The following is a 56,868-nucleotide window of genomic DNA, read 5'->3' on the forward strand; positions in this document are numbered from 1 at the left end:
ACTGGCTGATCCTTATCTGTCTGTCAGAGCTAAACGGTCGGTTCCGCTTTTCTTGGTGTCCAGCTTCACCTCCCAGCTCTTCGGCCAGAACGGCTCATCCAGCAAAGGCAAAAAGCGCCTTTACTGGCTGATCCTTATCTGTCTGTCAGAGCTAAACGGTCGGTTCCGCTTTTCTTTTTTCCCAAAGGTTCTTTTCAATCTGTCCAAATAGTATATAATATTTTTATATAGTATAACCTATTTAACCATCGGAAATTAGAACGCTTCATACATACGTATTGGAACCTTAAGGCGGTGAGTAGAATCGAACTTAATAAAAGGCAGGAACATATTCTGCAAATTGTAAAAGATAACGGGCCAATTACAGGTGAACATATTGCCGATCAGCTGAATTTAACAAGGGCAACTCTTCGTCCTGATCTCGCAATACTGACAATGGCAGGATATCTGGAAGCGCGGCCAAGGGTCGGTTATTTTTATACAGGCAAAACAGGCGCAGGACTTCTCTCAGATAAACTGAAAAAATTGCAGGTGAAAGATTTCCAGTCCATTCCGGTTGTAGTGAATGAGAATGTATCTGTTTATGATGCAATTGTTACAATGTTTCTTGAAGATGTCGGGACGTTATTTGTTGTAGATCAAGGGTCTATCCTTGTTGGAGTATTGTCCCGGAAAGATCTGCTCCGTGCAAGCATCGGAAAGCAGGAGCTTGCATCTATCCCTGTGAATATCATCATGACAAGAATGCCGAATATTACGATGTGCAGGCGCGAGGATTACATCATGGATGTTGCGAAATTTTTAATAAACAAGCAAATAGACGCCATTCCTGTCATCAAAGAGACAGAAAAGGGCTTTGAAGTAACTGGAAGAATTACTAAAACAAATATGACGAAGATATTGGTCGGATTAGCTGAGAATGAAATCATCTAGCAAGGGGAGTGAGGAATGGTATGAAAAATCGCCATGTCTATGTTGTATCAGATTCTGTAGGCGAAACAGCTGAACTTGTTATAAAAGCAGCGATCAGCCAATTTAATGGAAATACTGCGGATACAAAAATCAAACGAATTCCTTATGTTGAAGATTTAGGCACAATAAAAGAAGTGGTGGCGCTCGCTAAACTTGAGCAGGCAATTGTGTGCTTTACTCTAGTCGTTCCTGAGCTTAGACAGGGACTGATTAATGAAGCGAATTCTCAAGGTGTGGTCTACTATGATATCATCGGCCCATTAATAGATAAAATGGAATCTGCTTATGGAATTAATGCAAAATATGAACCTGGCAGAGTCCGTAAACTTGATGAAGATTACTTCAAAAAAGTAGAGGCCATTGAATTTGCGGTTAAATACGATGACGGACGTGATCCCCGCGGAATCATGAAAGCAGACATTATTCTTGTTGGAGTATCACGGACATCAAAAACTCCGCTGTCCCAATATTTGGCCCATAAGCGCTTTAAAGTTGCGAATGTGCCGATTGTTCCTGAAGTCGAACCTCCTGAGGAGCTATTTAAAGTTTCTCCAAAAAAATGCATCGGCCTTAAAATCAGCCCTGATAAATTAAATGACATAAGAAAAGAACGATTAATCTCTCTCGGCCTGAATGATAAAGCTATTTATGCGAATATCGACAGAATCAAAGTGGAGCTTGAATACTTTGAAAAGGTTATTGATAAGATCGGCTGTCAGGTAATCGATGTTTCCAATAAAGCAGTTGAGGAAACGGCTAACATGATCCAAAATATCATGAACAGGTATAACTGAAGATCAGTGCAAAAATATTGAACTCAGAGAAGCAGAAGCTCTGAGTTTTATATATGTCCCAAGTTCTGTTTTGGCTGAAGCGCTAATAAAATACTATGTCCTGAAAATAACAATTTAAGTTCGTGAAAAAGAATGGAAAATTTAAAGACTTTGTATTATAATAAAAAATTGTGATAAAATTACTTATTTTAGGTTTAGACTTGACCAAGAACGAATAAACTATTTATTGTGATCTGTCAAGTGAATCGATGAAAAATAATTCGACAAATTCAGTCTCGTTTTCCATGCGATCTTTTCTAAAAGGTTAAGAAGGAATCTATCGGAGTGATGTAGAATAGTGAAAGATGACGAAAAAAAGATGCAGATAATTGTCGATGCAGATGCATGTCCTGTAAAGCAGGAAATTGCTGACCTTGCTGCCCGATACCAGATCAATGTCCTGTTTGTTGCTTCATACAATCACAAAACATCAAATACATACGGATATGATTGGGTTTATGTGGACACCGGCAAAGAATCTGCTGATTTATACATCACTAATCACTCTTGCCGCGGTGATCTGGTTGTGACGCAGGATATTGGTCTTGCGGGTCTTTTGCTGAAAAAAGGGGTTATAGTTATGACACCCCGGGGTAAACAGTATACAGAAGAAAATATTGAGCTTGCTCTAGAGTTCAGGTATCTTTCTGCGAAAGAACGCAGAGGCGGAAAGCATACAAAAGGCCCCAAAAAGTTTACCCAGTCAGACAGAGACAGTTTTATTTTTACTTTGGAAAAGATTTTGTCGAAAGATGCAGGAATTAGTGGTTAAATCGCGAATATTTGTATCACGGAGTTGTTGGTATGGGAAATCGAATTCCCGATGAAATAATCGATAAGATTCAGCAATCGGCAGACATCGTGGATGTTGTCAGTGAATATGTTCAATTGAAGAAGCAGGGAAGAAATCATTTTGGGCTTTGTCCATTTCATGGCGAAAAATCACCATCGTTCTCCGTTTCACATGATAAGCAGATCTATCATTGCTTTGGATGTGGCGCCGGCGGGAACGTCTTTTCATTCTTAATGCAAATTGAAGGCTATTCATTTGTTGAAGCAGCTTCGGCACTTGCTGACAAACTGCATATTGATCTTCCTGATCAGCTTAATGCCGTTTTGCCAAAAGATGCAAACAGCGATGATGAAAAAATGATTGAAGCACATGAACTGCTGAAGAAGTTTTATCATCATTTGCTTGTAAACACTAAAGAAGGGCAAGCTGCCTACGATTATTTAACAGCAAGAGGCTTTGCCAAAGAAACAATTGAGCAGTTTGAAATTGGCTATGCGCTTGATTCCTGGGATTTCGTCGCCAAGTTTTTAACTAAACGGGGCTATGATCAGCAAATGATGGAAGTAGCCGGTCTGCTTGTTAAGAAAAGCTCCTCTGATGGGTATCTGGACCGTTTTCGCAATCGGATCATGTTTCCTATCTTGGATCATACCGGCCGTACCATTGCCTTTTCAGGAAGGGTGCTTGGAAAAGAGCAGCCCAAATTTCTGAACAGCCCTGAAACGCCTATCTTTAACAAAAGCAAAGTTCTTTATAATTTTCATCAAGCAAGAGTACATATACGCAAAAATCAGCAAGTTGTTTTATTTGAAGGTTTTGCCGATGTTATTTCCGCTGTCCGTTCAGATGTGCAGCATTCGATTGCAGCGATGGGCACATCACTGACTGAAGCTCAGGCAAAAATCATCAAAAGAAATGCAGGAGATGTTATAATCTGTTTTGACTCTGATTCTGCAGGACTTGAAGCAACATTAAGAGCATCTAAGACACTTGCTGCTGCCGGCTGTAAACTGAGAGTTGCCGCGCTGCCTGATGGAACAGACCCTGATGACTACATCCGGAAATTCGGTGCAGAAAAGTTCAAAAAAGATGTAATAGGGGCAAGCATTACGTTAATGGCATTTAAAATGCAGGTTTTCCGCAAAGGAAAAAATCTTCAGGATGAAGGACAACGGCTGCAGTATATAGAAGACATACTGAAAGAACTAAGCCAGCTTGAGAATCCTGTAGAAATCGAACTGTATTTAAAACAGCTGTCCGGAGAATTTTCGTTATCAATGGATGTTTTAAAGAGTCAAATGCAGGACAAAAGATCTGGCCAAAAGCCTGAACACAATAAGGAGCAGCAGAAGAGTGCCCCTGTCCAGCATTTGATGAAGCCAAAGCAAAAACGTCTTTTGCCGGCATTTCATAATGCTGAAAGACTTCTTATAGCGCATATGCTGCGTAATAAGGACATTGCACAAAAAGTGCTTGACCGTATAGGACTTCAGTTCAATATAGAAGAGCACAGAGCGATTATAACTTACTTATATGCTTATTATGAAGAAGGAAATGAGGCAAGTGTAAGCTCGTTCCTGAGAAAACTGCCGGACAATCAGCTTCACCAGTTTGTTTCAGATATAGCCATGCTCTCGGTAAGTGAAGAAATATCCGAGCGGGAGCTGTCAGATTATATCAAACAGGTGTTGAATCACCAAAATTGGTTAATGATAAAAGAAAAAGAAGCTGAAAAGCATGAAGCAGAGCGCAAGAAGGATTTTGTCAAAGCTGCTAACATCGCTATGGAAGTCATAAGACTTAAGCGCGATCTTAAATGAAGGCAGATGTTTGACTTGCGCAAAACACAGAGATTCATTGCGGCTAATCGGTTTCAACTATCAATTAGCACATTCACATAAAGGATTAATTGCAAGAGTTTGGAAGGAGGGGATCCAATGGCTGATAAACAAACCCATGATTCTGAATTGACATTGGAACAAGCAAAAGACCAATTAACAGAAATCGGAAAAAAACGTGGAGTTTTAACATACGAAGAGATTGCTGAGCGCATGGCGGGCTTTGAAATCGAATCAGACCAAATGGATGAGTATTATGAGTACCTTGGCGAGCAGGGTGTTGAATTAGTAGGTGATAATGAATCGACCGATGATCCTAACATACAGCAGCTGGCAAAGGAAGAAGAATTTGATTTAAATGATCTAAGTGTGCCTCCAGGTGTTAAGATTAACGATCCTGTTCGTATGTATCTGAAAGAAATCGGCCGGGTTGATCTTTTAACTGCAGATGAAGAAATTAAGCTTGCAAACCGCATAGAAGAAGGCGATGAAGAAGCGAAGAGAAGACTTGCAGAGGCAAACCTTCGTCTTGTTGTAAGCATCGCGAAAAGATATGTAGGACGCGGAATGCTGTTTTTGGATCTTATCCAGGAAGGCAATATGGGCTTAATGAAAGCTGTAGAGAAGTTCGATTACCGCAAAGGCTTTAAATTCAGCACCTATGCTACATGGTGGATCCGTCAGGCTATTACAAGAGCAATTGCTGATCAGGCCAGAACCATTCGTATACCTGTGCACATGGTTGAGACAATCAATAAGTTGATTCGTGTTCAGCGTCAGCTTCTTCAAGATTTAGGCAGAGAACCTTCTCCTGAAGAAATTGCAGAAGATATGGACCTGACTCCTGATAAAGTAAGAGAGATTTTAAAAATCGCACAAGAACCAGTATCTCTTGAAACACCGATTGGTGAAGAAGATGATTCACATCTTGGAGATTTTATTGAGGATCAAGATGCAACTTCTCCTTCCGAACATGCGGCTTATGAGCTGTTAAAAGAACAGCTTGAAGATGTGCTTGATACACTGACAGACCGCGAGGAAAACGTGCTGCGTCTTCGTTTTGGACTGGATGATGGACGTACAAGAACACTTGAAGAAGTAGGTAAAGTCTTTGGTGTTACAAGAGAGCGCATCCGTCAAATTGAAGCAAAGGCACTTCGCAAGCTGCGCCACCCAAGCAGAAGCAAACGATTAAAAGATTTCTTAGAATAGAAAGCGGACTTTTGTTCGCTTTTTTTTTGTTTTTTTATAAAAAATAGTTTTGACAGCGGTAACAATAAATTTCATTATTACATCTTCTTTTCATTTATTTTACTTAATTGTTATTTAATTTGCAAATCACCCTCAGAAAATTTTGAGCTTTTATAAACTCTTTTCACCTCTGAAATTTACCATCTCACTTCTTTATCCTGCTTTGTAAATCCTTGAAATTACTGACAAATCCTTAAGATTGGCATTCTCATGGAGAAGCCTTTTTAAAATAAAACAGGAAAGAAAAATATTTTTTAATTAAATAAAAAATTTAAAAAGTTGTGAAAACAGAGCGTTACACTTTATAATTTAATATGTAAGCGTATTCAAAACGGAGGGATAACATGAATTTTGAACTATCACAAGAACAGCGCATGATTCAGAAAACCATCAAAGAGTTTGCAGAAGAAGTTGTTGAGCCAGGGGCATTTGAAAGAGACAAAACGAAGCAATTTCCAGCAGAAATTTTTCAGCAGCTAGGTGAAATGGGAATGCTTGGCCTGCCGTTTTCAGAAGAATACGGAGGAAGCGGCGCAGATACAATCAGTTTCGCAATTGTTACGGAAGAACTCAGCAAAGCATGCGGTTCAACCGGAATTACATACTCTGCCCATATTTCATTAGGCGGAGCTCCTATTAATATGTTTGGAACAGAAGAGCAAAAAAGAACGTATCTTTCAAAAATCTGCTCAGGCGAATCTTTTGGTGCCTTTGGACTGACTGAGCCTAATGCAGGTTCAGATGCGGGAGGCACTCAGACCGAAGCGGTTCTGCAGGATGGTCAATTTAAGATAAATGGAAATAAATGTTATATTACAAATGCCTCTTACGCAAAGTTTCTGGCTTTGACGGCCATTACAGACCGCAAAGAAGGAAAAAAAGAGATAAGCGCATTAATTGTTCCTACTGATGCACCGGGGTTCAAGGTGATTGATAATTATGAAAAAATGGGATTGAATGCTTCAAATACAACAGAATTGATCCTTGAAGATGTGTTCGTTCCAGAAGAAAATCTTCTTGGCAAAAGAGGGGATGGCTTCAGGCAGTTTCTTAAGACTTTAGACGGCGGAAGAATTGGAATTGGCGCTATGGCAGTTGGAATTGCACAGGCAGCTTTTGAAAAAGCATTAGCTTATTCCAAAGAAAGAAAGCAATTTGGAAAAACATTAAGTGAATTCCAGGCGATCCAATTTAAACTTGCTGACATGGCCATGAAAATTGATTTAGCACGAACAATGGTTTATAAAGCAGCCTGGTTAAAGGATCAGGGCAAACCATTTACGAAGGAAGCTTCTTTTTGCAAGCTGTTTGCATCTGAAATGTGTACAGAGGTGACAAATCAGGCCATTCAAATTCACGGCGGGTATGGCTACATGAAAGAATATCATGTTGAACGATATCTGCGAGATGCTAAATTGCTTGAAATCGGCGAAGGCACAAGCGAAGTTCAGCGGATGGTTATTGCAAGGCTTATTGGCTGCTGACGAATGAGAATAGCGCAAGCGCACGTTTAGCGCAGGCAGACTAAAAAGAATCTGAAAGTGTTGGCAAAAAGTGCCAATACTTTCAGATCCGTTCTGGCCTAGGAGCCTGAGCGATTCATGCAAATTTTTATCCTTACTAATCAAGTGAAAACAGGTACTTCATCTTAATTGATGAAGTTTTTTTGACTAATTTTTGAAAAATAGCCCAACTTATACAATAAGTCTTTTACTTCCACAAATTTTAAAGTAAAATAGAGATTGTTTAAATCTATCGTTTACCTGCATTTCAAGATTTTTACATAGGGGAGGTTACATAATGAATCGCAATCCACTAATTCCATTTGCTTTAGTTGCCGTAATCGGAATCGGCCTTATGTTTTTCTTATCTATTAAAGGGCTCGGCGATATGAAAGAAATGGCTGGAGAAGGTAAAGAGGAAGATAAATCGGGAGAAGTTGCAAACGCTTCACCAGAGGAAATCTACAAGCAAAGCTGTGTTTCTTGTCATGGCGAGAATTACGAAGGCGGTGCCGGTCCTGCTCTTAAAGGGGTTGGGGACAAGCTCGGCGTAGACGGAATTAAAGAAACGATTAAAAATGGCCGAGGAAACATGCCGGCCGGGTTAGTTCCTGATGAAAAACTGGACGAGATGGCAGAATGGGTTTCTAAAATCAAATAGTTTTTCACGAAAGTAATTTAAAAATAAATCGTTGCATTTAAGCGAAAAAGAAAAGTCCTTTGCATCTGCGGAGGACTTTTCTTATTATATAGAGAGATCGAATTAAAAGAACATAAGAATGTGGTGGTTTAAAATGAATGAAGTTAATTTATCAAATAGGCTAAAAACTGTAGCTGATTATATACCAAAGAATGCTGTGCTTGCTGACATTGGCTCTGATCATGCTTACTTGCCCTGCTACGCCATTTTAAACGGCTTGGCAGCTTCAGCTGTTGCCGGGGAAGTCGTTTTGGGGCCGTTCCAGTCTGCCAAGAAGCAAGTCCAAAAAAGCGGACTTGGGGATGTGATATCAGTTCGTTTAGGTAGCGGGCTCGATGTCATTGATCCTAATGAAGTAACGTGCATCACAATTGCAGGAATGGGCGGTGCATTAATTGAAAAGATCCTTGAAGCGGGAAAAGAAAAATTAGCCGGAGCAGAGAGGCTGATTCTTCAGCCCAATATTCATGCACATCATGTAAGAAAATGGCTTCTTAACAATGGCTGGAAACTGATTAATGAAGAAATATTGGAAGAAGACGGAAAGATCTATGAGATTCTTGTAGCTGAAAAAGGCGAAGCAAATGCTCCATATCAGCATACAGGCCTGCAAATAGGCTTGCTTGTCGGCCCTTTTTTGATGGGTGAGAAAACAGAACCGTTCCTAAAGAAATGGACGCAGGAAATTGAGCATAACAAACGGATTTTAACTAGTTTAGAAAGTGCGGCACCAAGCCCTGGGAATGAAGCTAAGAAGAAAGAACTGAATGAGTTGATTGAAATGCTTGAGGAGGTTACAAGGAAATGAGCAAAATACCAAACGGCTTTGAAATCATCCAATTGTTCGAATCGTTTTCGAAAAAAGAATATGCCATGGAAGGCGATAAGATTGGCCTGCAAATAGGAACTTTGAATAAACCTATTCATGGCGTGTTGATTGCTCTCGATGTTCTCGATGAAGTAGTTGATGAAGCAATCGAAAAAAATGCGAATTTAATTATCGCTCATCATCCGCCAATTTTCCGGCCTCTTAAAAATCTGACGACAGATCAGCCGGGAGGCGCCCTGCTTGAAAAATGCATTAAACACGACATTGCTGTTTACGCAGCACATACCAATTTAGATGTTGCTGCAGGCGGTGTGAATGATTTACTGGCAGAGGCTCTCCAGCTAACAGACACAGAGGTCCTTGCTGATACCTATAAGGAAGAAATGAAGAAGCTGGTCGTCTATGTACCTAAAGATCATGCAGACGATGTAAGGGCTGTTCTGGGGCAATCAGGTGCAGGCCATATTGGGATGTACAGTCACTGTACATTCTCATCAAACGGGACTGGAAGCTTTCTTCCTCTTGATGGAACTAATCCTTATATTGGACAATCAGGGAAAATGGAGTTTGTAGAAGAAGAGAGAATTGAAACGATCATTCCGGCAAGCAAGCAGCGAAAGATTGTTTCCGCTATGCTGAAAGCTCATCCATATGAGGAACCAGCCTTTGATCTTTTTCCAGTTGAAGGTCATGACAAAGCTTTAGGTTTAGGACGTGTAGGTTTGCTTGAAAATGAAATGTCTTTAACTGAATTTGCAGAGCATGTGAAAAAAATGCTGGATGTTCCTTGTGTAAGAATGGTAGGGGATAAGGATGCGAAGATACGGAGAGTCGCTGTGCTCGGGGGAGACGGAAATAAATACATCCATCAGGCAAAACGCAAGGGAGCAGATGCCTATGTTACAGGTGACCTTTATTATCATGTAGCACATGATGCCATGATGATGGGCTTAAATATCATTGATCCTGGTCATAATGTAGAGAAAGTCATGAAAAAAGGGGTAACAGACCTGATGCTTTCTATGTGTGAAGAAAAGAAATTTGAGGTCAGTATTTTCCCCTCAGAAATTCATACAGATCCATTTACATTTGTTTAACATGAAAAACCGCTGGGATTGATCCCAGCGTTTTTGTTTGAGTATTATTTGACTGCTTTAACTTTCGGCAGTATTTTTTGCAGAGGAACATTATGCTGGATGTTCCATGTGAGCGTATTTTCCGGATCATACTTTTCAAGGAATTGAATGACCTCTTTTGTAATAGGCGTAGGAGTTGAGGCGCCGGCAGTAATCGCAACTTTTTTTACGCCTTCAAACCATTCAAGCTTAAGTTCACTTATATCTGATACTCTGTAGGCTTTTGTCCCTGCTATTTCTTCCGAAACTTGTGCAAGCCGGTTTGAGTTGTTGCTCTTTGGATCCCCGACGACAATCGTAAGGTCAGCATCTTTTGCCTGCTCAGCAACAGCTTCCTGGCGAACTTGTGTAGCAAGGCAAATCTCCTGATGATATTCTACATGGGGATACTTTTCTTTCACGCGCTCCATTATGTCATAAACATCCCATTGACTCATTGTCGTCTGATTCGTGACGACAATTTTATCGTTCTGGAAAGTTAGAGCATCAACATCTTCTTCTGTTTCAACCAAATGGACAATATCAGGCGCTACACCAACAGCTCCTTCTGGCTCAGGATGCGACTTTTTCCCAATGTAGATCACATGATAGCCCAGTGCTTTTTTTTCACGAATTAAATCATGTGTTTTTGTCACATCAGGGCATGTGGCATCAAGCGTAACAAGGCCTTTCTCAGAAGCGATTTTTCTGACTTCCGGAGAAACACCATGGGCAGTAAAAATAACGGTGCCGCTTTCTACTTTTTCAAGTATTTCCATGCGGTTGCTGCCATCCAATGTAATAATGCCTTCTTCTTCAAAAGCGTCAGTAACGTGTTTATTGTGAACAATCATGCCCAATATATAAATAGGCCTTGGCAAAGTTTTATCTAAAGCGGCATTCTTTGCAATAACCATGGCATCAACGACACCATAGCAATATCCCCGCGGTGCAATCTTAATTACTTCCATTAAAGGATCCTCCTAGAGAGAAGTTCGAGAGTGAATAGAAAAAAGCCAAAGAATGGCTTTTGGCTCTCGTAATCTCTTATTATTATAGCGGAGACTGCACAAGAATACAAAGAGGAATGTCAGATATAAAGCTTTGGAGCAGATGCGCCTTTTACAGCTGGTGCTTGCACCGGTTCTTCTTGTACTGCTTTCTTAGGGGAGCTGATGACAGCTGTGTCAGGATCAGTTGATGTGGCACTTGAAACTTCAGTTGAGATCGTTTCTTCATTCGTTTCTGAGCTTTCCGCGTCCGCCGAACCTCCGCCTTTTAATTCACTGTAAATTTTAATCATGGCAGGAAGGTTCCTGACCAGGGGTCCATATTGCTGAACCATAGGTGTAACTTGCTGAGCCATGCCCAGAACTTTCTGTACATTTCCAAGCATGCTTGATAAATTGGCAGGATTGGTTATTCCCTGCAGACCCTGGGCTGCATTGGCAGCACTTGCGGCACCTTGACCGCCGCCAGGAAGAAATCTTGAAAGAATTCCTTTAATGCCGCTTCCTCTTCCCATAGCCTGCTGTCCAAATTGCTGACCGAATTGCTGCGCGCCAAACGGCTGTCCGCCAAATCCCTGCTGTCCAAACTGCGTTGAAAAGGGTCCCATTTGCTGTCCGAACGGCTGGAAGGAACGAGGCGGTCCAAATCCCCTTGCTTGCTGATTTCCAAAAGGCTGGTTTGAAAACGGCTGACCGCCCATTTGCATTCTTTGAGGCCCAAATCCTCTAGAAGACATTGGAGGCATAGGTCTTTGCTGAAACATGATGATCCTCCTTTTAAACTAACGCGTATACTACCTACACAATATGCAGAATCAGCTTAAAAGGTTTGCGCGTCTGAAAGAATAGGCGGATTCGATTGGAGTTTTTCTCTAAAATCGTATATAATGTTTTGATGGACAACCGTGTCTTATTTTTTGGCTGTTATTGCAAGAATTGTTGTACTTCGCAAAAAGAATATTTCCCTTCCTTTATTAGATCTGTGCTCTTTTCTAATAAAGTGTTATAAATGAAACCTTTTGCCGGGATAAACTTTCAGGGTTAACGCTCGAAAAACAGCAAGGTCTTAGAATAGAGCCTATTTTATTAATTTACTCATCAAGGAGATGATGAACATGGAACAAACTAAGTTCACTCAGTTTCCATTTAAGCCTTTTATTATAGATGCTGTCAAAGCGCTGGGTTTTTATGAACCGACTGAAATACAAGGACGCTTATTCCCTTCACTATTAAAAGGGGAAACAGCAATAGGGCAATCACAAACAGGCACAGGGAAAACACATGCTTATTTATTGCCTCTTATTCAAAGGATTGATCCCTCTAATAAAAACGTACAAGCTGTGATAACTGCCCCTACAAGAGAACTGGCCAATCAAATTTACCAGGACGCCTTGCATATTCTTAAATTTGCACCGGAAAATGAAACGATTTCAGCAAAATGTTTTATTGGCGGAACTGACAAGCAGCGAACAATTGATAAACTGAAAAGCCAGCCTCAGCTTGTCATCGGAACGCCTGGAAGAATTAAGGATTTAATTGCTGAAAAAGCTCTTTTTGTTCATCAGGCAAAAGCATTAGTTGTTGATGAAGCAGATCTTATGCTTGATATGGGATTCATTGAAGACGTTGATAAAATCGGCGGAAATATGCCGGAAAAACTTCAGATCCTTGTTTTTTCAGCTACAATTCCTGAAAAATTAAAGCCTTTCCTGAAAAAATATATGGAAAACCCTAAATTTACCCACGTTGCCCCAAAGCAGGCAACAGCGAAAAAAATCAAGCATGTATTAGTGCCTTTGCGACACCGCAATAAAACAACTCTTTTATTTGAAATGCTGAAAAACTACAATCCTTATTTAGCTATTGTGTTTACCAACACAAAGAAAAAAGCGGATGAGGTTGCAGACGGACTGATTGCTAAAGGCTTTAAAGTCGGGCGTATTCACGGCGATCTATCACCAAGAGACCGCAAAAAAATGATGAAGCAAATTAATGATCTTGATTATCAGTATGTGGTAGCAACTGATCTTGCTTCAAGAGGCATAGATATTGACGGAGTAAGCCACGTTATTAATTTTGAGCTTCCAAGTGATCTTGATTTTTACATTCATCGTGTGGGACGTACAGGACGTGCAGATTATTCCGGTATTGCAGCAACGATCTATGAGCCGGCAAATGAAGATGCGTTAATTACCCTCGAAAAATTAGGGATTGAATTTGAAAATCAGGATCTTGTAAACGGCGAGTGGAAAAAAGTTGAGGACCGCAAACGCAGACAAAAGCGCGTAAGGCCTTCAGATGGCGTCGATCAAATGGCAAAAAGCAAGGTTAGAAAACCTAAAGGTGTAAAACCGGGATACAAAAAGAAACTGACAAGAGAAATGGACGAAATTAAAAAACGTCAAAGAAGATTGAATCAAAAGCGCAAGTAGGAGGAGAATAGATGCTGAAAATAGGTTCACATGTATCAATGAGCGGGAAAAAGATGCTGCTTGCTGCAAGTGAGGAAGCAGTCTCTTACGGTGCGAATACGTTCATGATCTATACTGGGGCACCTCAGAATACTAGACGAAAAAAAATTGAAGAGCTGAATATTGAAGCTGGACAGGCCCATATGCGGGAAAATGGGATTGCGGATATAGTTGTTCATGCACCTTATATCATCAATATCGGCAATACAACAAACCCTGCAACATTCGAACTTGGCGTGCAATTTTTGCGTTCTGAAATGGACAGGTCCCATGCTATTGGAGCAAAACAAATTGTTCTGCATCCAGGTGCTCATGTTGGAGCGGGTTCTGAAATAGGCATAAAAAAAATCATTGAAGGACTCAATGAAGTACTGGATCGGGAAGAAAATGTTCAAATTGCTCTTGAGACAATGGCCGGAAAAGGTTCAGAGTGCGGCCGTTCATTTGAAGAACTCGCACAGATCATTGAGGGTGTCACTCATAATGAGCATCTTTCCGTTTGTTTTGATACGTGTCATACACATGATGCCGGTTATGATATCATTAATGATTTTGATGGTGTCCTCCAGCAATTTGATTCTATTATCGGACTTGACAGACTGAAGGTGCTGCACATTAATGACAGCAAAAATATCTCCGGAGCCCGCAAGGACCGCCATGAGAACATCGGATTTGGCCATATCGGATTTAAGGCATTAAATCACATCGTTCATCATCCCGAGCTTGTCAATGTGCCGAAAATTCTTGAGACTCCATATGTAGGTGAAGATAAAAAAGATAAAAAACCCCCATACCAATTTGAAATTGATATGCTGCGCGGGAAAGAATTTAATCCTGATCTTTTGGACCTGATCCGCAATCAGGCATAAGAGAAGCGCAATCTCCCGTTCTGACTGTGGAGTTTTGCGGCTCCGCATGCCATCTAAGCGGAAATTATATATTTTCGTACAACTAAAAAAAGAAAGCTGTCGGAGCAAATCGACAGCTTTTTATCCTATAAATTGCTGAAATAATTGGTTCACTTGCTGCGCTGTTGCAGGAGAAGTAATGGCAGCTACCTTTTTTAGCAGGCGGATTCGCTCCGCATCATCAAAAATATTAATGTTTTTGCCGCGGATGATTCTCACGATTTGCTGGGCCTGTATTCTGTCAATGGCAAGGTTGTTCTGTTTGGCAAGCTGAAGCAATCCATCAGCATCCAATGAGTTGAGTTTCTGGTTGACAATTTTTTGAAATAGTATCACGTACATACCTCCTTCACCATTCAATGTATGGTGAAGTTTTAGGAAAAGTGCCTAATTTTTAAAAAGATGGGGGGGATTATTCATATGACAAAAAAACAGCATAAAAAAGAAAGTATAGGACGGCTGATCACAAGACTGATATTGATCATTATTGGTGCAGCGCTTGCAGCTGTCTCTATTGAGCTGTTCCTAATCCCCAATCAGATTATTGACGGAGGGATTATCGGGATATCGCTTATCGTTGACCACATTACTCCAGACAGTTTGTCATTTATAAATTTCGGAACACTTGTCGTCATTTTGAATCTGCCTTTCATGTATTACGGCTATAAGCAAATTGGGAAAACGTTTATGATCTCCTCTATTTTCGGGATTGTCTTTCTGGCAATCATCGAGAGTATGCTGCATCATGTAGAAGCCTTTACAGCGGAGCCGATTTTAGCAACTGTATTTGGAGGTTTAATCCTTGGTGTAGGTGTAGGATTGGTTATTCGAAACGGCGGTTCAATGGACGGAACTGAAATTTTAGGCATATTGCTTACTAAAAAACTGCCGTTTTCAGTAGGAGAATTTGTGATGTTTATTAACATTTTCATTTTCGCCTGGGCAGCATTTGTTTTTGGAGCAGAACAGGCTATGTATTCGGTCATGGCTTACTATATTGCTTTTAAAACAATTGATACGGTTATACAGGGATTAGACGAAACAAAGGCAGTTATTATTGTTTCAGATTACTACGAAGATGTATCAGACGCCATTCTTCAAAGGCTTGGGCGCGGCACCACAAAATTAAAAGGCAAAGGCGGATATACCGATGACGAAAAAGAAGTCATCTATGTCGTTGTAACAAGGCTTGAAGTAACGAAGCTTAAATCGATTGTCCATGAAATCGACACAAATGCCTTTATCACAATAATGAATACACAAGAAACAAAAGGAACGAATTTCAAATCAGCTATACATTAATTTGGATGAAAACAAGTTTCTTGCTCTTTTTAGTACAATCTTGTATAATCTCTATGTTAAAGATCAGACATTGGTTTCTGATCTTTTTTTACGATGTTAAATCGGAACCATTCTTAAACTAGAAGGTGAAAGTAATGAATCAGCCTATTATTGATATCCGTCATTTATCATTCACATATGACCGCACTAAAGTGCTTGAAGATGTTCATTTTAAGGTAAGGGAGGGCGACTTCCTGGGACTCGTTGGACCAAACGGTTCAGGAAAGACAACTCTGCTGAAATGCCTTCTTGGTCTTTTAAAGCCCGATGCGGGAGAGATTTTTCTGTTCGGAGAAGATATCCGCAAATTTAAAGAGTGGCATAAAATCGGATTTGTTTCTCAAAAAGCAAACAGTTTTAATACAGGCTTTCCGGCATCTGTATACGAAGTAGTTGCAAGCGGGCTGACGTCTAAATTAGGATTGTTTAAAATGCTGAAACCGGCCCATCATGAAAAAGTAAAAGCTGCAATTAAGGCTGTCGGTTTAGAACAGCTGTCCAAGCGGAATATCGGTGAACTTTCAGGCGGCCAGCAGCAGCGGACATTTATTGCAAGAGCGCTTGTGAGTGATCCGAAATTGCTCATTCTTGATGAGCCTACAGTTGGAGTTGATGCTCAAACAGTTCAGAGTTTCTACGAAATGCTGAAAAATTTAAACACAGAAATGGGAATTACGTTGATTCTTGTCACGCATGATGTAGGGACCATCACAGATAAAGTCACTCACGTTGCCTGTTTAAATAAACATTTGCATTTCCACGGAAATACACAGGAATTCGAAAGCCTGCAGAACTCTGATATGTCTGACTTTTACGGTCATTCTGTTCATGTATTGACTCACGATCACCATGATCATGGGGGAAGATAAAATGATAAATAGTATTTTTAATTATGAATTTTTACAAAATGCATTTTTGGCAGGAATTCTCATCGGACTGATTGCACCGCTTCTAGGTGTTTTTGTTGTCGTAAGAAGATTGTCTTTAATAGCGGATGCCCTCAGTCATGTGACATTGGCCGGGATTGCAGCGAGCCTGCTTCTTGAGAAAAAAGTGCTTGGCATGTCAGGGCTGAATCCAATTTATTTAGGAATGGGCTTTTCTGTTGCAGGGTCGTTGTTTATTGAAAAGCTGAGAGCTGTCTATAAGCATTTTCAGGAGCTTGCCATTCCCATTATTCTTTCCGCCGGAGTTGGACTTAGTGTGATTTTTATATCACTTGCGGATGGATTTAATACGGATTTATTTAACTATCTTTTCGGAAGTGTCAGTGCGGTAACGAGAACGGACTTATGGGTGATCGCTGCCATTACATTATTTGTTCTCATTGTCATTTTTGCGTTATTTAAAGAACTGTTTTTGCTGTCATTCGATGAAGAACACGCTGCAGCATCAGGCATCCATTCGAAGTGGATTCACTTTATTTTTATTTTAACAGTTGCTCTTGTCATTGCTGCTTCCATGAGAATCGTCGGCATATTATTAGTATCATCGCTGATGACCCTGCCGGTTGCAGCAAGTATTCGAATTGCAAAAGGGTTTAAACAGGCAATATTCTTTTCTGTACTCTTTGGGGAAATCTCTGTTATCATTGGTTTAATGCTTGCTTATCAATTAGATTTAGCCCCAGGCGGAACGATTGTTATGCTTTCAGTCTTCATCCTGATACTGTCGATAGTATGGACCAAAATAAAAAGGGGTCAGTAAGATGAATGTTCAAGAAGCTCTTCTCCTTATGAAGGAAAAAGGATATAAGTACACAAGCAAGCGCGAAGAAATGCTTGAATTATTCGCGCAGTCAAATAAATATTTAACAGCAAGAGATGTTCTGGAAAAAATGAAATCGGACTATCCGGGACTCAGCTTTGATACCATTTACCGCAATTTATCCTTGTTTGGCGAAATGGGTATACTGGAAACAACAGAACTGTCAGGGGAAAAACATTTTCGATTTTCATGCACAACGAACCATCATCACCATCATTTTATTTGCTTAAATTGCGGGAAAACGAAAGAAATTGCTTCTTGCCCTATGGAAAAGCTGAAAGAGGATTTAAGCGGATATGATATCAGCGGACATAAATTTGAGATATACGGCACTTGTCCGGAGTGCCATGAACATACCGTTTAACTCAGTGCAAAAAAAGCTTGCGAAGTTTCGCAAGCTTTTTTGTGTGCAGTTGTGTTAGCGTAATACAGGATGTGTTTTTTTCTTGTAGGAATTTACCCATTCTCTCGCTTCAAGCCAATTATTTACACGGATGACTCCGCCTGGGATAGGATCCTGATTGTATGGAGTATTAAACAAAATAACTGGAATATTAAATTCCTCGCTGATTATACAGGCGTTATCATGCTTGTCCTCAAAAAAGACGTCAATTTTGTTTTCACGGACAGCACCTAGTTTATCATGAGTTCCAATCAGGTCAATTTGATGATAAAATAATTCGTTGCGCTTAAACCAGTCAAATGTCACATCGCGCAAATGACTTCTGCGCGCACTGATAAATAAGAGTTTATGGGTTTTCTTCCATTCATCAAGCACTAATTTTGCATCGATCGCCATAGGAGCATCTTTGTATATAAGCGGTTCTTGCTCATCCATCCATTTCCAGAAATCCTCTTCTGAAATGTTAAGTAATTTAGTCAGATCATATTCCTTCATATCATCTAACGTAATGTTTATGCCAAATGATTTGTTTAAATATGGAACAAATGTTTCAGGTGAAGTAACGGTTCCATCTATATCAATTCCTAATCGCAGCATCATGTACTCTCTCCCTTGCTGTCTGAACTATACTAGTTAGTGTATCATAATCCGTTCTTACAATCACAGTAATCTTTAACAGTTATACGGAAAGGCTGTGCGGTTCATACTATAAATGTTCCTTTACTACATGAATGGAGGGATCACGCATGGCAGATGAGAAACATTATGACTATCACGGAAACATTAAAGAATATGATCTCCGTGAAGATGAAGTTGGCTACAACAGACCAGATATGCGGGATGATTATAAAGAAGAAACAGCGGCTGAAATCGCAGCACCTGCAACCCTGAGAAGAGATGCAGACTACGACCGTCACGAAGATAAGGAAGGGACAGTTGATGACGGACGCAGAATGGGGTATTTGGCTATCGTCCTCTCCGTTATTTCTTTGCTGATATTCCCGGTTATTTTAGGAGCAGCAGGGATTATCGTAGGCTTTATTGCGCGCCGCAGAGGAGCAGAAGGGTTAGGCGGATGGGCGATTGGTATTGGTATCGTTTCATTAATCCTCGGGATTTTCATTTTGCCTTTCTTTTAAGGTAATAAAAAAACAAGCTTGGCAATTTATGCCAAGCTTGTTTTTTATTATTGAAGTTCAGCTGCCGCTTTTTCTGCAGCCTGTTTTGCATAATATTCTTCAGCAATTTTATCAATTTCTTTTTTCAGTTCTTCTACCATGGTTTCTTCAGGCACTTTTCGGACGATTTGCCCTTTCATGAAAAGAAGCCCTTCTTTTCTGGCGCCGGCAATTCCAATATCAGCTTCCCGTGCTTCACCAGGTCCATTTACTGCACAGCCTAAAACCGCAACTTTAATTGGAGCTTTAATCGTTGAAATATACTCTTCAACCTCGTTTGCGATGCTGATCAAATCAATTTCAATCCGCCCGCAGGTAGGACATGAAATAAGTGTTGCTGCGTTTGAAGACAGTCCAAAAGATTTTAACAGCTCTCTTGCAACTTTTACTTCTTCAACTGGATCGGCGCTTAGTGAGATGCGCAGCGTGTTTCCAATGCCTTTGGTCAGGATGGCGCCAAGACCGGCAGCACTCTTTACAGTACCCGAAAATAAAGTGCCCGACTCAGTAATGCCTAAATGAAGCGGATAATCAAAAGCTTTAGCCGCTTTTTCGTATGCTTCAATCGCCAGGTTCACATCTGAAGCTTTCATGGAGACGATAATATCGTGAAAATCCAGATCTTCAAGTATTTTTATATGATGAAGGGCACTTTCAACCATGCCGTCCGCTGTTGGATAACCATATTTTTCAATAATGCGTTTTTCTAAAGAACCGGCATTAACCCCAATGCGAATTGGAATCCCTTTTTCTTTAGCAGCTTTAACAACGGCTTCTACTTTTTCACGTCTGCCGATATTCCCCGGGTTGATTCTGATTTTATCTGCTCCGCCCTCAATGGCCTTAAGCGCAAGTTTGTAATCAAAATGAATATCTACAACAAGTGGAATGTTGATGCGTTTCTTAATTTCTGCTATTGCATCGGCTGCCCGTTCATCCGGACATGCGACACGGACAATTTGACAGCCTGCTTCTTCTAATCGCAGGATTTCAGCGACTGTAGCTTCCACATCGTGTGTTTTCGTCGTTGTCATACTTTGGATGACTAATTCATTGTTTCCGCCGATTGTTAAATTGCCGACTTTAACCGGACGGGTTTTGGTACGATGTATGATTTCACTCACGTGTAAATCGCTCCTTAAATTAATAATCATGGTCTCTTTTATCATGTTAACCATTTTTATCGTTCAATGCGAGAAATTGTGCTTTCCCTCACATATTGTAACAGTGTGTCCTTAATATTGACAAGAATTATGAAGCAACTTCTTTTTCATAAAGTGGAAATTTATATGTTTTCCCCACTTGAATAGTGTCTGCTTTTACATTTGGGTTCAACATTTCAAAATCCTGCCTGATTTGATCGATGGGCACAGGGAATTCCTTATGAAGCTGCTCGACAATTGTCAGCACGGTTTCGCCCTGGCTGATCTTTTTTTCGGTATATGGCTTAGTTCCGGCTGATACTGATACGGCAGCAGGCTCTTCATTTTTACCTTGGGGATTTATTGAAGAAAGGGTGCCGCTGTTCATATCATAGTAGACGATATACATAAGAAATATAAATAAAATGAAGATCATAAGACGCTTCAATAAAATCATCTCCCGCTTGAATTCACGATAGTTATTACTATGCTTGTCCTATTTAAATATGCTCTTTTATCAAAAAAAAGGCTTAAAGTCCTAATGCAATGAATTAACACCTTCTTTAGACCTTAACTTTCGACAAAATTTTTATTAATTTAATGCCAGCTTTACAATTCCTTAACATTAATCTGGGATAATTTTCTTGAAGATAAGGGGAGGATGAAAAGAATTGAAATTATTATCAATGATTAATCGTAAAAAGATCTTTAAACATACAAAAGAAAGTCAGCCTCTGTTTTCGAAAATTACTCTGCAATCAAGACTGCTGATATTGGTGCTTACATTATTAATTGCTTCTATTACAGCGGTCGGGTATACATCATATGTAAAATCCAAAAAGGCTACAATGGATATTATCGAGGATAGACTTCAGCGTGAAGTCAATACAACAGGTGAAATTGCAGGCAATTTAATGTTTGCCTATCCTGGGGAAGAAGAAGAATTTTTAAAAAGGTTTAACAAAGTTGTGCTGGCCAATCAATCTTCTGAGCTGATCCAGGATGGACTGAGTGCGGACTTCTTTTTAATCAGAGAAAATAAGGCAAGCTCCTATTCAGTAAGTGAAAATTCTAAGATTGCGTTTACCAGCAAGCTTATAGACGACATTACAGAAAAAGACAATGGGATTTTACACAAAAAGATAAACGGTATCGATTACACATTATCTTTTAAGCAAGTTCAAGAATTAAAAGGACAGTTTTTAATCGCATTGCCAACGGAAAGCTACATGAATACAACACGGGACCTGGCCTTCTTTACAGCATGGATGGTTCTTCTGAGCGGGCTTATTACAACAGCAGTTCTTATCGTTGTTATTCGGAGTTTGACTAGACCATTAGCGATACTCAGAAGCACAATGAGAGATGTAAGAGAGGGAGATTTAACAAAAAATATTCATGTAGAAACATCGATTCCTGAAATAAATTCTCTGATGAAAAGCTTTAACCAAATGATGAACCAAATGCAGAAGATGGTAGGAAACATTGATAAAACTACTGGGGATTTGTCAGTTACAGGGGAGCAGCTCAGAGAGGCCACTGATGATGGGATCGTACATAATAGTCATCTCGTTGAAGCGATAAAGATAGTAAGAGCCGGAGCTGTACAGACAGCATCAAGCTCAGATCACAGCATTCATGCTTTTGGCCGGATGAGAGATGAGCTGAAAGTTGTTTTTCAGGATATGGAATTTCTATTCAGCAGCGCAACAGACATGAATCAGTCCGCTAATCGCGGGGAAAAAAATGTATTTCAAATGATCCAGACCATGAACTCATTTGAACAGGAATTTGAAAAGATGACAAATACAATCAGGGGGGTAAAGGAGCACTCTGCATCTATTGCAAATGTAGTTATGATTATTCAAACCATCGCCGAACAGACTAAGCTGCTTGCTTTAAATGCTGCTATTGAAGCAGCAAGGGCTGGCGAAGCGGGAAATGGGTTCGCTGTAGTTGCGGGTGAAGTCAAAAAACTGGCTGAACAGTCATCGAAGGCCACAGGGGATATTACTAAATCCATTGAATCGATGGAAAATATATCATCCAGAGCATCAAAGGAGTTTGAACAAATGCTTGCCAACATTCATTCCCACCTTGATGTGGCCGCTCAGTCCAGAGTGTCATTTGATGAACTGATGAGTGAGATTGATATTGTGAACAGAAAGCTTTCAGGCATGAAAAAGCAGATTCAGCAATTGAACGCTTCTCTTCCAATTATGGAAAGGTCGGCTGAGAGCCTTGCTTCCGTTTCGCAGGAGACACTTGCAAGTGCAGAACAGATGCTTGCGGCTTCTGAGAAGCAAATTGTCCAGATGAACAGAACACACCAAATTGGACAAAAAATAACGGATTTATCAAGAAATCTTTCCAGCGCTGCAAAAGAATATAAAGTGAGCTGAAAAAAGCGAACCTCTTAGGTGATGAGGTTCGCTTTTCTAAATGATTCTTATTTTGTTTTAGATGCAGGAATTTCTTTTAGTGAAAGATACATGATGATCAGGTTAACAAACCAGTTCACAAAAATTCCGCTTGGTACGGATACTTGAAGTAACTCCATAATCATAAAGAAAACAGTGGAAAGTGTTACAGCATAGGCTGACATTACCCAAAGCTGTTTAAAATTAAGGTTTCGCTTCAAACTATTTTTAAAAAGGATGCTGATGAAAGCTAAAAAAGTAATTTCAATGAATTTGGAAGCTGCTGTAAAGAGAAACAGCATAATAATTACAACACTCAATACAATCGGAAACACACTTTCAAATTGAGAGGAATATTGGGATAAATCATCCTTTGTTAAAGTCATATTATTCAGCATGGAATAATCATAACTTTGAGCTTGGCCTGCTACAGCATAAACAAATTCATTTTTTAAAATGCCGATTCCGTTTTGTTTACTTTCAATCTCATCTGCTGTGAAAGCTCCAGTTGGATCAAAAACAATAAATAAATCATCCTTTTTCAATTCTAGAGGTTCAGTTGTATCAGATATTAAAGTGCCATCCTCAATTTTAAATTCAGGAAGGTCCTCATGCAGGGTGGAATCTAAACCTTTCATCAGTCCCGAAATGCCTGTGGTCATGTACACTGCCATGGGGAGAGTCGCAAGAAGGGTCAGTAAAAACACGTAAAGAATGGTTTTGCCGATTCCTTGGAATCTGAACATGGAAATCGTTTTTGGAGAGTATAAACTTTTAGCAAACTGTTTAAAAATGTTCATATATGTACACTTCCTTCATTATAATCCAGCTTTCATTTTATACATCTCAGCAGAAAGAAACAAGGCTGAAGGTGTGCTGCAGAATAGATTGTTAAGATATTGTAAATTTTTAAGATAATAGTGCTAAAAACCTTTACAAATAATCTACAATTCGTTAATAATTGGGGAGGTTGTAGAAAGTTGTCGATAAAAGATGTTAGGGGTTGAAATAGGTTGGATTTAGATATACAGAAAATGATCTTTGAATTTCTTGGCGGCCTTGGGATTTTCTTATTTGGTATTAAATTTATGGGTGACGGACTGCAGAAATCTGCAGGCGACAGACTTCGGGATGTTCTGGATAAATTTACTACAAATCCTATTATGGGTGTTCTTGCAGGTATATTTGTTACCATCCTTATTCAGTCCAGCAGCGGGACCACTGTAATTACAGTGGGCTTAGTAAGTGCGGGCTTTATGAGTTTAAGACAGGCAATTGGCGTCATAATGGGAGCAAACATTGGAACCACTGTCACGGCCTTTATTATCGGTATTAAAATTTCTGAGTACTCGCTTCCTATTTTATTTGCTGGAGCTATATTACTTTTCTTTTTCAAAAATAAAAAAATTCACAATATCGGTCAAATAATATTTGGTTTCGGCACACTTTTCTATGGACTTGAACTGATGGGCGATGGCATGAAACCTTTGCGTTCTTTAGAAGCGTTTCAGGAATTAACGGTCAGCATGAGCGATAACCCTCTGCTAGGAGTAGTCATAGGGACTGTATTTACAGTAATCGTTCAAAGTTCAAGTGCCACAATTGGAATTCTGCAGGAGCTGCATGGCTTGGGCCTTATCGACATTAAAGCAGCATTGCCAGTTCTGTTTGGAGATAACATCGGTACTACGATTACTGCTGTCCTTGCATCAATTGGCGCTTCAGTAGCTGCAAGACGCGCTGCGTTAACACATGTTCTATTTAACTTAATAGGCACCGCAATCTTTTTAGTGATTTTGCCATTATTTACAGCTTTTATAGGAATGCTGAAGGTGAATTTGGGCTTAAATCCTGAAATGACGATTGCATTTGCACATGGTACATTTAATATTACAAATACACTGATCCAGCTTCCCTTTATTGGCGTACTTGCTTACATTGTTACTAAGCTGATACCAGGGGAAGACTCCATGATTGAATACAAAGCCAAACATCTGGATCCAATCTTTATAGAACAATCTTCTTCTATTGCGCTAGGCCAGGCAAAAGAAGAAATTCTCCGTATGGGTCAATTTGCGACTCTCGGACTTGAAGAAGCAAATCAATATCTTAAATCGAACTTGCCTAAGCATTCAGAAACTGCATATCAAATCGAAGATGCAATCAATAATCTTGACCGTAAAATCACGGACTATCTAGTGCTTATCTCAAGAGCGGAAATGTCAGCTGCAGAATCTGAGGAACATTCAACCCTGATGGATACCGTTCGCGACATCGAGCGCGTTGGTGATCATTTCGAAAATATTGTTGAGCTTGTTGATTATCAATTATCAAATAAAGTAAAGCTTACAGAGTCTGCACTTGCAGATTTGGATGAAATGTTTACACTGACTATCCAAACATTAAAAGATGCGATTTCAGCTTTAGATGACAAAGACACATCTCTTGCTACAAAAGTTATGAAATCAGAAGAGCAAATTGATAAAATGGAGCGCATGCTCCGCAAAAAACACATTCTCCGCATCAATGAAGGAAGCTGTTCAGGACAAGCAGGCATTGTATTTGTAGACATTATCAGCAACCTTGAAAGAATCGGCGATCATTCTGTAAATATTGCAGAGGCAGTTTTAGGCTACCGTAAATAATGTTTAAAATAGAATGATTCAGTTATAATGAAAGCAAGGGCTTATGCTCTTGCTTTTTTACATATGTTTTTAAGAGATCAGGAAATGGTGGTGGATGGCAGTGGAGGTTGTATACTGGGCTCTGATTATATTAATGTTCATCATTGCGTTTGCCGGATTGGTTTATCCAATTATTCCAAGCGTTATCTTCATAGTTGGCGGATTTTTGCTTTATGGTGCATTTTTTGGCTTTCAGGAATTCGGATATCAATTTTGGCTGATTGAAGGTGTTTTTGTAGCGGTTTTATTTGCAGCTGACTATGTATCAAACTTAATGGGGATCAAACGGGTTGGCGGAAGCAGGGCAGCAATATGGGGAAGCACGGTTGGCTTATTGATCGGTCCTTTTCTTATTCCGATTGCAGGGATTATCATTGGGCCATTCCTTGGTGCAGTTATTGCAGAACTCCTTGTTCATAAAAAAGATATGAAAGAATCAGTTAAAGTAGGTCTGGGCTCATTAATCGGATTTATATCCGGAGTGTTTGCCAAAACCATTATTCAGCTGATCATGATCGGTTATTTTTTGTACGCAGTTTTATAGAAAGTTCACAAAAAAAGACGCCGCAAATTTTAAGGCTTATAAATTGAAACAATCGGACAATTTTGGTAATCTTAATGTGACAAGCTTATGTAAGAATAAGCTTCCTGTTTACATACAATTTAAGGAGGAGATTTAAATGGCTTACGAACTACCGCAATTGCCTTATGCTTATGATGCATTAGAACCGCATATTGATAAGGAAACAATGAATATTCATCACACGAAGCATCATAATACGTATATTACAAACGTAAATGCTGCATTAGAGGGTCACGAAGATCTTCTCAGCAAAAGCGTTGAAGAACTAGTATCCAATTTAGACGCAGTTCCTGAAGCAGCACGTACTGCTGTCCGCAACAATGGCGGAGGGCATGCAAACCACAGCCTTTTCTGGACAGTCCTTTCACCAAACGGCGGAGGAGCTCCATCCGGTGAACTTGCTGATAAAATCAACAGCAAATTCGGCAGCTTTGAAACATTCAAAGAGGAATTTGCTAAAGCTGGAGCAACTCGCTTTGGTTCTGGCTGGGCATGGCTTGTTGTGAACAACGGTGAATTAGAAGTAACCAGCACGCCAAATCAGGATTCTCCGTTAATGGAAGGCAAAACGCCTATCCTTGGACTTGACGTTTGGGAGCATGCATACTATCTTAACTACCAAAACCGCCGCCCGGATTACATTTCTTCATTCTGGAATGTAGTTAATTGGGAAGAAGTTACAAGACGTTACGAAGAAGCTAAATAATGGTTCGAATGAAGCAGGAGATCTTTTTAGATCTTCTGCTTTTTTTCAGTTTCATTTAGCATACATAACTCCCCCTCATAAAGAGAGACTAATGGTTAGTGAATAAAGGGGAGTTTAAAAGTATGTCTAAGTTGCAGAAAATATTTGGTGAAGTAGAAGTGAATAAAGAACTAATTCTGTTGCTGATTATTGGAGGATTATATTCATTAGGAATCGCCCTCTCAAATGCTTTTGTCAATGTGTATTTGTGGAAGCAGTCTGGCAGCTTTCTCGATTTGGGCATTTACAACCTGTCCATTGTAATCATGCAGCCAGTCACATTTGTTATTGCGGGCAGATGGGCAAAGAAAATTGACCGGGTGATTGTTTTCAGGCTTGGAATTGCCTTTTTGGCTGTTTTTTATTTGTCTGTCCTTATGATAGGAGATAACGCGGCAAATAATATTATCCTCCTTGGAGGGCTGCTTGGGATTGGATCGGGATTTTACTGGCTGTCTTTTAATGTGCTTACATTTGAAATTACAGAACCTGAGACAAGGGATTTTTTTAACGGGTTTTTAGGAATCATGACATCCTCTGCAGGGATGATTGGTCCAATTGTCGCAGGTTTTGTGATCTCAAGGCTTACGGGTGATATCGGATATAAGACCATCTTTTCTATCTCACTCGGATTATTTTTCTGTGCTGTTGTTTTAAGTCTTTTTTTAAAAAGGCGGCATGCGCACGGGAGGTATTTGCTGCTTGACGTATTGAATGAAAGGAAGCGTAATGACAATTGGAGAATGATTACCAACGCTCATTTTTTTCAGGGGATTAGAGAAGGAACTTTTATTTTTGTAATTGGAGTGCTGGTGTTTATTACTACAGGAAGCGAGTTTGCTTTAGGTAAATACGGACTGATTAACTCAGCTGTAGCTTTTGTGTTTTATTATTTAGCAACTAGGCTCATTACAAAAAAGATGAGGAAAAAATCAATCTTATTTGGCGGGATTTTACTTTACGTTTCCACCTTTTTGCTTCTATTTGACCTTACATATCCAAAGCTGATCATCTATGCGATTGCGATAGCCATTGCATATCCGATGCTGCTTGTACCTTATATATCTCTGACATATGATGTGATTGGCCGGTCATGGAATGCAGCGGAAGCAAGAATTGAATATATTGTTGTAAGAGAGCTCTTTTTGAACTTCGGGAGAATCACTTCGATCCTTTTATTTATTTTTTCTGTTACCGTATTTGATGAAAAGGAAAGCATTCCAATTTTATTGGCTATTATAGGGTCCGGCCACAGCTTAATTTATTTCTTTATCCGCAAAGTGTCTTTGCCTGCATCAAATGAACCAATAAACGCTGACGGTCAAAAAAAAATGCCCGAACCGAATCTTGTAGATGGAGAATGAGCTGGCATGACATATGACAATCGTGTTACAAGTGTCGAATTTAATAGAAATTCGTCGATATTTTTCATAAACTATACCAATAGACACCTTTAAATGGTGTCTATTCTATTTTAAAAGAAGATAAGGCGGTGCTATATGTCAGAAAAAAAGAAACGAGCGGTTCCGCTTCGCCTTAATATTTTGTTTTTCCTCGTGTTTTTAGTATTTTCAGGAATGATCTTAAGGCTTGGCATTGTCCAAATTGTTTACGGCGAGGATTACCGCAAAGAAGTTGAACGGAATGAGGAAGTAAATATAAGCACTTCTGTTCCGCGGGGGAAAATCTTTGACCGGAACTACAATACAATTGTCGATAACAAACCTATTAATGCCATTACATACACCAGGTCAAATTCAACATCACAAGAAGAACGTTTGGAAGTTGCTGCAAAGCTTGCAAAGATTTTTGACCAGGACCGCACAGATTCAAAGGAGGACCAGGAGGCATTAGAACAAGAGCTAAAAAAGATTACATTAAGGGATAAAAAAGATTATTGGATTTTAACCCGTCCAAAAGAAGCTGAAAAAAAAATTACAAAAGCAGATAGACAAAAAGTACTTGATGGAGTCATAAGCGACGATGACCTGTACGATCTTCAGCTTGATCGGATAACACAAAAAGATTTACAGGATATTTCGATAGATGAATTAAAAATACTTGCGATAAAAAGAGAAATGGACAGCGGGTACGCATTAGCTCCCCAAATTATTAAAAAAGACAATATTTCAGAGCGTGAGTTTGCATATATAAGCGAACATCTCGAGGACCTGCCAGGCGTGGATATTACAACGGACTGGGAACGGCGCTACGTTTTAGATAAAACGTTAAGAACGCTGATCGGCAGCATCTCATCGTCAGAAGAAGGGATTCCCCACGATCGCTTGGATTATTATACATCACGCGATTACAGCAGAAATGACCGGGTGGGAAAAAGTTATTTAGAGTATCAATATGAAGATATTCTTCAAGGACAAAAAGCAAAAGCCCGAAACATTACAGATAAATCGGGAAAAATAATTGAGACAGAAATTATATCTGAAGGGAAAAGCGGCAAAGACCTGATCATGACAATCGATGTACAGCTTCAGCAGGAGGTTGAGAAGATTATCGAGGAAGAGCTGCTTACTGCTAAGAAAAAATCAGGTACAGCTTTACTTGACCGGGCATTTGTCGTCATGATGGATCCGAGAAACGGCGAAATGCTATCAATGGCAGGAAAACAAATTAAAAAAGATGAAAACGGAAAAATGGTGATTGAAGATTACGCATTAGGCGCGATGACAAGTTCATATACAATGGGTTCTGCAGTCAAAGGAGCCACAGTTCTTTCAGGTTTTGACTCAGGCGTCATCAAACCGGGAACAGTACAGCTTGATGAACCGTTATATATTAAAGGATCTCCGCCTAAAAAATCGTACCGGAACATGGGCAATATTGATGATCTTGAAGCATTGCAAAGATCATCAAATGTATATATGTTCAAAACAGCGATAGCAATGGCAAACGGGGAGTATAGAAAGAACAAATCTTTGCCTCTTGATACGCAAGCATTCTCTGTACTCAGAAATTATTACAGTCAATTCGGATTAGGCGTAAAAACAGGAATTGACCTTCCTAATGAAGCAACCGGCTTCAAGGGGCAGGACCTGACGCCCGGATTATTGCTTGATTTATCGATAGGACAGTACGATACGTATACTCCGCTGCAAATGGCTCAATACGTTTCTACCATTGCAAATGGCGGATATCGCATGAAGCCGCAAATTGTAAAAGAAATTAGGGACCCGTCGCCTAAAGACAATCTTGGTTCCGTCATTCAATCTATCAATCCTGAAGTTTTAAACCGACTGGACATGAAGAGTGAATACATTGACAGGGTACAGGAAGGCTTCAGGCGTGTTACACAGGAGAAGAACGGGACAGCCTACAGTTATTTTTCAGGGGCAGATTATTTTCCTGCAGGGAAAACGGGAACGGCTCAGGCTTTCTACGACGGTCCGAATAAAGACAAATTCCTATCGCCTACTTATAACTTAACACTTGCCGGCTATGCACCCCACAATAACCCGGAGGTTGCATTTGCTGTAGTAGTCCCATGGGCTTATGATGAGGCGAAAAATTCACATCCTATAAATAACCTGATCGGAAGAAGGGTCATGGATAAATACTTTGAGCTAAAAAGCGAGCAAAGCAAAGATGGCATTCAGGAAGGTGTAGGACAGCCTGAAAACGCAAGGGCGATAGATGAGGAAAATGAATAGAAATTAATACAGATGAGGATAATAAAAGCACTCTGGATAGAGTGCTTTTTTTCATGCTTTAAATTTTCTACAAAACACGACAGAATTATTCATGCATTTACAAAACCTTAACATTCGATTAAAACCATGTTAACACTTTAGGTTTATTGTATTACTTGTAGGACAAAAACACCACTTTGTAGGGGGAATTAAGAAATATGAAAAGCTTCAAATTTTTAGCCATGACAATTATGATTTCATCATTGCTTGCATTCGCAGCAGCTTGTGGAAATGGTGAAAGTAAAGAAGGAAACGGTTCTGAAGCCGGAACTTCTGAAGAAGCAGCTCAATTAGAAGGTGAAGTTGGAATCGACGGTTCATCAACTGTTGCTCCTATTGGTGAAGCAGTATCTGAAGAATTCGCTATGGATAACAAAGATGTTAAAGCTCCAATCGGCGTATCGGGAACTGGCGGCGGTTTTGAAAAATTCGTAGCTGGCGAAACAGATATTTCTCAAGCATCACGTCCAATCAAAGATGAAGAAGCTCAAGCAGCGAAAGACGCTGGAATTGAATATACAGAATTACAAGTAGCATTTGACGGTTTATCAGTAGTAGTCAATAAAGAAAATGATTTCATTAAAGAATTAACTGTAGAAGACTTGAAAAAGATCTGGGTTGAAGACGGCAAAGAAAAGAAATGGTCTGATGTTAACCCTGAATGGCCGAATGAACCAATCAAACTTTTCTCGCCTGGAACTGACTCAGGAACATACGATTATTTCAATGAAGTAATCCTTGAAGATGAAGCAGTAGCTAAGCAGGCAACACTTTCTGAAGATGACAACGTTCTTGTAAAAGGCGTTCAAAGCGATAAAACAGCAATGGGCTACTTCGGGTATGCTTATTACTTAGAAAATAAAGACACTTTAAAAGTTGTTCCTATCGTAAATGAAGAAGGAAAAGCTGTTGAACCAACGAACGAATCAGTTGAGTCTGGAGAGTACAACCCGCTTTCACGTCCTCTCTACATCTATGTTAACAACGCATCAATGAAAGAAAAGCCGCAAGTTGCTGAGTATGTAAAATTCTACTTGGAAAACGCTGGTGCGTTAGCTGAAGAAGTTGGCTATGTAAGCCTTCCTGAAGAAAAATACAAAGAACAGCTTGAAACAATTGAAGGTTTAAAATAATTTCAAAATCTAATAGATGAGGAGCATAACTGCTTCTCATCTTCCCATGTTTTGGAAAGGGGTTTTCACAATATGGCAACACAAACAAGCCAGTCTGTCAGTGAAATGATAAAAGAGAAAAAGGAAAAAAGATCTTGGTTAAGATATATAGAGAAGATCGTTCCTGCATTTCTGCTGCTGACAGCTATTATATCTGTACTTACAACGGTTGGAATTTTATTTACACTTATAGTTGAAACATTTACGTTTTTCAGCAAAGTTTCATTTATGGATTTTATTACACAAAGAGAATGGTATCCATTCTTTGAAAGTGATCCTGCTTACGGAATTATTACATTAGTATCAGGAACGCTTCTCGTTGCATTTATTGCTATGCTGGTTGCATTGCCTATAGGCCTTGCTTCTGCTATTTATTTGAGTGAGTATGCTTCGGACCGCGTCAGAAGAATTATCAAGCCGATATTAGAAGTGCTTGCAGGAATCCCTACAATTGTTTATGGATTCTTTGCTCTTTCATTTGTAACGCCATTGCTGCAATCCATCATCCCGGACTTAGGTTTTTTTAATGCACTTAGTCCCGGAATTGTTGTAGGTATCATGATTATTCCTATGATTGCATCTCTCTCAGAAGATGCGATGACATCTGTTCCTAAATCAATGCGAGAAGGAGCTCTTGCACTTGGCTCTACGAAATTTGAAGTGGCAATGAAAGTTGTCTTGCCTGCAGCTGTGTCAGGTGTAGTTGCATCATTTGTTTTGGCTATTTCAAGAGCAATCGGAGAAACGATGATCGTAACTCTTGCAGGGGGAGCTACTCCAAAGCTTACATTTGATCCTACGGAATCAATTCAGACAATGACAGCTTATATTGTACAAGTAAGTTCAGGTGATGCAGGGTATGGAACAACTATTTACTACAGTATTTATGCTGTAGGTATGACACTGTTCATCTTCACACTGCTGATGAATTTATTCGCACAGTTCATTTCTCGTCGCTTTAGGGAGGAATATTAATATGAACTACATCAACAAAGATAAAGTCGCTAAAAAAATGTCAAGCAGGCTTGCCGTGAACGGTATCTACAAAGGCATTTTCTTATTGGCTACAAGTTTTGCACTGGTAGTGCTAGCGATCCTTTTATATCGGATATTCACTCAAGGATTTAGTTATATTACTCCTGAATTTTTTCAAAACTTTGCTTCAAGAAGACCATCTGCATCCGGAATTAAAGCTGCGCTTATCGGGTCATTATGGGTAATGGCAGTTGTTATCCCGGTTGGTTTAATTCTAGGAGTTGGAACAGCATTATATTTAGAAGAATACGCCAAGAAAAATAGATTCACAAATTTCCTGCAAATTAATATTGCTAATTTGGCAGGAGTTCCTTCTATTGTATTCGGCCTTTTAGGATTAACTGTATTTGTTCGGTTTTTTGATCTTGGAAGAAGTATATTAGCAGGAGGATTTACAATGGCGCTTCTTGTTCTGCCGGTCATTGTTGTCGCGTCTCAGGAAGCAATCAAGGCCGTTCCGAAAGAAATGCGCGAAGCCTCATTTGGAATGGGGGCAACAAAATGGCAGACAATCCGTCAAGTGGTTTTGCCGGCTGCCGTACCAGGTATATTAACAGGGAGCATCCTTGCTTTCTCAAGAGCAATTGGTGAAACAGCACCATTGCTTGTGGTTGGTGCTTTTGCCTTTGTAAATTACCTGCCTTCAAATGTTATGAGTACTTTTACTGTAATGCCAATTCAAATTTTCAACTGGGCTTCAAGACCTCAGGCCGATTTTCAGGATGTAGCTGCTGCCGGTATTATTGTGTTGTTCATTTTCCTGATTGTTATGAACTCAGTTGCAGTACTCATTCGCAATAAATTCCAAAAAAATTATTAAGCAAGCTTAAAGGATGAAGGAGGCTTCACACAATGGAAATGACAAAAGTTGTGAAAGAGCGCAAGGAAAACGAAGAATTTGAAACGATTGCTAAAATAGAAAAAAGCATCGTTTACAAAACAGATAATCTTAACCTTTGGTACGGAAATGATCAGGCATTAAAAAATATTGATCTCGACATTTATGAAAATGAAGTTACAGCGATTATCGGACCGTCGGGCTGCGGAAAGTCCACTTACATTAAAACCTTAAACCGCATGGTAGAGCTGATTCCTACGGTTCGCACATCCGGAAAAATTATCTACCGCGGGAAAAATATCTTTGATAAAGGCTATGGTGTTGAAGATTTGCGCACACGCGTAGGCATGGTATTCCAAAAACCAAACCCTTTTCCAAAATCCATTTATGACAATGTTGCATACGGACCAAGAATTCATGGGATCCGAGATAAAAAGACTCTTGATGCCATCGTTGAAAAAAGTTTAAAAGGCGCTGCCATTTGGGACGAAGTAAAAGACCGTCTAAAAGAAAATGCTTTTGGTCTATCAGGCGGTCAGCAGCAGCGTCTTTGCATCGCCCGCTGTCTTGCAATTGAGCCTGATGTTATCTTAATGGATGAACCTACATCTGCTCTTGACCCAATTTCAACGCTGAAAGTGGAAGAGCTTGTTCAGGAATTAAAAAAGCAGTACAGTATCGTAATCGTTACTCACAACATGCAGCAGGCTGCACGTATTTCTGACCGGACAGCTTTCTTCCTGAACGGAGAAGTTGTGGAGTATTCAGAAACAGACCGCTTGTTCTCAAACCCAACAGATAAACGTACAGAAGATTACATTACTGGACGTTTCGGATAATGTTTAACGGAATAAGTCGTGCATATGAAAAATTGCACGACTTATTCCCATATCGATAAACAATTAATGATGATTAAAAGACAGATAAAATGTGGAGGTAACTAAACATGGTGGTTAGAGAGAAATTTGAATACGATTTAAAGATCCTGCGTGATCGATTAAATGAAATTGCACAGCTCACTGAAAAAGCTTTATTAGAAGCGATCCAGGCACTTGAAACGAAAAATGTAGAAGCAGCTTTGGAAATCATTGAAAACGATGAGCGCATTGATGATTTGGATGAGGAAATCAACGATTTGGCTATCCTTTTAATTGCAAAGCAGCAGCCGGTTGCCATTGATTTAAGACGTATTATTGTAGCCATTAAAATCTCCAATGATGTTGAAAGAATGGCAGATTTTGCCGTGAATATCGCTAAATCAACGATTCGTATCGGTGATGAGCCGTTATTCAAACCAATTGAAACAATTAAAAAAATGCATGCGATTGCTGTAGAAATGCTTTCCCTATCTGTAAAGGCATTTAACGAGGAAGATGTTTTATTGGCTAAGAGAGTTGCTGATATGGATGATCAAGTAGATGATCTTTACGGACAAACGATAAGAGAGCTTCTGGAAATTATGCCTGAGCGTAAAGAGCTTATGCAGCAGATTACACAGTTAATGTTTGTATGCAGATATATTGAGCGTACTGCAGATCATGCAACAAATATTTCTGAAAGCGTCCTATATCTTGTTAAAGGCAGAAGATATGATTTAAATGCATAAACATAAAAAAGCTTGTCACACCTAAGTGACAAGCTCTTTTTATATTATTTTACAAGGACATTGACAATTTCGCTGAAGGACATGCCTTTAACAAGTTCAAATGTTCCCATGCGAACCTTCGTATGATAATTTCCGTTAATGACAAATTCATTAAAGTCTTTTGCAGAGGCAATGACGCCTTCTTGCTCCAGGATGTCAGAAACATCACCTGTATTCATTCCCTCTACAATCTTCAATGTGTATTTTTCATTTTGCGGCTTTTCTTCAGGCGGAGCTTCGGCTTGCTTTTGTTTTTCAATCAGTGCAGTTTCTTTAAAGGCGATAAGCTCGTCATATTCTTTCGTGTCGATAGCCGTCTGGCCATTTTTAATCAGGTATTCTTTTATATCGTTTTCAGTTACTTCTCTGCTCACTACAGCAGCTGTTTTTTCATTGGTTTCTCCCATGAAATATGCAGCGGCAAGAACAGATGTAGACAAAATCATTCCGGCTGCGAATGATTGAAATCCTTTTTTGCTCATGTTAAGACCCTCTCATTCTTTCTAAGAATGGCTCCGATCTCTTTTTCGCTTAAGTATTCAGATCTTGCAATTGCTTCATTGGATAAACCTTGATTATGTTTCAAGATGATGCGCTGCAGGGTCTGAGGGTCGATTGAATCATTATCAGCAACCTCTAAATCATTTTGAAGAATTTCTTCTTCAAGCACTCTGACTTTTTTCTTCAGCTTATATATCTCTTGCATCGAAGAAACAGACAGGTGTTCAACTTCCTGTTCAATATCTTTTACATGGTCTCTTTGAAAGAATGAGACGCCGATTAAAAGAATACTGACTACAAACAGGGCAATGATCATAATCTCCATATTTTCTTCACCTTCTAATATTTTTTCCCTTTTTCTTTATATCACAGATTGCATACATTCTAAAGTGTAATATGCAATTTGTCGAAAAATGTCTTAATTCAAGCGATTTTCTCATAGAATCATCTTATGTCATAATAATAGCAGCACTTTATTAGGAAAGGGTTGAAAATCCTGGAACATCTTCCTTCAATAAATCAATTAAACGATTTTCATGGGGATGCAATGACTCTATTAATGAGAACTCCTTCCATGTTTTTTTTACAATGGAATATAGGAATAAAAACGGAATTGGCTCTCTCAATCATTTGCAGCGAGAAGTTTTCGTCACTGGAAAAAACAATAAGGTTCTATCAAAGGAAGAAAAATTCTCTATCCTATAAAGATTTTAAGATCTCAGAACAACATGGACACCTTTTTATAGAAGGCATAGGATCAGATGCCGGATATTATGCAGAACTGATTCTTCATACATCGGAAAATAGTACACTGACTGTTCTAAAGTCAAATGAATTTAAAGGATCTTTCACAAATGACAGTCAAATTGATTGGACAGCCTATAAAGACGAACCTGATTCGTGGAAAAACCAATTCTCAGCATATACAGTATACAACCAATAGAAGGAGTATAAACACATGATGAAAAACAGCATGATTATTCTTCATGCCCACCTGCCTTTCATCACTGACTATACAAATAAGGAATATGAACAGCTTTGGCTTTTTGAAGCTTTGTCAGAATCCTATATTCCAGTGCTTTGGAGTTTGAAGGCTGTGGAAAATCCGTCCATAACGATCTCTTTTTCTCCCACTCTTATGGAGATGCTTACAGATAAGAAGATTCAGGCAAATTATCGCCGCCACTTGGACAAAATGATGTCGTTAATCAAATCAGAACTAAGCAGGGGAGTGGATGATGAGCAGGCAGTCCTGAAATTTTATCATTCTCATTATGAGAAAATGATTGGAACCTTTGAAGAATTTGAGGGGAATATTTTAAAAGGTTATATTGATTTATTCAATAGAAGAAAAATTGAGGTTATCACTACATGTGCAACACATGCAATTCTCCCTTTTCATTGCACAGAAGAAGGCATGAACATGCAAGTAGAAACCGGAATGAAAGTGTTTGAACACCATTTCGGAACAGCTCCGAAGGGGTTCTGGCTGCCAGAGATGGCAATCAACGCTCAAACCATTCAAATTCTCGCTCAACAGGGAATTGAATATACGTTTGCCGATTCACCTGAAATAAACTCCCCTGCAGCAGCTGTTCATGGCGTGACCATTTTTAAACGAAATAAAGAAATCGCTGGCGCTATATGGGATAAACATAATGGATATCCAGCTCATCACGTTTACCGGGAGTATTATCGGGATGTCGGGTTTATTAGAAATTGGGATGATATTAAAGAGTTTGCATTTCTTGAAAAAACAAGAATCAATACTGGACTGAAACTTTGGAGGATAACTGGTCAGACAGAACGGAAAAAGATATATATGGAAGAAAAGGCATTTGAACAGGCTAAAAGGGATGCGCAGGATTTTTTGCAGAGACTTGGATCTGAAAGTGAGCTCTCTGTGATTCCATTTGATTTTGAGCTGTTTGGTCATTGGTGGTTTGAAGGGCCAGTCTTTTTATTGGAGCTGTTAAAACATGACAGCCAATTTATTCTGCCGTCTGATTGGCTTAAGAATAAGAGGAAGATCCGCGGGCATGTGGACATAGCATTTTCTACATGGGGGAAAAACGGATATGGGGACATGTGGCTTAATGAAAAAACAGCGGAATATTTTCATCACTTTCATTTAATCGAGAAACAGCTATTTGGCGACACTGTCAATTCCCGGGAAATGAATGAGGAAAAGAAATGGAGACTTATTAAAGAATGGATGCTTGCCGCCAGCAGTGACTGGACATTCATGATCGGAAACGGGACCTCTGCTGATTATGGACATAATCGGATTAAAAAGCATTTAATAAATTATTACAAACTGAGTAAATCAACGGATGAACCGCTAGTTGTGAATCAACCGGAACCGGATATTTTTGCCTTTCTTCCATTAAAAAGAACGGCAGCTGAGATAAAAGGTTCTGCTGATGGTCCTAAAATACTGATGGTGTCTACAGAATATCCCCCAAATATTGTCGGTGGGCTCGGAAGACATGTTGATGAGCTTTCAAATGCACTTGCGGGGCATAATTACGAGGTCGTTCTACTTACCGTTGCTTCAGATGAAAAACCTTTCTATGAAAACCCAGTACCAAATCTGCATGTCTACCGGATTCCGTCTCTTCAGCTAAAGCATAAGTCGCTTACTGAATGGATAATGAATCACAATAGTGCATTTGTTCAGTTTTTATTGAAAAATAAACACATAGAATTTGATATCGTGCATGTTCATGACTGGCTTACCGGAGCGTCAGGAAGAGCCCTGCAGAATCTTTTTAATGTGCCGCTCATAGCAACTATTCATGCGACAGAACTAGGAAGAAACAAAGAAATCAGGACACCGCTTCAAAAAGATATATATTGGGAAGAAAACTTGCTTGTACACGCAGCTGACCGGGTGATTGTATGCAGTGACTATATGCTGAAGGAAGTCACTGAACAATTTCACATACCGTCTGAAAAACTAACTGTGATCCCTAATGGAATAAATCTTTTAAAAACTAATATGTATGATAAAAATTCACAAAAGTGCAAAGTGATATCTTTGACAGGGCAGCCTTATCTTTTCTCGATGGGAAGGCTGGTCCCGGAAAAAGGGTTTGATGTCCTTTTATCTGCCTTACCGGGTATTTTGAAGCGTTTTCCTAAAATCCGCATGGTTATAGCAGGAGATGGGCCGCATCGCACCGAATATGAAAAAAAAGCGAAAGAATTGAACGTTCATGAAAATGTAACATTCCTTGGTTTTATAGATGAAGACCTTATACATATACTCCTTACGCACTGTGAGATGAATATTATTCCTAGCTATTATGAACCATTTGGGATTGTTGCACTGGAGAGCATGGCGGCAAAAAAGCTGACAATTGCCGCAAATACCGGCGGTTTAAGAGAAATTATCAACCATACTGAAAATGGACTCCTGTTTGAGCGGGGAAATTCAAAAGCTTTGGCATCAGCTATCCTAGAGGCACTCCAACATAAAGAGCTGGCAGACCGGCTGGCTCAAAAGGGTTATGACGATGTTTTGAGCCGTTTCGCCTATGAACATATAATTAATAAAGTTATTAACGAGTACAAAGTGCTTTATCCTAAAAGATAAGGAGCTGAAAAATGTGAAAGCTGTGATCCTTGCAGGCGGAGAAGGCTGCAGGCTTAGACCTCTTACAAATCACTGTCCAAAACCAATGGTCCCTATATTAAACAAGCCTGTTATGGAATATAGCATTGAGTTATTAAAAAGACACGGCATCAAGGACATTATAATGACTGTGCATTATTTGTCATCTTCTATTCGTGCCTATTTTGGCGACGGTTCAAAATGGGGAGTCACGATCACTTACAGTGAAGACGGGATGCCTCTCGGTACAGCAGGAAGTGTGAAGCTTGCAGAGCAATTGCTTACCGACTCATTTCTTGTCATCAGCGGAGATATTCTAACTGACTTTGATTTAAGGGCAGGCATACAGCATCATGAGGATCAGCATGCAGCAGCGACTATTTTTACTAAGCCGCTCGAATTGCCGATTGAGTACGGAGTGCTTTTGTCTTCAGATAAAAAGATGAAAAAAATGTTTGAGAAACCTAACTGGAGCGATCTTACCCAGCACTCGATCAACACGGGCATCTATATTCTGGATCCGAAAATTTTCAGTTATTTAGAAGACTTTACTCATTATGATTTCAGTAAAGATGTGTTTCCTGCTATCTTAAAACATAATGAGAAAATCACTATTTTTGAAGCGGAAGGATATTGGTCAGACATTGGGACGCTTGCAACTTATCGCGAAGCTCAGTTTGACATGCTCAATCATAAGGTCAGCCTTCCATCTAAAGGCAAAGAGATAGCTAAGGGAATCTGGATGGAAGATGGGGTAACCATTCATGATGATGTGACGTTAAAAGGGCCGATTTATATCAGCAAGAATACGATTATCCATGAAGGGGCAACAGTAGGGCCAGAGACGGTTCTATCAGAGTCAGCCATTATCCATGAAAAATCAGTAGTTACTCATTCTATTCTATGGGAAAACAGCTATATTGGAAAATCCTGCAGTCTTGGCGGGATGATTGGGCACTGTCAGATTCAGGATCATTCAGCTCTCGCTGATCTCAACGAAGAGGCGGCTAATGCCTGGAGAGAGTATACCAAAAGAGATTCTTAACTCATTTCTTTTCAGACATTGAAGAAAAAAATAAAATAATGTGGAATTTCCTTTTTAAAAATGCTATTATAGTTAAGTCTGATTTAGTATAAGTTTTTAGTTTGGAGGGAAATCAACATGCGCGTTAATCTTACACTAGCTTGCACAGAGTGCGGCGAACGTAATTACATTTCTAAAAAGAACAAACGTAATAACCCTGATCGCATGGAGCTTAAAAAATATTGCTCTAGAGAGAAAAAGGTTACATTACACCGCGAAACAAAGTAAGCAGCAGGAATTTATTCCTTGCTGTTTTTTTTATACCTATTCATATATTTTTAAAGGGAGAGCTTTGGAATGATGAAGACAAATCTTAGAAATGATGTGAAACGCAAGCTTAAATCTTTAGATAACGATACATACGAAGAGCATTGCGAACGTATAAATAAAAGACTTTTTGCCCAGCCGTTCTGGATAAAGAGTGAAACCATTGCCATCACCATTTCAAATGGCAGAGAAGTGGATACTGCCGTGATAATAAAGGAGGCCTTAAGACTGAACAAAAGAGTGGCCATACCTAAATGCTACCCCGATCAAAAAAAGATGGAATTTCGCACCTTCCAGACGACGGATCAGTTAGAGACTGTTTATTTCGGTCTGAAAGAGCCTGTTGTTTCAAAAACAGCTTTTGTTCCGGCTGATGAGATTGACCTGCTTATCGTCCCGGGAATATGCTTTGACAGAAAAGGCTACAGGATAGGGTATGGAGGCGGTTATTACGACAGATATATGACTCAGTACAGTGGTTTTTCTGTCTCCCTCGCATTTGAGGCACAGTTGATCTCTGCTGTTCCTGCTGAAGCGCATGATCTGCCTGTGCATCAAATTTTGACGGAAAACGAGGTGATTGTTGCCGGTGGCTGATCACATTTTTGCCATTCTTTTTGTTCTTTTTATTTCTATCGCTGGTCTTAAGCTAAAGTCGTTGACTATAAGCGGAGCCTTCGCTGCGGGTTTCGTTGGAATATCTATTTATGCAGGTTTTGGCTATTCAGGATTAGCTGTGCTCGGGATATTCTTTGGGAGTTCAAGTTTCTGGAGCAAATTTAAGCGTGATCGCAAAAGCAGTACAGCCGAACTGCTTGTGAAAGGAGATCAGCGGGATGCAGCACAAGTGCTGGCAAATGGAGGTGTTTCTGCATTAATCAGCATTGTTCATGCATATATGCCTTTTGAGGGCAGTTTTGCCGTTTACAGCGCGTCTGTTGCTGCTGCAAATGCTGACACTTGGGCATCTGAAATTGGAACACTCAGCAAAAAAATGCCAAGGATGATCTTTACCTTGAAAAAGGTAAAGAAGGGAACATCAGGGGCAGTTAGTTCTCTCGGTACTGGTGCAGCGCTTGCAGGTGCATTGTTAATAGGAATTACAGCCTATGCCGTTTTTCCAGTGCAAGAAATGGATTTCCTACTTATTGTTCTTTTCGGATTCACAGGCAATCTGATTGATACTGTGCTTGGAGCTGCTGTTCAAGTGTATTATAAATGTCCAGTCTGCGGATTAACGACAGAACGATACGAGCATTGTCAGGTGCGCAGCATGAAGATTAGAGGTTTTTTAAATAATGATGCTGTGAATTTCATAGCCATTTTTACTGCAGCATTTTTAGCCTTACTTGTATACTGAAAGAAAACATGGATAAAAAATCAGGTAGCGGCAAAAAGTATCACTAGGAGGGATGAAGATGCGAAAATTGAATTCTGTACTTCTTATGGTCCTTGGTATTCTTGCGTTTTACCAATATCGCTACCGTTTGATGAATGTCGTGCTAAGCAGGCCGAATATACGACACTTTTTCATTCAGCTTTCCATGAGAATTCCTTTTATTAGGGAAAAATTTATGTTCCGTGCTTTTCATTAATGCTCACCTGTTGGCCAACAGGTGTTTTTTTCATTATTTAAAAGGTGACATCGTACATCAAAAACAGTCCCGTTATAGAAAGAAAGTTCGATTCTTTATCAAGTTGCGGGTAAGCTGATATAATATGATTAAAAGTTCGGAGAGAAGAATATGGGAATAAGCGGGGATAATCTTTTTTGGAAGTTAACTCATGAAGCTGTGACGAGACACAATTATCAGATCATCCGTTTATCAGAAGATGAACAGGAAGTTTTGCTTGGTCCATATAAAAATAAGAAGTTTCAACTTGTACGTTTCATTAGGATGGATCTTGATTGGGGAAGAGAGCTTTACCAGGATATTGAAAGGACTGCCGGACACATTGACCGGATACGCAAACAATCATGGAAGCGCCCGATACAATTATTAAACGTTTACATTTCAACTTATCCTCCAGTGGATGAGTGGGAGGTGCATATTGCAAAAACGCACCAGGAGGGACAAACGGCAATAAAATCAATTGTTGTTCATAAAGACAATGAAGCAGAGATGGTCTTATACCTTTCCAAAATGCTTGGAGTAGGGCTGTCTTTAGAAAAATCACTTGATCCGAATGATACTGTAAGACTCAGAAGCGAGGCAATTATTCAATCAAATCGCAGAGTAAAGGAAGAAAGCCAGATTTTCAATTTTGGAAAACCAATCTTCACCTATTTATTTACTGTGCTGCAAATCTTAATGTTTCTCTTTTTAGAAGCGGCAGGAGGGAGTCAAAACACTCAAGTATTAATTCAGTTTGGCGCTAAATACAATCCCTTGATAATAAATGGTGAATGGTGGCGTTTCTTCACTCCAATTATTCTCCATATTGGGATGCTGCATCTTCTGATGAATACGCTGGCCTTGATTTATATTGGCAGTGCGGTTGAGAGGATGTACGGATCTGTAAAATTTTTGTTTATTTATATATTTGCCGGCGGTTCAGGAACTCTTGCAAGTTTTGCTATAAGCGCCTCCATTTCAGCAGGAGCTTCAGGCGCTATTTTTGGCTGTTTCGGTGCCCTGCTTTTTTTAGGATTAATCAAACCAAACTTGTTCTTTAGAACTATCGGCTCAAATTTAATCTTTATTATCGTGCTTAATCTCCTTTTTGGCTTCGCTGTTCCTAATATTGATAATGCAGGGCATATTGGAGGGTTGCTGGGAGGATTTTTGGCTGCACTGATAGTTCAGCTCCCCAAACAAAACAAATGGGGACTGAGGCTGATTGGAGCTTTTCTGTCTATTCTATTCATAGGTGCTGCCTATATCTACGGAGTTCACTTTGCCCGGATTTTTTGAGGACAGGAAACTGTTCTCTTTTTTATTTCCTGTCTTATTTGGCTCTGGGATAAAAGCCAGCTTGCGATTTTAGAAGATATCTGATCTAAAAGATGATAATTCTCTTGACGCATTACAGCATTCCTTTATACTTTAATGTAGTTAGATTAAGCAACATATGAGTAGGTGGGAAAGTGAAAACAATTTATGATGTTCAGCAGCTCTTAAAAAAGTATGGAACAATCATATACATTGGCGATCGCTCAGCTGATTTAGAACTGATGGAAATGGAAGTCAGACAGCTGTTTGATTCGAATCTTATCGAAGTTCAGGATTTCCAGATGGCAGTGCTGCTTTTAAGACAGGAGCGAGAGCGGGTAAAAGACAAAATGTAAGGCAAACCGTTCAGTAAGTTGTGCAAGCGGTTTCTTAAATATATCAAAAAGGATGACATTGAAAATGACAGATAAATGGCTAGTAGGAATTGACTTAGGCGGAACAACAATTAAGATGGCGTTTATCAGCCATTATGGAGAAATGATCGAAAAATGGGAAATACCTACAGATAAAAGCGGAAAATCAATCACAACAGATATAGCAAAGGCCATTGATGCGAAGCTTGCTGAACTCGGGCAAACAAAGTCCAAGCTTGCAGGAATCGGCATGGGAGCACCAGGTCCTGTGAATTTAGAAACTGGCCTTGTTTATGAAACAGTAAACTTAGGCTGGAAGAACTATCCGCTGAAGCACCATCTTGAAATTGAAACAGGCTTAAAAGCCGTAATAGACAATGATGCAAATATTGCGGCTATCGGAGAGATGTGGAAAGGTGCCGGAGACGGTGCCAAAGATGTCATTTGTGTTACTCTAGGCACCGGAGTAGGCGGAGGCATCATTTCTAATGGAACGGTTGTTCACGGTGTAAACGGAGCAGGAGGAGAGATTGGCCACATTACTTCTGTAGTAGAGGGAGGCGCACCTTGCAATTGCGGCAAAGAAGGGTGTCTGGAAACAATTGCTTCTGCAACGGGTATTGTAAGGCTTGCTGTTGAAAAGCTGCATCAGGATTCGGCACCAAGCCCGCTTAGAAAATTATACGAAGAGAACGGCAGCATTACTTCAAGAGATGTATTTGAAGCATCTGAACAAGGTGATCAGCTTGCAGCAGAAGTTGTTGAATATATTACAAAGCAATTAGGCCTTGCTATTGCAAACTTATCAAATGGGTTAAATCCAGAAAAGATCGTTATTGGCGGCGGGGTTTCAAAAGCTGGTGAACACTTAAGAAAAAATACAGAAAAGTATTTCAAACGCTTTGCATTTCCGCGGGTGGCAGAAGGTGCTTCCATATCAATTGCCACTTTAGGAAATGACGCAGGGGTAATCGGCGGAGCCTGGCTTGTCAAAACAAAGCTTTCGGCTGTATAAAGCATATAAAAAATAAAATAAACGATAATAAGAAGGAGCCCTATCTCCCATAGATAAGGCTCCTTCTTATTTGATTTGAATATTCGGAAAAGTTTTACTTTGATATTAATGAAACTTTTTTATGTTTTATACGTCTAATTATAGGGTAGAAAGAATAAGCTGAACATTATTATTCTATCATCCTAGTGTAAGGGAAATGTTAAAAACGATTGATTTTTTGTTAAAGAAGTATTAAGATATGGTTTAGCTGTGATGATTCAGCCTAATTTATGGAAAAAATATTGAATTAATATAAAAAAATATATGCTGCGCAGGTTCTAACGAATGAGGAGGTTATGAAATGCGTATAAAATCACTTTCGAAAATTTCATTTTTACTGATTGCGACATTGTTCATGTGGATAAAAACATACATTGTCTACAAAACTAGTTTTGACATTAAAATTGAAAACTTTACCCAGGAATTTATCCTGTTCATAAACCCATTAAGCTTTCTTCTGTTCTTATTTGGATTTGGGCTGTTTATGAAAGAGAAAAACCGCAACAGGTACATTTTAGGGGCAAGCATCATTGTTACTGCTGTCCTTATAGCCAACATTGTATTCTACCGGTTCTTTAATGATTTCTTAACGATTCCTGTATTATTCCAGACAAGCAATATGGGGGATCTCGGAAGCAGTATATCGTCATTATTTGAACCTTTTGATTTATTGCTTCTTGTTGATATCGTCATCCTCATCTGGCTGATGAAACGTCCAAGCTTTCAGACTGGATCATCTGTCACTAGAAAGGAAAAGACAGCTTATTATCTATTGGTAGCAGGAATCTTTTTCTTTAACCTTGGATTAGCAGAAACAGAGCGCCCTCAGCTTTTAACACGCTCATTTGACCGTGAAATGCTTGTAAAGAACATCAGCGTTTATAACTTTCATGTTTATGACGGAGTTCTTCAGTCTAAAACATCTGCACAGCGTGCGCTGGCAGACAGCAATAGTTTGACTGAGATTGAAAACTATGTAAAAGCAAATAAAAAAGAGCCAAATGATGATATGTTCGGCATTGCAGAAGGCCGAAATGTCATTATGGTTTCATTAGAGTCAACACAGAGCTTTGTCATCAATGAAAAAATAAATGGAAAAGAAATTACTCCATTCCTGAATGATTTCATTGGGGAAAGCTACAATTTTGACAATTTCTATCATCAAACCGGCCAGGGGAAAACTTCTGACTCAGAGTTTATAGTGGATAACTCGCTTTACCCTCTTGGACGCGGTGCAGTATTTTTCACAAACAGCAACAACGAATATGCAGCCACTCCTGAATTATTGAAAGATAAGGGCTACTACTCAGCTGTTTTCCATGCAAACAATAAAAGCTTCTGGAATCGTGACATCATGTATCAGGCTTTAGGGTACGACAGATTCTTTGATGTAAATGATTACGAAGTAAACGAGGAAAATTCAGTAGGCTGGGGACTGAAAGACAAGGAATTCTTTGAACAGTCCGTTGATCATATGAAAGAATTGCCACAGCCATTTTACAGCAAACATATTACGCTCACAAATCACTTCCCATTCGAACTGAATGAAGAAGATAAAATGGTAGATGAGTTTAATTCAAACAGTAAAACATTGAACAATTATTTCCCTACGGTCCGTTACCAGGATGAAGCTTTGAAACATTTTATACAAAAGCTTAAAGATGAAGGGTTATATGAAAATTCAATTATAGTCCTATATGGTGATCACTATGGCATTTCTGAAAATCATAATGCTGCAATGGGTCAATTCTTAGGCAAGGAAGTCACGCCTTTTGATGAAATTCAGTTGCAAAGGGTCCCATTTGTCGTTCATATTCCGGGTGTAACGGATAAAAAACCTGAAACGATTTCAGATGTCTCCGGTCAAATTGACATTCGTCCTACACTTATGCATTTATTGGGTATTGAGACGAAAGAAGAGATTGAATTCGGCAAAGATTTATTCTCGAAAGACAAATTGCCGTTTACTGTTCTTCGTGATGGCAGCTTCATTACAGACAAATTCGTCTATACGAGCGGAACATGCTACGATAAATCAACCGGCGAACCTGCCGAAGATAAAAATGCATGTGAGCCGTTTATGGAAAAAGCGAAGCAGGAATTAAATTACTCAGATAAAATCATTTATGGAGATCTTTTGCGCTTCTATGATGAAATGAAAAACGGTAAAGAAAAGAAAGAGCCTGAAAAAGAATCCGATAAATAACTATTCTAAAGCTTTGGCCTAGCGGCCAAAGCTTTTTTTATGTCATTCTTTATGACTGTTTTAAAGCGTTTAACAAGAATAGGGAAGTTAAATCATATGCTAATAGTGACCAAAAAGTCAGGGGGAATCAGGATGAAAGTCAGATCAGAAAAAAACACAACCTTAAAGGAGCTGTCGAGTATTTTAAACGTCCATGAGCAGCTGCTTTACGATTCAAATCCTCATTTGAAAACAACGTTTATTAAGTCCGGTGAAACATTCCATATTCCTTTTACAGAAAAATTAAAATGTCACATATCGTCCACTTCCAAAGAGACACCACTAAGGAATATAATAGACTTTTACGAGGGTCATGATTCTATACCGCAGTCATCAGAGTTTATCCAAATAAAACGGGCATACGATTACAATGTTCTTCTTGAAGATCTGGCAAAAGTAACGGAAGCCTTTCCTTTTATAGAGAAGCGAACTATTGGATACAGCGTACTCGGCCTTCCTATATTTGAACTTTTGATTGGAACAGGGACAAAAAAAGTACACATGAATGGATCGTTTCATGCAAATGAATGGATTACAACATCCGTATTAATGTGCTGGCTGCATGAGTATCTTGAAGCAGTTGCAGATGGAGGCGCATTTGAAGGGCACGCTGCGATGGAACTGTATCAAAATACCACATTATCTTTTGTTCCGATGGTTAACCCGGATGGGGTTCAGCTTGTGATCAATGGACTGCCTGCTGAGCATTCTCATTATCAATCCGTCCTTTTCATGAATAACAACAGTTTAGATTTCGAGCAATGGAAAGCCAATATTAATGGAGTAGATCTGAATAACCAGTATCCTGCTTACTGGGAGATAGAAAAAGAAAGAAAAATACCTAAAATTCCTTCATCGAGAGATTATCCTGGAGATGCGCCCCTTACTGAACCGGAATCAATTGCAATGGCTGAGCTTGCAAATGCCAGTGACTTTGATCTCATAGTGGCTGTACATACCCAGGGAGAGGAGATCTACTGGGGGTACATGAACTGTGAACCGGAGGAAGCATTGGCCGTTGTGACCGAATACAGCCGTCTCAGCGGATATAAAGCGATAAAGAATATAGACAGTCATGCAGGTTTTCGGGATTGGTTTATTTATGATAAGAAAAAATGCGGTTTTACGATAGAACTGGGGATTGGAGTCAATCCGCTTCCGCTGAACCAATTTGATGAAATTTATGAAAAGAGCAGAGGGATTTTCTGGGCATCATTATATTCTTTAAAATAATGAAACAAGCAGGCTGACTGAAACGTAATACTAGATGTGACTTATAAGAGGGGAGTATTTGTTGATGAGATTCAGAATTACATTACTGGCATTCATTATGGCAATCATATTCACTGGCTGTTCACAGCAATCTCATCACCCTCATGATGTTTCTGAACTTGCAGAGATGCGGAAGCCGGCAACAGTAGAAAGATACCTTTCAGTGGATTTTCTTGAGGAAAAAAATCTTATTCCCATTGCGGATGAGAATTTCTTTTCAGTTGAAGGTTGGCTTGATGATCAGCATGTTTTATATTTAAGCGAGAATGCAGAAAAATCAACGGTTTATAAATATAATCTTTTTACAGGTCAAAAAGAGAAAATTTTCGAATCCGCAGCGTCAATCGTGCAGCTCGAATTGAATCCTGATAAAAACTTAATTCTAGTTCATGCCAGTCCATCAAGTTTTGAGGCAGAAATGACGATAATTGATCCAATGGGAAATGTAAAGACGAAAAGGTCTATTCCCTCTTCTGAGCTTACTTTTTCATGGAGTCCTTCCGGAGAACGTTTATTTTTGACCTCTTTTGATGAAAACTGGACGTTTCAAACATTTATATTGAATATGAGCGATTTCTCATTAGATAAAAATCCTGTGGAAATTCCATTTATTCAGTGGCTCTCTGATGAGGATGTAACGTATCTGAAATGGGATGAAGCGGAACCTCAACTTACAGCTCCATTATATAAGCATTCTATAGCGAGCAATAAAGAAATCCTGATTGCAGAACATATTATTTCTCACGCGAATTTTAAAGATCTTTCATTTGCTGTTGTCGTTGAGAATGAAGAAGAATCAATCGGTTCTTATACTTTTTATGATCGTAATTACGAGGATTACATCTATTCATTTGAAGAAGAGCTGCTGCCGCTTTACTCGGAATGGCTTGTGCCTGAGTTTGATTATTCAAGCAGAAGCGGCCTGTTTTATACATTTGTTCCAGCAGAAGAAAATAAATTCAATCTAACAGCCGTTGATCCTAAGAATAAAAAAACTGAGATTGTCTTAAAAAATATGGATAACAGCGACATCAAACTTTCTCCAAACGGAGAACTTGCTTTGTACGGATCCTATTTGGAATATGTAATTAACTTGAAAGACTCCGAAATTAAAGGTATTGTAAAATGAAAAGACATCAGGGTTAAGGAGGCGGTAGAATTTATGGCAATTGCAGACGTAACTGTTATTCCGATAGGAACTGAAACGGCAAGTGTTAGTGAATATGTGGCTGCCGTTCAATCTATTCTTAAAGAGTTTGAGCGCGAAGGCAAAATTAAATTTCAGCTTACTCCAATGAATACAATTATTGAGGGTGAATTATCTGATTTGCTCAATGTGATTAAAGCCATTCATGAATCACCGTTTGAGAAGGGGATTCAGCGTGTGGCTACTAATATCCGCATCGATGACCGAAGAGATAAACCTTCAACGATGGAGAGCAAGCTAAACAGTGTAAACCGTCATTCAAAGCTGTAATCACTTTGGGAAAAGAAAAAGCGGCTCTAGTCTATGTCTGCTTGCGCAGACTGACTCGAGCCGCTTTTTTGGTTTGCGCTTCGCTGCCGGGCAGAGTTGTTCATACTCTTCGAACAATAAGGCACAGCAGGTATTGGCAATTCCTGCTGTGCCTTATTTTCACTAAACGGGCACCTGCACTTTTATTATTAATGCGCAGTCGGAAATCCATGATGGATGATAGTCATAAAAGTGAACCATCCAAACACTGCAAGAGTACCTCCGGCAAAGACGATGCCAAGTACGTTTTTGCCTTTAAACGAGCGGTAAAGTCCGTATACAGACAGTAATGTAACAAGAGCGAATATAATAACTAATCCCATTTTGAAGCCCCCTGACGTATGTAAGTCTTTTGTTAATGGTGAAATGTAAACAGAATGAAAAACAAAATATTCCTTTTAATATTTTAAACGTTTTCATTCTGTTTGTCGAGGTCGAAATCAACCGTTACTTCATATGATTGAGCAATTTTTTGAACAAGCTCAGAGTCATTGCTGCCGGCATAAAACGTCTGATCACTGACAGCGAGTAAATGTTCTTCAATTTGCAGGATGCACATTTTCATTTGAGTGATTTCAGTTGATTTAAGCTGAAACTGACAGACCATTTCCTTGAATAGGTAGTAATTGCGTGACTCTGTAATCATTCCATAGTCTGTATAAGAACTGTATATCTCAGTGGGGTGCAGCTGGATTAATTCGTGCATTTCCTCATAAATGTTTTTGGCGATAAATTGATTTTTTAATAGAATTGCCTGCTCGGAGCAATCTGTTATCAGTATGCTGCCATCTGAATCACAGTATTCATAGTCGGCAATGATCTCTTTAACATCTGCGTCTGAATGATATTCGACTCCGTAATATACTTTCACCCCGCATTTCACTCCCTGATATTTAGTTCAACATAAGTTTAGTGTAAAATAGAAAGAAAAATCATGCAATCGGGGTGTTCATATGAAATGGGAGCAGATGCCTTTAGGTCCTCTCCAAACGAATTGTTATCTAGTATCGAATGCGGTGAAAGAATGTCTTGTCATCGATCCTGGAAGTGAAGGCAGAAAGTTGATTCAGCATATTCAAAAAAGAGGATTAAAGCCAATCGCGATTTTGCTGACACATGCACACTTTGATCACATTGGAGCTGTAGATGAGATAAGGGATCAATTTAAGATACCGGTATACATTCACCGTCTAGAAAAAAAATGGCTTTCAAATCCAGCCATGAACGGATCGGTTGCTTTTATGTCACAGACCATTTCTGCGCGAGAAGCAGATCACTTAATTGACCAGGAAGATGCACTCACACTGGGCTCTTTTTCCTGTCAAATATTTGAAACACCTGGACATTCACCAGGCAGCATTTCTTTTTATTTTAAAGAAGGCGGCTTTGTTGTTTCAGGGGATGCTTTATTTGCAGGCAGTATCGGCAGAACTGATTTGCCGCAGGGTGATCATGGTCAATTAATAAAAAGCATTCATCAAAAGCTGCTTACTCTTCCAGAAGATACTATAGTTCTTCCTGGACACGGACAAGATACAACAATCGAACTCGAAATGGAAAGCAATCCATATTTAAATGGCTTTTAAAGAAAAGATGATTCAGTCTGTTATTGACTTTATAAATAATCAAGGCGGAGCGATCACATACTCAGAATACATGAATCTTGTCCTTTATCATCCAGAGCTCGGCTATTATTCAAAAAGGGACAAAAAAATCGGCAAAGACGGGGATTTTTATACGTCCAGCAATGTTTCTGATGTTTTTGCAAAAGTATTTGCCAATCTGTTTGCAAGGCTCGTAAAAAGCGGGGCTGCAGAGCCCTTCTTTTGTGAGCTCGGCGGGGGAACAGGAAGATTTCTTTCAGCCATGCTCCGCGAATGGGAGGAAATTTCTCCAGAGACATTCAAAGTATTGAACGTATATTCGGTTGAAAAAAGCGGATTTCACAGAGAACTGCAATCAGCAAATGTGAAGATAAACCGCCATACATCTATTTCTTCCATAGATGAACTCCCAAAACCATACAGCGGCATATTATTTTCAAACGAACTGTTCGATGCCTTTCCTGTCGAGGTTATAGAAAAAAAGGATAATCAATTGTTTGAAGTGCGGATCTCCTTTAATCAAGAAAATAAACTTGTAGAAAAACGTATTCCTTTAAAAAATGATAAAATAAAACAGTACTTAAATTGGCAGGGAATCAAGCTTTGTGAAGGACAGCGCTTTGAGATTCCGCTCGCCATGCTCGAATATTTAGAAAAAATAAATGCCTTAGCAGATCAGGCAGTCATTGTTACAATTGACTATGGATATACAAATAAAGAATGGCAGCATCCAGCCAGATATGAAGGAAGCATGAGAGGGTACTTGAGGCATAGAATGATGACTCCGCTTTCGAACCCTTTTGAAATGGATTTGACTGCACACATCCACTTTGATGCACTTGAGAAACGGGCAGTGGAGTTTGGCTGGAATTTGCTGAAAAGCGAAAGGCAGGATCTATTTTTGGCGAACGCAGGAATTCTCTCATACCTTTTGGAAAATGGAGATCTAAATCCCTTTGGAGAAGCGGCCAAACAAAATAGAGCGATCAGAAATTTAATTATGCCGGATGGGATGAGTTCTTCTTTTCAAGTATTTATACATGAAAAGGGTACAAGCCTTAAGGAAAAAGATATCTATTAAAAAAAGGTGAACTGCATCTGGCAGCTCACCTTTTTTATTTATTAATGTCCGCCCTGTCCAGGCACCATCATAAATGTTGTCCAATATGTAAAGCCTACGAAGAAAACGGTTAAATATGCTCCAAAAATGTAAATATACATGCGTTCAGATAATTTTAAATAAGATAAAAGCACGAAAAATCCAGTCTGTCCGAAGAATAATAATGAAGTCGTTTTCATATCTCCCAAATAAAACATGACAGCAAAGATGCCAGTCCAAAAGCCTAATACTCGGAACATGCGATCCATATGTCAATCCCTCCTTTGTTTAGTCCCTAAGTCCATCACTTTTTTTATTATAATGTACGTCCAATACCATTGTAAATAGCGTTTACATTCTAGAAGTGCCATTTATGTAACAAAGTGTAAACTTTTCATGAAAAAAAGATGGTTAATTCAAGGTTTATCGCTGTACAAAAGTTAAACAAATACTGTACAATCGAATTAGAAAGTAAGAATTGCTGCCGGAAGAGCGTTATTTTTATTCAAACCTTATACAAGAATGGGAGATGAAGAACAATGAACGAGTTACTCTTTTATAGTTATCCAAGCTGCACATCATGCAGAAAAACGAAACATTGGCTAAAAGCGCACAAGGTCGAATTCAGTGAAAAGCATTTGTTTCGTGAAACTCCTTCTTATACAGAACTTCAGAAAATTCTTCAGCTAACAACAGATGGCATGGATGAGATTTTAGCTACCCGCAGCCAAACGTATAAAGATTTAAATTTAAATATTGATGATCTTCCATTATCAGATGTCATAAGACTGATTATTGACGAGCCTAAGCTTTTAAGAAGACCGATTATAACAGATGGAAAAAAGCTGGTTGTTGGTTATAATCCCCAAGCTTTGACAAAACTTGCAAAGAAAAAGGAAATTCATAAATCTGTATCATAATTTATAAAGAACGCTTTGTTCTTTATCGGAAACGAAAAAGTGAGGATAATAGAGGAATCGCCAGAAATACAAAGTAAATAAATTATATATTAGGAAATCAACCATTTTTGGCTATTTTCAATCCGCCATTTTCTTTGTATAGTGAATACAAATAGTTCATTATAAAGAACGAAAAGGTGGAGCTGAAATGACAGAAATTCAATTCTTTTTAGAGGGCATTGGCAATAGGAATGTAGCAACTGACTATTCAAGTCCAAATTATATTTCCAATGAAGTAAGCATTGAGAAAGCCTCAAAAGATTTCGCTAAAAAAAACAAACTTAAATACATTGACCATGAAATTCTAAACAGCGGTTACCGGGTATATTATATGAAACCGTCATTGCTTAAATCAAAGCGCAAGCCGTACATTTATTATGCAAAAAGAGAAGCATAGAAAAAACCCTTGGGACATTCCCGGGGTTTTTTCTATGCTTATTGAACTGGGCTAGCTGGATTCGAACCAGCGCATGACGGAGTCAAAGTCCGTTGCCTTACCGCTTGGCTATAGCCCAATGAAAATCTCTATTCATTATTGTCAGAACAAGCAAAATTATACAATAAGCCGTGAAATTATTATTTTATCCTGAAGATTATGAAATTTTCAGATGGAAAAACAGCTAAAATGGATAATAAAACTGAATTTTAAGGATGTGCATTTTGTATAAAAATAAAGTACGCTTTGTTTAATCGATCAGAAAGGAGGATCTCATGAATTCAATCGAATTATTAAGTGAACGAATTGTGGAAGAAGCGTGTTCATTACAAGCATCAGATATCCATTTTGTTCCGAGGGAAAAGGATGCCGTTATTCAATATCGTATTGATGATGATCTTATCGAAAAGCGTTCCATCAGAAAAGAGGTATGTGAACGGATTATCGCACACTTCAAATTTTTGGCATCTATGGATATTGGTGAAAGAAGAAGGCCGCAAAATGGTGCCCTGGCCCTTTCAAATGATGCCATAGATGTTCAGCTCCGTCTCTCAACACTACCAACCATTTTCGAAGAAAGTCTTGTGATCCGCATACTGCCAAATGAAATGATTCCCTCACTGGCGCATCTTTCTCTGTTTCCCCGCACAGCAAATAAGCTTCTCTCCTTTATTAACCACTCTCATGGTCTGATGGTATTTACCGGCCCGACAGGTTCAGGTAAAACGACCACTCTATATTCTCTGATTCATTACGCAAAAAAACATTTTAACCGCAGCATTATTACCCTTGAAGATCCTGTTGAAACAAAAAGCTCTGAAGTCTTGCAAGTACAAGTTAATGAAAAGGCCGGAATTACTTATGCTGTTGGATTAAAAGCTATTTTAAGGCATGATCCTGACATTATCATGGTAGGTGAAATCAGGGACAGGGAAACAGCACAAATTGCAGTCAGAGCAGCGCTGACAGGGCACTTAGTATTATCAACGATGCATACTAGAGATGCAAAAGGAGCTATTTACAGAATGCTTGAGTTTGATGTCAGTTTATCTGAAATTGAACAAACATTTTTAGCAGTTGTGGCACAAAGACTTGTAGCGGTAAAATGCCCTTTTTGCACGAATGCCTGTTCACCGCACTGCAAAAAAATGAGAAAGTCCAGACGGCTTGGAATTTTCGAAATGCTTTATGGGAAAAATCTCACTCTCGCCCTAAAGGAAGCCAAGGGAGAAGCAGTGGAATGTGACTATACAACCTTAAAAGATGTGATTAAAAAAGGAATCGCGTTAGGTTATTTATCTAATCAATCTATGCATAAGTGGATTTATCAGTATGAGGATTAAAAAAAAGTGGCTGATTAAAGATCAGGCATTGTTCTTAAATAGACTGAGCGATCTTTTAGAAAAAGGATATACGCTAAATGAAGCAATGAAATTCACATCAATTGATTTAAATGAGGAGAAAAAACAAGCTGTTTTCTTTTGCCTGCAGGAATTATCCAAAGGAGTTCCTGTCCGCACAGCTTTTGAAAAGCTGTGCTTTCACACTGAAGTTCTAAGTTATTTGTACTTTGCAGAACGGCATGGAGATCTTGAAACGGCTCTTAGAGAAGGAGGAGAAATGCTCAGACGCAAACTGGTACAGCATGAAAAAATCAAGAACGTTCTGCAATATCCTCTTTTCCTCTTTTTCACAATCGGCATTCTTCTTTATATTTCCCAGTCAGTTATCGCTCCGCAGTTTCAGCAAATCTATCATTCCATGAATATAAAGCCAAGTATATTGACGGAAATTCTATTTGTGATTTTTGAGGGAACTAAGATTTCTATTGTATTAATTGTCCTTCTGCTTGTATTGGGGAGCATTTTTTACACCCTTTATTTTAAAAAGCTGCCTCCTCAGGAAAAAATGAGATATGCGGTAAAAATTCCGCTCTGGAAGAAATTTGTGATCCTGATTAATAGCTACTACTTTTCCCTTCAGTTAAGCAATTTACTGAAAGGCGGCTTATCTATATATGAAAGCCTGACAGTCTTTGAAAATCAAAATTTGCTCCCTTTTTACAGGGATGAAGCTTCCTGGTTTATTGAACATCTAAAAAAAGGGGAGCGATTTGAGGGTTTAGTTGAACGGAATTCATTTTATGAAAAAGAAATGACCCAAGTAATTGGGCACGGACAAGCTAATGGAAATTTAGCAAGGGAACTCTACACTTACAGTCAATTTGTTCTTGAGCGTCTTGAAGGCACATTAATGAAATGGATCATGATGATTCAGCCTGCCGCTTATTTGGCTGTGGGAGTGACGGTTTTATTGATGTATTTATCAATGATTTTGCCTATGTATCACATGATGGAAGGTTTATAAAAAAGAGGAGGACCACCATGGTTAAAAATGAGAAAGGTTTTACATTAATAGAGATGCTGATCGTCTTGCTCGTAATTTCTGTCCTGCTTTTAATCACCATTCCGAACATTCCGAAGCATCACTCAAATATTCAGGCAAAAGGATGCGAAGGTTTGAAAAATACGGTACAGGCTCAGTCCGCTGCCTATCAAATTGAACTAAAATCGGTACCTACAATTGATGATCTTAAGACAGAGAAATATATTGAGGAGTCACCTGTATGCCCGAATGGAACCGAGCTGATTATTGATGGCGAAGGCAAGGTTGCTGAGAAGACAGGAGATTGAATCAGGGTATACGTTAGCAGAAACGATTATGGTGATGAGTATTGTATCTGTCCTGATGATGGTAACAATTCTTATCATACAGCCATTTCAAAGTCAAAAAACGGCAGAATTATTTTTTGAAGCGCTTGAAAGGGATGTTCTTTATGCTCAGCAGCATGCAATCTCGAATAAAAAAGGGGTTATGATTCTTATTGATACAGCTAAAAACCAGTACATCGGTGTAGAGGGCGGGATACCGGCAAAGAGGTTATTTACAGTAACCTATGATTTCGATATTGAAATTACCCCCGCAACAATGGATGCCAGGGTCCAATTTAACAGCGAAGGCGGAATAAC

Annotated in this window: 62 protein-coding genes and 1 tRNA gene (1 of these 63 only partly in view); 50 read left to right on the forward strand and 13 right to left on the reverse strand. The window is 39.2% G+C overall.

The window, feature by feature from the left end; genetic code table 11:
• The 10 genes from ABEQ24_RS10610 to ABEQ24_RS10655 form a co-directional block, all read left to right on the forward strand.
• Positions 1-211, forward strand: a 211-nt coding sequence (locus ABEQ24_RS10610) for a hypothetical protein (RefSeq protein WP_430006771.1), incomplete at its 5' end; no start/stop codon positions are given.
• Between the two features lie 83 nt (positions 212-294).
• Positions 295-933 (forward strand): helix-turn-helix transcriptional regulator, encoded by a 639-nt coding sequence (locus ABEQ24_RS10615; RefSeq protein WP_430006772.1) that lies wholly within the window; start codon positions 295-297, stop codon positions 931-933.
• A gap of 20 nt (positions 934-953) precedes the next feature.
• Positions 954-1,766 (forward strand): pyruvate, water dikinase regulatory protein, encoded by an 813-nt coding sequence (locus ABEQ24_RS10620; RefSeq protein ID WP_430006773.1) that lies wholly within the window; start codon positions 954-956, stop codon positions 1,764-1,766.
• Between the two features lie 358 nt (positions 1,767-2,124).
• Positions 2,125-2,577 (forward strand): YaiI/YqxD family protein, encoded by a 453-nt coding sequence (locus ABEQ24_RS10625; protein ID WP_430006915.1) that lies wholly within the window; start codon positions 2,125-2,127, stop codon positions 2,575-2,577.
• A gap of 32 nt (positions 2,578-2,609) precedes the next feature.
• Positions 2,610-4,418 (forward strand): DNA primase, encoded by a 1,809-nt coding sequence (gene dnaG, locus ABEQ24_RS10630; protein ID WP_430006774.1) that lies wholly within the window; start codon positions 2,610-2,612, stop codon positions 4,416-4,418.
• Between the two features lie 117 nt (positions 4,419-4,535).
• Positions 4,536-5,648 carry an RNA polymerase sigma factor RpoD gene (gene rpoD / locus ABEQ24_RS10635; RefSeq protein ID WP_430006775.1) on the forward strand — a complete coding sequence of 371 codons (1,113 nt, stop codon included), beginning with the start codon at positions 4,536-4,538 and terminating at the stop codon, positions 5,646-5,648.
• 383 nt (positions 5,649-6,031) lie between these two features.
• Complete coding sequence (locus tag ABEQ24_RS10640) at positions 6,032-7,171, forward strand: acyl-CoA dehydrogenase family protein (protein ID WP_430006776.1); 1,140 nt, start codon at positions 6,032-6,034, stop codon at positions 7,169-7,171.
• A gap of 316 nt (positions 7,172-7,487) precedes the next feature.
• The gene (cccA, locus tag ABEQ24_RS10645; protein ID WP_430006777.1) at positions 7,488-7,850 is read left to right on the forward strand and encodes a cytochrome c550; all 363 of its coding nucleotides are present in this window, start codon (positions 7,488-7,490) and stop codon (positions 7,848-7,850) included.
• A 133-nt stretch (positions 7,851-7,983) separates the two neighbouring features.
• Positions 7,984-8,697 (forward strand): tRNA (adenine(22)-N(1))-methyltransferase, encoded by a 714-nt coding sequence (locus ABEQ24_RS10650; protein WP_430006778.1) that lies wholly within the window; start codon positions 7,984-7,986, stop codon positions 8,695-8,697.
• A complete protein-coding gene (locus ABEQ24_RS10655; RefSeq protein ID WP_430006779.1) occupies positions 8,694-9,815 on the forward strand; it encodes a Nif3-like dinuclear metal center hexameric protein in 1,122 nt (373 codons plus the stop codon). The genes ABEQ24_RS10650 and ABEQ24_RS10655 overlap by 4 nt, the downstream gene beginning before the upstream one ends.
• A gap of 44 nt (positions 9,816-9,859) precedes the next feature.
• Here the strand turns inward: ABEQ24_RS10655 and ABEQ24_RS10660 are convergent, their stop codons facing one another.
• Together ABEQ24_RS10660 and vrrA are read right to left on the reverse strand one after the other, a co-directional pair.
• Positions 9,860-10,804 (reverse strand): 4-hydroxy-3-methylbut-2-enyl diphosphate reductase, encoded by a 945-nt coding sequence (locus ABEQ24_RS10660; protein WP_430006780.1) that lies wholly within the window; start codon positions 10,802-10,804, stop codon positions 9,860-9,862.
• A 119-nt stretch (positions 10,805-10,923) separates the two neighbouring features.
• On the reverse strand, positions 10,924-11,607 hold the full coding sequence (vrrA, locus tag ABEQ24_RS10665) for a VrrA/YqfQ family protein (protein WP_430006781.1): 684 nt from the start codon (positions 11,605-11,607) through the stop codon (positions 10,924-10,926).
• Between the two features lie 351 nt (positions 11,608-11,958).
• Between vrrA and ABEQ24_RS10670 the strand changes: the two genes are divergently transcribed.
• Both ABEQ24_RS10670 and ABEQ24_RS10675 read left to right on the forward strand, forming a co-directional pair.
• On the forward strand, positions 11,959-13,275 hold the full coding sequence (locus ABEQ24_RS10670; protein ID WP_430006782.1) for a DEAD/DEAH box helicase: 1,317 nt from the start codon (positions 11,959-11,961) through the stop codon (positions 13,273-13,275).
• An 11-nt stretch (positions 13,276-13,286) separates the two neighbouring features.
• Entirely contained in the window at positions 13,287-14,183 is an 897-nt protein-coding gene (locus ABEQ24_RS10675; protein WP_430006783.1) for a deoxyribonuclease IV, read from the forward strand.
• Positions 14,184-14,303: 120 nt separating this feature from the next.
• Here ABEQ24_RS10675 and ABEQ24_RS10680 read toward each other — a convergent pair whose 3' ends face one another.
• Complete coding sequence (locus ABEQ24_RS10680; protein ID WP_430006784.1) at positions 14,304-14,558, reverse strand: DUF2624 domain-containing protein; 255 nt, start codon at positions 14,556-14,558, stop codon at positions 14,304-14,306.
• Between the two features lie 84 nt (positions 14,559-14,642).
• On the opposite strand from ABEQ24_RS10680, the gene ABEQ24_RS10685 reads away from it, so the two are divergent.
• From ABEQ24_RS10685 to ABEQ24_RS10700, 4 genes are all read left to right on the forward strand, one after another.
• Positions 14,643-15,524 carry a YitT family protein gene (locus ABEQ24_RS10685; RefSeq protein ID WP_430006785.1) on the forward strand — a complete coding sequence of 294 codons (882 nt, stop codon included), beginning with the start codon at positions 14,643-14,645 and terminating at the stop codon, positions 15,522-15,524.
• A gap of 134 nt (positions 15,525-15,658) precedes the next feature.
• A complete protein-coding gene (locus tag ABEQ24_RS10690; RefSeq protein WP_070875457.1) occupies positions 15,659-16,432 on the forward strand; it encodes a metal ABC transporter ATP-binding protein in 774 nt (257 codons plus the stop codon).
• Position 16,433: 1 nt separating this feature from the next.
• Positions 16,434-17,270, forward strand: coding sequence for a metal ABC transporter permease (locus ABEQ24_RS10695; RefSeq protein ID WP_430006786.1), 837 nt, complete (start codon positions 16,434-16,436; stop codon positions 17,268-17,270).
• Position 17,271: 1 nt separating this feature from the next.
• Complete coding sequence (locus ABEQ24_RS10700) at positions 17,272-17,694, forward strand: Fur family transcriptional regulator (RefSeq protein WP_430006787.1); 423 nt, start codon at positions 17,272-17,274, stop codon at positions 17,692-17,694.
• Positions 17,695-17,748: 54 nt separating this feature from the next.
• Here ABEQ24_RS10700 and ABEQ24_RS10705 read toward each other — a convergent pair whose 3' ends face one another.
• Positions 17,749-18,330 (reverse strand): hypothetical protein, encoded by a 582-nt coding sequence (locus ABEQ24_RS10705; RefSeq protein WP_430006916.1) that lies wholly within the window; start codon positions 18,328-18,330, stop codon positions 17,749-17,751.
• Positions 18,331-18,566: 236 nt separating this feature from the next.
• On the opposite strand from ABEQ24_RS10705, the gene ABEQ24_RS10710 reads away from it, so the two are divergent.
• Positions 18,567-18,872: a hypothetical protein gene (locus ABEQ24_RS10710; protein WP_430006917.1), complete on the forward strand. Its 306-nt coding sequence runs from the start codon at positions 18,567-18,569 to the stop codon at positions 18,870-18,872.
• Between the two features lie 47 nt (positions 18,873-18,919).
• On the opposite strand, the gene ispG is transcribed toward ABEQ24_RS10710, so the two are convergent.
• Positions 18,920-20,026 (reverse strand): flavodoxin-dependent (E)-4-hydroxy-3-methylbut-2-enyl-diphosphate synthase, encoded by a 1,107-nt coding sequence (gene ispG, locus ABEQ24_RS10715; protein WP_430006918.1) that lies wholly within the window; start codon positions 20,024-20,026, stop codon positions 18,920-18,922.
• 136 nt (positions 20,027-20,162) lie between these two features.
• A complete protein-coding gene (locus ABEQ24_RS10720) occupies positions 20,163-20,501 on the reverse strand; it encodes a hypothetical protein (RefSeq protein ID WP_430006788.1) in 339 nt (112 codons plus the stop codon).
• 223 nt (positions 20,502-20,724) lie between these two features.
• Here ABEQ24_RS10720 and ABEQ24_RS10725 point away from each other — a divergent pair, with 223 nt between their 5' ends.
• Complete coding sequence (locus ABEQ24_RS10725; protein ID WP_430006789.1) at positions 20,725-22,455, forward strand: methyl-accepting chemotaxis protein; 1,731 nt, start codon at positions 20,725-20,727, stop codon at positions 22,453-22,455.
• Between the two features lie 47 nt (positions 22,456-22,502).
• Here the strand turns inward: ABEQ24_RS10725 and ABEQ24_RS10730 are convergent, their stop codons facing one another.
• A complete protein-coding gene (locus ABEQ24_RS10730; protein ID WP_430006790.1) occupies positions 22,503-23,273 on the reverse strand; it encodes a DUF1189 domain-containing protein in 771 nt (256 codons plus the stop codon).
• 234 nt (positions 23,274-23,507) lie between these two features.
• On the opposite strand from ABEQ24_RS10730, the gene ABEQ24_RS10735 reads away from it, so the two are divergent.
• The 10 genes from ABEQ24_RS10735 to phoU all read left to right on the forward strand — a co-directional run bounded on the left by ABEQ24_RS10735 (position 23,508) and on the right by phoU (position 34,840).
• The gene (locus tag ABEQ24_RS10735; protein WP_430006919.1) at positions 23,508-25,118 is read left to right on the forward strand and encodes a Na/Pi cotransporter family protein; all 1,611 of its coding nucleotides are present in this window, start codon (positions 23,508-23,510) and stop codon (positions 25,116-25,118) included.
• 94 nt (positions 25,119-25,212) lie between these two features.
• The gene (locus ABEQ24_RS10740; protein ID WP_430006791.1) at positions 25,213-25,701 is read left to right on the forward strand and encodes a DUF456 domain-containing protein; all 489 of its coding nucleotides are present in this window, start codon (positions 25,213-25,215) and stop codon (positions 25,699-25,701) included.
• Between the two features lie 136 nt (positions 25,702-25,837).
• Positions 25,838-26,446, forward strand: a complete 609-nt coding sequence (gene sodA, locus ABEQ24_RS10745; RefSeq protein WP_430006792.1) for a superoxide dismutase SodA — start codon at positions 25,838-25,840, stop codon at positions 26,444-26,446.
• A 122-nt stretch (positions 26,447-26,568) separates the two neighbouring features.
• Complete coding sequence (locus ABEQ24_RS10750; protein ID WP_430006793.1) at positions 26,569-27,849, forward strand: MFS transporter; 1,281 nt, start codon at positions 26,569-26,571, stop codon at positions 27,847-27,849.
• 135 nt (positions 27,850-27,984) lie between these two features.
• On the forward strand, positions 27,985-30,150 hold the full coding sequence (locus tag ABEQ24_RS10755) for a peptidoglycan D,D-transpeptidase FtsI family protein (RefSeq protein WP_430006794.1): 2,166 nt from the start codon (positions 27,985-27,987) through the stop codon (positions 30,148-30,150).
• 197 nt (positions 30,151-30,347) lie between these two features.
• A complete protein-coding gene (locus ABEQ24_RS10760; protein ID WP_430006795.1) occupies positions 30,348-31,322 on the forward strand; it encodes a PstS family phosphate ABC transporter substrate-binding protein in 975 nt (324 codons plus the stop codon).
• Between the two features lie 72 nt (positions 31,323-31,394).
• Positions 31,395-32,336, forward strand: coding sequence for a phosphate ABC transporter permease subunit PstC (gene pstC / locus ABEQ24_RS10765; RefSeq protein ID WP_430006796.1), 942 nt, complete (start codon positions 31,395-31,397; stop codon positions 32,334-32,336).
• 1 nt (position 32,337) lies between these two features.
• Positions 32,338-33,216 carry a phosphate ABC transporter permease PstA gene (gene pstA / locus ABEQ24_RS10770; protein WP_430006797.1) on the forward strand — a complete coding sequence of 293 codons (879 nt, stop codon included), beginning with the start codon at positions 32,338-32,340 and terminating at the stop codon, positions 33,214-33,216.
• Between the two features lie 32 nt (positions 33,217-33,248).
• Entirely contained in the window at positions 33,249-34,073 is an 825-nt protein-coding gene (pstB, locus tag ABEQ24_RS10775) for a phosphate ABC transporter ATP-binding protein PstB (protein ID WP_430006798.1), read from the forward strand.
• A 107-nt stretch (positions 34,074-34,180) separates the two neighbouring features.
• On the forward strand, positions 34,181-34,840 hold the full coding sequence (gene phoU / locus ABEQ24_RS10780) for a phosphate signaling complex protein PhoU (protein WP_430006799.1): 660 nt from the start codon (positions 34,181-34,183) through the stop codon (positions 34,838-34,840).
• A gap of 44 nt (positions 34,841-34,884) precedes the next feature.
• On the opposite strand, the gene ABEQ24_RS10785 is transcribed toward phoU, so the two are convergent.
• Positions 34,885-35,361, reverse strand: a complete 477-nt coding sequence (locus ABEQ24_RS10785; RefSeq protein ID WP_430006800.1) for an endolytic transglycosylase MltG — start codon at positions 35,359-35,361, stop codon at positions 34,885-34,887.
• Positions 35,358-35,705 carry a hypothetical protein gene (locus tag ABEQ24_RS10790; RefSeq protein WP_430006801.1) on the reverse strand — a complete coding sequence of 116 codons (348 nt, stop codon included), beginning with the start codon at positions 35,703-35,705 and terminating at the stop codon, positions 35,358-35,360. Before ABEQ24_RS10790 ends, ABEQ24_RS10785 begins: the two co-directional genes overlap by 4 nt.
• Positions 35,706-35,927: 222 nt before the next feature.
• On the opposite strand from ABEQ24_RS10790, the gene ABEQ24_RS10795 reads away from it, so the two are divergent.
• The 14 genes from ABEQ24_RS10795 (at position 35,928) to ABEQ24_RS10860 (ending at position 49,702) form a co-directional block, all read left to right on the forward strand.
• Positions 35,928-36,323, forward strand: coding sequence for a DUF4912 domain-containing protein (locus ABEQ24_RS10795; protein ID WP_430006802.1), 396 nt, complete (start codon positions 35,928-35,930; stop codon positions 36,321-36,323).
• 15 nt (positions 36,324-36,338) lie between these two features.
• Positions 36,339-38,978 carry a 1,4-alpha-glucan branching protein domain-containing protein gene (locus ABEQ24_RS10800; RefSeq protein WP_430006803.1) on the forward strand — a complete coding sequence of 880 codons (2,640 nt, stop codon included), beginning with the start codon at positions 36,339-36,341 and terminating at the stop codon, positions 38,976-38,978.
• Positions 38,979-38,991: 13 nt separating this feature from the next.
• A complete protein-coding gene (locus ABEQ24_RS10805) occupies positions 38,992-40,041 on the forward strand; it encodes a sugar phosphate nucleotidyltransferase (protein WP_430006804.1) in 1,050 nt (349 codons plus the stop codon).
• Between the two features lie 117 nt (positions 40,042-40,158).
• Complete coding sequence (gene rpmG / locus ABEQ24_RS10810) at positions 40,159-40,308, forward strand: 50S ribosomal protein L33 (RefSeq protein WP_070875478.1); 150 nt, start codon at positions 40,159-40,161, stop codon at positions 40,306-40,308.
• Positions 40,309-40,377: 69 nt separating this feature from the next.
• The gene (locus tag ABEQ24_RS10815; RefSeq protein ID WP_430006805.1) at positions 40,378-40,944 is read left to right on the forward strand and encodes a 5-formyltetrahydrofolate cyclo-ligase; all 567 of its coding nucleotides are present in this window, start codon (positions 40,378-40,380) and stop codon (positions 40,942-40,944) included.
• Positions 40,937-41,707: a DUF92 domain-containing protein gene (locus ABEQ24_RS10820; protein WP_430006806.1), complete on the forward strand. Its 771-nt coding sequence runs from the start codon at positions 40,937-40,939 to the stop codon at positions 41,705-41,707. Before ABEQ24_RS10815 ends, ABEQ24_RS10820 begins: the two co-directional genes overlap by 8 nt.
• A 58-nt stretch (positions 41,708-41,765) precedes the next feature.
• The gene (locus tag ABEQ24_RS10825) at positions 41,766-41,942 is read left to right on the forward strand and encodes a hypothetical protein (RefSeq protein ID WP_430006807.1); all 177 of its coding nucleotides are present in this window, start codon (positions 41,766-41,768) and stop codon (positions 41,940-41,942) included.
• Between the two features lie 150 nt (positions 41,943-42,092).
• Positions 42,093-43,262 carry a rhomboid family intramembrane serine protease gene (locus ABEQ24_RS10830; RefSeq protein ID WP_430006808.1) on the forward strand — a complete coding sequence of 390 codons (1,170 nt, stop codon included), beginning with the start codon at positions 42,093-42,095 and terminating at the stop codon, positions 43,260-43,262.
• 173 nt (positions 43,263-43,435) lie between these two features.
• Complete coding sequence (locus ABEQ24_RS10835) at positions 43,436-43,636, forward strand: YqgQ family protein (RefSeq protein WP_430006809.1); 201 nt, start codon at positions 43,436-43,438, stop codon at positions 43,634-43,636.
• 64 nt (positions 43,637-43,700) lie between these two features.
• The gene (locus ABEQ24_RS10840) at positions 43,701-44,669 is read left to right on the forward strand and encodes an ROK family glucokinase (protein ID WP_430006810.1); all 969 of its coding nucleotides are present in this window, start codon (positions 43,701-43,703) and stop codon (positions 44,667-44,669) included.
• 340 nt (positions 44,670-45,009) lie between these two features.
• Entirely contained in the window at positions 45,010-46,914 is a 1,905-nt protein-coding gene (locus tag ABEQ24_RS10845; RefSeq protein ID WP_430006811.1) for an LTA synthase family protein, read from the forward strand.
• Positions 46,915-47,046: 132 nt separating this feature from the next.
• A complete protein-coding gene (locus ABEQ24_RS10850; RefSeq protein ID WP_430006812.1) occupies positions 47,047-48,186 on the forward strand; it encodes a M14 family metallopeptidase in 1,140 nt (379 codons plus the stop codon).
• Positions 48,187-48,250: 64 nt separating this feature from the next.
• Complete coding sequence (locus tag ABEQ24_RS10855; protein WP_430006813.1) at positions 48,251-49,354, forward strand: hypothetical protein; 1,104 nt, start codon at positions 48,251-48,253, stop codon at positions 49,352-49,354.
• Between the two features lie 33 nt (positions 49,355-49,387).
• The gene (locus ABEQ24_RS10860; RefSeq protein WP_430006814.1) at positions 49,388-49,702 is read left to right on the forward strand and encodes an MTH1187 family thiamine-binding protein; all 315 of its coding nucleotides are present in this window, start codon (positions 49,388-49,390) and stop codon (positions 49,700-49,702) included.
• Positions 49,703-49,890: 188 nt separating this feature from the next.
• Here ABEQ24_RS10860 and ABEQ24_RS10865 read toward each other — a convergent pair whose 3' ends face one another.
• Together ABEQ24_RS10865 and ABEQ24_RS10870 are read right to left on the reverse strand one after the other, a co-directional pair.
• Positions 49,891-50,064, reverse strand: a complete 174-nt coding sequence (locus ABEQ24_RS10865) for a DUF2759 domain-containing protein (protein ID WP_430006815.1) — start codon at positions 50,062-50,064, stop codon at positions 49,891-49,893.
• A gap of 83 nt (positions 50,065-50,147) precedes the next feature.
• Positions 50,148-50,612 carry a hypothetical protein gene (locus ABEQ24_RS10870; protein ID WP_430006816.1) on the reverse strand — a complete coding sequence of 155 codons (465 nt, stop codon included), beginning with the start codon at positions 50,610-50,612 and terminating at the stop codon, positions 50,148-50,150.
• Between the two features lie 82 nt (positions 50,613-50,694).
• On the opposite strand from ABEQ24_RS10870, the gene ABEQ24_RS10875 reads away from it, so the two are divergent.
• Together ABEQ24_RS10875 and ABEQ24_RS10880 are read left to right on the forward strand one after the other, a co-directional pair.
• Entirely contained in the window at positions 50,695-51,327 is a 633-nt protein-coding gene (locus tag ABEQ24_RS10875) for an MBL fold metallo-hydrolase (RefSeq protein ID WP_430006817.1), read from the forward strand.
• On the forward strand, positions 51,317-52,426 hold the full coding sequence (locus ABEQ24_RS10880) for a class I SAM-dependent methyltransferase (RefSeq protein WP_430006818.1): 1,110 nt from the start codon (positions 51,317-51,319) through the stop codon (positions 52,424-52,426). The genes ABEQ24_RS10875 and ABEQ24_RS10880 overlap by 11 nt, the downstream gene beginning before the upstream one ends.
• Positions 52,427-52,467: 41 nt before the next feature.
• On the opposite strand, the gene ABEQ24_RS10885 is transcribed toward ABEQ24_RS10880, so the two are convergent.
• Positions 52,468-52,713, reverse strand: a complete 246-nt coding sequence (locus ABEQ24_RS10885; RefSeq protein WP_070876617.1) for a DUF2626 domain-containing protein — start codon at positions 52,711-52,713, stop codon at positions 52,468-52,470.
• 270 nt (positions 52,714-52,983) lie between these two features.
• Between ABEQ24_RS10885 and ABEQ24_RS10890 the strand changes: the two genes are divergently transcribed.
• Positions 52,984-53,364 carry a Spx/MgsR family RNA polymerase-binding regulatory protein gene (locus ABEQ24_RS10890; protein WP_430006819.1) on the forward strand — a complete coding sequence of 127 codons (381 nt, stop codon included), beginning with the start codon at positions 52,984-52,986 and terminating at the stop codon, positions 53,362-53,364.
• A gap of 187 nt (positions 53,365-53,551) precedes the next feature.
• Positions 53,552-53,800: a hypothetical protein gene (locus tag ABEQ24_RS10895; RefSeq protein ID WP_430006820.1), complete on the forward strand. Its 249-nt coding sequence runs from the start codon at positions 53,552-53,554 to the stop codon at positions 53,798-53,800.
• 46 nt (positions 53,801-53,846) lie between these two features.
• Here the strand turns inward: ABEQ24_RS10895 and ABEQ24_RS10900 are convergent.
• Positions 53,847-53,918, reverse strand: a tRNA-Gln gene (locus ABEQ24_RS10900).
• A gap of 196 nt (positions 53,919-54,114) precedes the next feature.
• Between ABEQ24_RS10900 and comGA the strand changes: the two genes are divergently transcribed.
• The 4 genes in view from comGA to comGD are tightly spaced (at most 17 nt apart) and all read left to right on the forward strand, a layout consistent with a single transcriptional unit that may run on beyond the window.
• The gene (comGA, locus tag ABEQ24_RS10905; RefSeq protein ID WP_430006821.1) at positions 54,115-55,182 is read left to right on the forward strand and encodes a competence type IV pilus ATPase ComGA; all 1,068 of its coding nucleotides are present in this window, start codon (positions 54,115-54,117) and stop codon (positions 55,180-55,182) included.
• Entirely contained in the window at positions 55,172-56,206 is a 1,035-nt protein-coding gene (gene comGB / locus ABEQ24_RS10910; RefSeq protein ID WP_430006822.1) for a competence type IV pilus assembly protein ComGB, read from the forward strand. The genes comGA and comGB overlap by 11 nt, the downstream gene beginning before the upstream one ends.
• Positions 56,207-56,223: 17 nt before the next feature.
• The gene (comGC, locus tag ABEQ24_RS10915; protein WP_430006823.1) at positions 56,224-56,532 is read left to right on the forward strand and encodes a competence type IV pilus major pilin ComGC; all 309 of its coding nucleotides are present in this window, start codon (positions 56,224-56,226) and stop codon (positions 56,530-56,532) included.
• Positions 56,495-56,868: the 5' portion of a competence type IV pilus minor pilin ComGD gene (gene comGD / locus ABEQ24_RS10920; protein WP_430006824.1), read on the forward strand. It continues 94 nt past the right edge of the window; 374 of the gene's 468 nt are visible here — the first part of the coding sequence; its start codon is at positions 56,495-56,497; its stop codon lies off the right edge, out of view. The genes comGC and comGD overlap by 38 nt, the downstream gene beginning before the upstream one ends.

Origin of the sequence: Metabacillus idriensis (assembly GCF_050483325.1) — a bacterium.
GTDB lineage: Bacteria > Bacillota > Bacilli > Bacillales > Bacillaceae > Bacillus_P > Bacillus_P idriensis_A.

Coding starts and splice junctions, on each gene's coding strand:
- pstA (WP_430006797.1), top strand. CDS start 32,338: ATGAACTACATCAACAAAGATAAAGTCGCTAAAAAAATGTCAAGCAGG.
- ABEQ24_RS10755 (WP_430006794.1), top strand. CDS start 27,985: ATGTCAGAAAAAAAGAAACGAGCGGTTCCGCTTCGCCTTAATATTTTG.
- ABEQ24_RS10850 (WP_430006812.1), top strand. CDS start 47,047: ATGAAAGTCAGATCAGAAAAAAACACAACCTTAAAGGAGCTGTCGAGT.
- ABEQ24_RS10875 (WP_430006817.1), top strand. CDS start 50,695: ATGAAATGGGAGCAGATGCCTTTAGGTCCTCTCCAAACGAATTGTTAT.
- ABEQ24_RS10845 (WP_430006811.1), top strand. CDS start 45,010: ATGCGTATAAAATCACTTTCGAAAATTTCATTTTTACTGATTGCGACA.
- ABEQ24_RS10625 (WP_430006915.1), top strand. CDS start 2,125: ATGCAGATAATTGTCGATGCAGATGCATGTCCTGTAAAGCAGGAAATT.
- pstC (WP_430006796.1), top strand. CDS start 31,395: ATGGCAACACAAACAAGCCAGTCTGTCAGTGAAATGATAAAAGAGAAA.
- dnaG (WP_430006774.1), top strand. CDS start 2,610: ATGGGAAATCGAATTCCCGATGAAATAATCGATAAGATTCAGCAATCG.
- ABEQ24_RS10650 (WP_430006778.1), top strand. CDS start 7,984: ATGAATGAAGTTAATTTATCAAATAGGCTAAAAACTGTAGCTGATTAT.
- ABEQ24_RS10825 (WP_430006807.1), top strand. CDS start 41,766: ATGCGAAAATTGAATTCTGTACTTCTTATGGTCCTTGGTATTCTTGCG.
- phoU (WP_430006799.1), top strand. CDS start 34,181: ATGGTGGTTAGAGAGAAATTTGAATACGATTTAAAGATCCTGCGTGAT.
- pstB (WP_430006798.1), top strand. CDS start 33,249: ATGGAAATGACAAAAGTTGTGAAAGAGCGCAAGGAAAACGAAGAATTT.
- ABEQ24_RS10885 (WP_070876617.1), bottom strand. CDS start 52,713: ATGGATCGCATGTTCCGAGTATTAGGCTTTTGGACTGGCATCTTTGCT.
- ABEQ24_RS10705 (WP_430006916.1), bottom strand. CDS start 18,330: ATGCTGCGATTAGGAATTGATATAGATGGAACCGTTACTTCACCTGAA.
- ABEQ24_RS10855 (WP_430006813.1), top strand. CDS start 48,251: ATGAGATTCAGAATTACATTACTGGCATTCATTATGGCAATCATATTC.
- comGA (WP_430006821.1), top strand. CDS start 54,115: ATGAATTCAATCGAATTATTAAGTGAACGAATTGTGGAAGAAGCGTGT.
- ABEQ24_RS10880 (WP_430006818.1), top strand. CDS start 51,317: ATGGCTTTTAAAGAAAAGATGATTCAGTCTGTTATTGACTTTATAAAT.
- ABEQ24_RS10750 (WP_430006793.1), top strand. CDS start 26,569: ATGTCTAAGTTGCAGAAAATATTTGGTGAAGTAGAAGTGAATAAAGAA.
- ABEQ24_RS10695 (WP_430006786.1), top strand. CDS start 16,434: ATGATAAATAGTATTTTTAATTATGAATTTTTACAAAATGCATTTTTG.
- ABEQ24_RS10670 (WP_430006782.1), top strand. CDS start 11,959: ATGGAACAAACTAAGTTCACTCAGTTTCCATTTAAGCCTTTTATTATA.
- ABEQ24_RS10690 (WP_070875457.1), top strand. CDS start 15,659: ATGAATCAGCCTATTATTGATATCCGTCATTTATCATTCACATATGAC.
- ABEQ24_RS10655 (WP_430006779.1), top strand. CDS start 8,694: ATGAGCAAAATACCAAACGGCTTTGAAATCATCCAATTGTTCGAATCG.
- ABEQ24_RS10830 (WP_430006808.1), top strand. CDS start 42,093: ATGGGAATAAGCGGGGATAATCTTTTTTGGAAGTTAACTCATGAAGCT.
- ABEQ24_RS10685 (WP_430006785.1), top strand. CDS start 14,643: ATGACAAAAAAACAGCATAAAAAAGAAAGTATAGGACGGCTGATCACA.
- ABEQ24_RS10620 (WP_430006773.1), top strand. CDS start 954: ATGAAAAATCGCCATGTCTATGTTGTATCAGATTCTGTAGGCGAAACA.
- ABEQ24_RS10800 (WP_430006803.1), top strand. CDS start 36,339: ATGATGAAAAACAGCATGATTATTCTTCATGCCCACCTGCCTTTCATC.
- ABEQ24_RS10700 (WP_430006787.1), top strand. CDS start 17,272: ATGAATGTTCAAGAAGCTCTTCTCCTTATGAAGGAAAAAGGATATAAG.
- ABEQ24_RS10840 (WP_430006810.1), top strand. CDS start 43,701: ATGACAGATAAATGGCTAGTAGGAATTGACTTAGGCGGAACAACAATT.
- comGB (WP_430006822.1), top strand. CDS start 55,172: ATGAGGATTAAAAAAAAGTGGCTGATTAAAGATCAGGCATTGTTCTTA.
- ABEQ24_RS10735 (WP_430006919.1), top strand. CDS start 23,508: ATGATCTTTGAATTTCTTGGCGGCCTTGGGATTTTCTTATTTGGTATT.
- ABEQ24_RS10710 (WP_430006917.1), top strand. CDS start 18,567: ATGCGGGATGATTATAAAGAAGAAACAGCGGCTGAAATCGCAGCACCT.
- ABEQ24_RS10895 (WP_430006820.1), top strand. CDS start 53,552: ATGACAGAAATTCAATTCTTTTTAGAGGGCATTGGCAATAGGAATGTA.
- rpmG (WP_070875478.1), top strand. CDS start 40,159: ATGCGCGTTAATCTTACACTAGCTTGCACAGAGTGCGGCGAACGTAAT.
- vrrA (WP_430006781.1), bottom strand. CDS start 11,607: ATGTTTCAGCAAAGACCTATGCCTCCAATGTCTTCTAGAGGATTTGGG.
- ABEQ24_RS10675 (WP_430006783.1), top strand. CDS start 13,287: ATGCTGAAAATAGGTTCACATGTATCAATGAGCGGGAAAAAGATGCTG.
- ABEQ24_RS10760 (WP_430006795.1), top strand. CDS start 30,348: ATGAAAAGCTTCAAATTTTTAGCCATGACAATTATGATTTCATCATTG.
- ABEQ24_RS10660 (WP_430006780.1), bottom strand. CDS start 10,804: ATGGAAGTAATTAAGATTGCACCGCGGGGATATTGCTATGGTGTCGTT.
- ABEQ24_RS10785 (WP_430006800.1), bottom strand. CDS start 35,361: ATGAGCAAAAAAGGATTTCAATCATTCGCAGCCGGAATGATTTTGTCT.
- ABEQ24_RS10730 (WP_430006790.1), bottom strand. CDS start 23,273: ATGAACATTTTTAAACAGTTTGCTAAAAGTTTATACTCTCCAAAAACG.
- ABEQ24_RS10860 (WP_430006814.1), top strand. CDS start 49,388: ATGGCAATTGCAGACGTAACTGTTATTCCGATAGGAACTGAAACGGCA.
- ABEQ24_RS10790 (WP_430006801.1), bottom strand. CDS start 35,705: ATGGAGATTATGATCATTGCCCTGTTTGTAGTCAGTATTCTTTTAATC.
- comGC (WP_430006823.1), top strand. CDS start 56,224: ATGGTTAAAAATGAGAAAGGTTTTACATTAATAGAGATGCTGATCGTC.
- sodA (WP_430006792.1), top strand. CDS start 25,838: ATGGCTTACGAACTACCGCAATTGCCTTATGCTTATGATGCATTAGAA.
- ABEQ24_RS10865 (WP_430006815.1), bottom strand. CDS start 50,064: ATGGGATTAGTTATTATATTCGCTCTTGTTACATTACTGTCTGTATAC.
- ABEQ24_RS10795 (WP_430006802.1), top strand. CDS start 35,928: ATGACTCTATTAATGAGAACTCCTTCCATGTTTTTTTTACAATGGAAT.
- rpoD (WP_430006775.1), top strand. CDS start 4,536: ATGGCTGATAAACAAACCCATGATTCTGAATTGACATTGGAACAAGCA.
- ABEQ24_RS10815 (WP_430006805.1), top strand. CDS start 40,378: ATGATGAAGACAAATCTTAGAAATGATGTGAAACGCAAGCTTAAATCT.
- cccA (WP_430006777.1), top strand. CDS start 7,488: ATGAATCGCAATCCACTAATTCCATTTGCTTTAGTTGCCGTAATCGGA.
- ABEQ24_RS10640 (WP_430006776.1), top strand. CDS start 6,032: ATGAATTTTGAACTATCACAAGAACAGCGCATGATTCAGAAAACCATC.
- ABEQ24_RS10890 (WP_430006819.1), top strand. CDS start 52,984: ATGAACGAGTTACTCTTTTATAGTTATCCAAGCTGCACATCATGCAGA.
- ABEQ24_RS10740 (WP_430006791.1), top strand. CDS start 25,213: ATGGCAGTGGAGGTTGTATACTGGGCTCTGATTATATTAATGTTCATC.